At 67.3% G+C, this 52,219-nt stretch carries 46 protein-coding genes; 19 read left to right on the top strand and 27 right to left on the bottom strand.

From position 1 onward, the window contains the following. Positions 1-235: 235 nt before the first annotated feature. From E1263_RS18390 to dop, 5 genes are all read right to left on the bottom strand, one after another. A complete protein-coding gene (locus E1263_RS18390) occupies positions 236-850 on the bottom strand; it encodes an NUDIX hydrolase (protein WP_132168929.1) in 615 nt (204 codons plus the stop codon). Then, positions 847-1,686, bottom strand: coding sequence for a proteasome subunit alpha (gene prcA / locus E1263_RS18385; protein ID WP_132168927.1), 840 nt, complete (start codon positions 1,684-1,686; stop codon positions 847-849). The genes E1263_RS18390 and prcA overlap by 4 nt, the downstream gene beginning before the upstream one ends. 32 nt (positions 1,687-1,718) lie before the next feature. Next, complete coding sequence (gene prcB / locus E1263_RS18380; RefSeq protein ID WP_132168925.1) at positions 1,719-2,561, bottom strand: proteasome subunit beta; 843 nt, start codon at positions 2,559-2,561, stop codon at positions 1,719-1,721. An 8-nt stretch (positions 2,562-2,569) separates the two neighbouring features. Then, complete coding sequence (locus tag E1263_RS18375) at positions 2,570-2,779, bottom strand: ubiquitin-like protein Pup (RefSeq protein WP_132168923.1); 210 nt, start codon at positions 2,777-2,779, stop codon at positions 2,570-2,572. A gap of 68 nt (positions 2,780-2,847) precedes the next feature. After that, positions 2,848-4,368 carry a depupylase/deamidase Dop gene (dop, locus tag E1263_RS18370; protein ID WP_132168921.1) on the bottom strand — a complete coding sequence of 507 codons (1,521 nt, stop codon included), beginning with the start codon at positions 4,366-4,368 and terminating at the stop codon, positions 2,848-2,850. 73 nt (positions 4,369-4,441) lie between these two features. Here dop and E1263_RS18365 point away from each other — a divergent pair, with 73 nt between their 5' ends. From E1263_RS18365 to E1263_RS18355, 3 genes are read left to right on the top strand one after another with little or no spacing between them, the layout of a single operon-like run. After that, positions 4,442-4,942, top strand: a complete 501-nt coding sequence (locus E1263_RS18365) for an NUDIX hydrolase (RefSeq protein WP_132168919.1) — start codon at positions 4,442-4,444, stop codon at positions 4,940-4,942. A gap of 36 nt (positions 4,943-4,978) precedes the next feature. Next, entirely contained in the window at positions 4,979-5,590 is a 612-nt protein-coding gene (locus tag E1263_RS18360) for an RNA polymerase sigma factor (protein WP_132168917.1), read from the top strand. Beyond that, complete coding sequence (locus E1263_RS18355; RefSeq protein ID WP_132168915.1) at positions 5,587-6,420, top strand: hypothetical protein; 834 nt, start codon at positions 5,587-5,589, stop codon at positions 6,418-6,420. The genes E1263_RS18360 and E1263_RS18355 overlap by 4 nt, the downstream gene beginning before the upstream one ends. On the opposite strand, the gene E1263_RS18350 is transcribed toward E1263_RS18355, so the two are convergent. From E1263_RS18350 to E1263_RS18330, 5 genes are all read right to left on the bottom strand, one after another. After that, entirely contained in the window at positions 6,421-6,753 is a 333-nt protein-coding gene (locus tag E1263_RS18350; RefSeq protein WP_132168913.1) for a hypothetical protein, read from the bottom strand. A 228-nt stretch (positions 6,754-6,981) separates the two neighbouring features. After that, positions 6,982-8,724, bottom strand: coding sequence for a proteasome ATPase (gene arc / locus E1263_RS18345; RefSeq protein WP_132168911.1), 1,743 nt, complete (start codon positions 8,722-8,724; stop codon positions 6,982-6,984). A 69-nt stretch (positions 8,725-8,793) separates the two neighbouring features. Continuing rightward, positions 8,794-9,750 (bottom strand): tRNA (adenine-N1)-methyltransferase, encoded by a 957-nt coding sequence (locus tag E1263_RS18340; protein WP_132168909.1) that lies wholly within the window; start codon positions 9,748-9,750, stop codon positions 8,794-8,796. Positions 9,751-9,854: 104 nt separating this feature from the next. After that, the gene (locus E1263_RS18335) at positions 9,855-11,009 is read right to left on the bottom strand and encodes a M50 family metallopeptidase (RefSeq protein ID WP_238161315.1); all 1,155 of its coding nucleotides are present in this window, start codon (positions 11,007-11,009) and stop codon (positions 9,855-9,857) included. A gap of 48 nt (positions 11,010-11,057) precedes the next feature. After that, positions 11,058-11,855: an intradiol ring-cleavage dioxygenase gene (locus E1263_RS18330; protein ID WP_132168907.1), complete on the bottom strand. Its 798-nt coding sequence runs from the start codon at positions 11,853-11,855 to the stop codon at positions 11,058-11,060. A 69-nt stretch (positions 11,856-11,924) separates the two neighbouring features. Here E1263_RS18330 and E1263_RS18325 point away from each other — a divergent pair, with 69 nt between their 5' ends. The 6 genes from E1263_RS18325 (at position 11,925) to E1263_RS18300 (ending at position 19,363) form a co-directional block, all read left to right on the top strand. Continuing rightward, a complete protein-coding gene (locus E1263_RS18325) occupies positions 11,925-12,812 on the top strand; it encodes a RecB family exonuclease (protein ID WP_132168905.1) in 888 nt (295 codons plus the stop codon). A 31-nt stretch (positions 12,813-12,843) separates the two neighbouring features. Continuing rightward, on the top strand, positions 12,844-13,590 hold the full coding sequence (locus E1263_RS18320) for an ABC transporter ATP-binding protein (RefSeq protein ID WP_132168903.1): 747 nt from the start codon (positions 12,844-12,846) through the stop codon (positions 13,588-13,590). Next, positions 13,590-16,109, top strand: a complete 2,520-nt coding sequence (locus E1263_RS18315) for an ABC transporter permease (RefSeq protein ID WP_132168901.1) — start codon at positions 13,590-13,592, stop codon at positions 16,107-16,109. Before E1263_RS18320 ends, E1263_RS18315 begins: the two co-directional genes overlap by 1 nt. 35 nt (positions 16,110-16,144) lie before the next feature. Next, a complete protein-coding gene (locus tag E1263_RS18310) occupies positions 16,145-16,903 on the top strand; it encodes an IclR family transcriptional regulator (protein WP_132168899.1) in 759 nt (252 codons plus the stop codon). After that, on the top strand, positions 16,904-18,415 hold the full coding sequence (gene glpK, locus E1263_RS18305) for a glycerol kinase GlpK (protein ID WP_132168897.1): 1,512 nt from the start codon (positions 16,904-16,906) through the stop codon (positions 18,413-18,415). It begins immediately after the preceding gene. A 564-nt stretch (positions 18,416-18,979) separates the two neighbouring features. Next, on the top strand, positions 18,980-19,363 hold the full coding sequence (locus E1263_RS18300; protein WP_132168895.1) for a hypothetical protein: 384 nt from the start codon (positions 18,980-18,982) through the stop codon (positions 19,361-19,363). Positions 19,364-19,366: 3 nt separating this feature from the next. Here E1263_RS18300 and E1263_RS18295 read toward each other — a convergent pair whose 3' ends face one another. The 5 genes from E1263_RS18295 to E1263_RS18275 all read right to left on the bottom strand — a co-directional run bounded on the left by E1263_RS18295 (position 19,367) and on the right by E1263_RS18275 (position 25,214). Continuing rightward, positions 19,367-20,167 (bottom strand): GNAT family N-acetyltransferase, encoded by an 801-nt coding sequence (locus tag E1263_RS18295; protein ID WP_132168893.1) that lies wholly within the window; start codon positions 20,165-20,167, stop codon positions 19,367-19,369. Between the two features lie 38 nt (positions 20,168-20,205). Further along, positions 20,206-21,018 (bottom strand): GNAT family N-acetyltransferase, encoded by an 813-nt coding sequence (locus E1263_RS18290; protein WP_132168891.1) that lies wholly within the window; start codon positions 21,016-21,018, stop codon positions 20,206-20,208. 24 nt (positions 21,019-21,042) lie between these two features. Next, positions 21,043-22,755, bottom strand: a complete 1,713-nt coding sequence (locus E1263_RS18285; protein ID WP_238161314.1) for a glycerol-3-phosphate dehydrogenase/oxidase — start codon at positions 22,753-22,755, stop codon at positions 21,043-21,045. A gap of 44 nt (positions 22,756-22,799) precedes the next feature. Next, a complete protein-coding gene (glpK, locus tag E1263_RS18280) occupies positions 22,800-24,317 on the bottom strand; it encodes a glycerol kinase GlpK (RefSeq protein WP_132168889.1) in 1,518 nt (505 codons plus the stop codon). Between the two features lie 66 nt (positions 24,318-24,383). Beyond that, positions 24,384-25,214 carry an MIP/aquaporin family protein gene (locus tag E1263_RS18275; RefSeq protein WP_132168887.1) on the bottom strand — a complete coding sequence of 277 codons (831 nt, stop codon included), beginning with the start codon at positions 25,212-25,214 and terminating at the stop codon, positions 24,384-24,386. 245 nt (positions 25,215-25,459) lie between these two features. Between E1263_RS18275 and E1263_RS18270 the strand changes: the two genes are divergently transcribed. Next, positions 25,460-25,963 carry a SigE family RNA polymerase sigma factor gene (locus E1263_RS18270; protein WP_132168885.1) on the top strand — a complete coding sequence of 168 codons (504 nt, stop codon included), beginning with the start codon at positions 25,460-25,462 and terminating at the stop codon, positions 25,961-25,963. Next, the gene (locus E1263_RS18265; RefSeq protein WP_132168883.1) at positions 25,960-27,042 is read left to right on the top strand and encodes a hypothetical protein; all 1,083 of its coding nucleotides are present in this window, start codon (positions 25,960-25,962) and stop codon (positions 27,040-27,042) included. Before E1263_RS18270 ends, E1263_RS18265 begins: the two co-directional genes overlap by 4 nt. Here the strand turns inward: E1263_RS18265 and E1263_RS18260 are convergent. Beyond that, positions 27,039-27,644, bottom strand: a complete 606-nt coding sequence (locus tag E1263_RS18260) for a VOC family protein (protein WP_132168881.1) — start codon at positions 27,642-27,644, stop codon at positions 27,039-27,041. The two genes, E1263_RS18265 and E1263_RS18260, sit on opposite strands and share 4 nt — an antisense overlap. 107 nt (positions 27,645-27,751) lie before the next feature. Here E1263_RS18260 and E1263_RS18255 point away from each other — a divergent pair, with 107 nt between their 5' ends. Both E1263_RS18255 and E1263_RS18250 read left to right on the top strand, forming a co-directional pair. After that, a complete protein-coding gene (locus E1263_RS18255; protein WP_165956670.1) occupies positions 27,752-29,029 on the top strand; it encodes an alpha/beta hydrolase-fold protein in 1,278 nt (425 codons plus the stop codon). After that, the gene (locus E1263_RS18250) at positions 29,026-29,805 is read left to right on the top strand and encodes an SGNH/GDSL hydrolase family protein (protein ID WP_165956669.1); all 780 of its coding nucleotides are present in this window, start codon (positions 29,026-29,028) and stop codon (positions 29,803-29,805) included. The genes E1263_RS18255 and E1263_RS18250 overlap by 4 nt, the downstream gene beginning before the upstream one ends. Positions 29,806-29,819: 14 nt before the next feature. On the opposite strand, the gene E1263_RS18245 is transcribed toward E1263_RS18250, so the two are convergent. Then, entirely contained in the window at positions 29,820-30,269 is a 450-nt protein-coding gene (locus E1263_RS18245) for a MarR family winged helix-turn-helix transcriptional regulator (RefSeq protein ID WP_132168875.1), read from the bottom strand. Continuing rightward, complete coding sequence (locus E1263_RS18240; protein WP_132168873.1) at positions 30,269-30,892, bottom strand: DJ-1/PfpI family protein; 624 nt, start codon at positions 30,890-30,892, stop codon at positions 30,269-30,271. Before E1263_RS18240 ends, E1263_RS18245 begins: the two co-directional genes overlap by 1 nt. 167 nt (positions 30,893-31,059) lie before the next feature. On the opposite strand from E1263_RS18240, the gene E1263_RS18235 reads away from it, so the two are divergent. Further along, positions 31,060-33,843, top strand: a complete 2,784-nt coding sequence (locus tag E1263_RS18235; RefSeq protein ID WP_132168871.1) for an ATP-binding protein — start codon at positions 31,060-31,062, stop codon at positions 33,841-33,843. A 3-nt stretch (positions 33,844-33,846) separates the two neighbouring features. Here the strand turns inward: E1263_RS18235 and E1263_RS18230 are convergent, their stop codons facing one another. Next, positions 33,847-35,685: a S8 family serine peptidase gene (locus E1263_RS18230; RefSeq protein WP_132168869.1), complete on the bottom strand. Its 1,839-nt coding sequence runs from the start codon at positions 35,683-35,685 to the stop codon at positions 33,847-33,849. A 160-nt stretch (positions 35,686-35,845) separates the two neighbouring features. Here E1263_RS18230 and E1263_RS43700 point away from each other — a divergent pair, with 160 nt between their 5' ends. Continuing rightward, on the top strand, positions 35,846-37,210 hold the full coding sequence (locus tag E1263_RS43700) for a PKD domain-containing protein (protein WP_238161313.1): 1,365 nt from the start codon (positions 35,846-35,848) through the stop codon (positions 37,208-37,210). Here the strand turns inward: E1263_RS43700 and E1263_RS18220 are convergent. Then, on the bottom strand, positions 37,200-38,318 hold the full coding sequence (locus E1263_RS18220) for a GDSL-type esterase/lipase family protein (protein WP_165956668.1): 1,119 nt from the start codon (positions 38,316-38,318) through the stop codon (positions 37,200-37,202). The two genes, E1263_RS43700 and E1263_RS18220, sit on opposite strands and share 11 nt — an antisense overlap. A gap of 99 nt (positions 38,319-38,417) precedes the next feature. On the opposite strand from E1263_RS18220, the gene E1263_RS18215 reads away from it, so the two are divergent. Continuing rightward, a complete protein-coding gene (locus E1263_RS18215) occupies positions 38,418-40,802 on the top strand; it encodes an ATP-binding protein (RefSeq protein ID WP_132168865.1) in 2,385 nt (794 codons plus the stop codon). 30 nt (positions 40,803-40,832) lie between these two features. Here E1263_RS18215 and E1263_RS18210 read toward each other — a convergent pair whose 3' ends face one another. From E1263_RS18210 to E1263_RS18180, 7 genes are all read right to left on the bottom strand, one after another. Next, positions 40,833-41,912, bottom strand: a complete 1,080-nt coding sequence (locus tag E1263_RS18210) for an ABC transporter ATP-binding protein (RefSeq protein ID WP_165956667.1) — start codon at positions 41,910-41,912, stop codon at positions 40,833-40,835. A gap of 13 nt (positions 41,913-41,925) precedes the next feature. Continuing rightward, entirely contained in the window at positions 41,926-42,987 is a 1,062-nt protein-coding gene (locus E1263_RS18205; RefSeq protein WP_165956666.1) for an ABC transporter ATP-binding protein, read from the bottom strand. Then, positions 42,984-43,997 carry an ABC transporter permease gene (locus E1263_RS18200; protein ID WP_132168861.1) on the bottom strand — a complete coding sequence of 338 codons (1,014 nt, stop codon included), beginning with the start codon at positions 43,995-43,997 and terminating at the stop codon, positions 42,984-42,986. The genes E1263_RS18205 and E1263_RS18200 overlap by 4 nt, the downstream gene beginning before the upstream one ends. Positions 43,998-44,097: 100 nt before the next feature. Next, positions 44,098-45,867 (bottom strand): ABC transporter substrate-binding protein, encoded by a 1,770-nt coding sequence (locus E1263_RS18195; protein ID WP_132168859.1) that lies wholly within the window; start codon positions 45,865-45,867, stop codon positions 44,098-44,100. A 67-nt stretch (positions 45,868-45,934) separates the two neighbouring features. Next, the gene (locus E1263_RS18190) at positions 45,935-46,927 is read right to left on the bottom strand and encodes an ABC transporter permease (protein ID WP_132168857.1); all 993 of its coding nucleotides are present in this window, start codon (positions 46,925-46,927) and stop codon (positions 45,935-45,937) included. Between the two features lie 229 nt (positions 46,928-47,156). After that, a complete protein-coding gene (locus E1263_RS18185; RefSeq protein WP_132168855.1) occupies positions 47,157-48,725 on the bottom strand; it encodes an ABC transporter substrate-binding protein in 1,569 nt (522 codons plus the stop codon). Positions 48,726-48,793: 68 nt separating this feature from the next. Further along, a complete protein-coding gene (locus E1263_RS18180; RefSeq protein WP_238161312.1) occupies positions 48,794-49,441 on the bottom strand; it encodes an HAD family hydrolase in 648 nt (215 codons plus the stop codon). A 190-nt stretch (positions 49,442-49,631) separates the two neighbouring features. Here E1263_RS18180 and E1263_RS18175 point away from each other — a divergent pair, with 190 nt between their 5' ends. The 3 genes from E1263_RS18175 to E1263_RS18165 form a co-directional block, all read left to right on the top strand. Further along, the gene (locus E1263_RS18175) at positions 49,632-50,483 is read left to right on the top strand and encodes a PAC2 family protein (RefSeq protein ID WP_132168853.1); all 852 of its coding nucleotides are present in this window, start codon (positions 49,632-49,634) and stop codon (positions 50,481-50,483) included. A 112-nt stretch (positions 50,484-50,595) separates the two neighbouring features. After that, positions 50,596-51,381 (top strand): L,D-transpeptidase, encoded by a 786-nt coding sequence (locus tag E1263_RS18170; RefSeq protein WP_132168851.1) that lies wholly within the window; start codon positions 50,596-50,598, stop codon positions 51,379-51,381. 20 nt (positions 51,382-51,401) lie between these two features. Next, positions 51,402-52,219, top strand: an 818-nt coding sequence (locus E1263_RS18165) for a hypothetical protein (protein ID WP_132168849.1), incomplete at its 3' end; no start/stop codon positions are given.

Below are 52,219 nucleotides of genomic sequence, written 5' to 3'. Positions count from 1 at the left end.
CTCCCCGCCCAAAGGACAGCCCCCGCACCCTTGAGCCCGCGGCGCATCCTTGAGCCCGCGGCGCATCCTTGAGCCCGCTCCGCATCCTTGGGCCCACCGCGCATCCTTGGGTATCCACCAACCATCTGCGGGCCGCGGAAATGGTTGGTGGATACCCAAAGACGAGCTTCGCGCACAAAGAGAAGGCGACCCACCTTTGGCGGGTTTCCGGTACGGCGGAATGCGGGGGTGGTGGTTAGAGCAGGCCGGCGTGGTCGAGCACGAGGTAGGCGGCGTCGGTGCCGGTCATGGCGCCGGGGGTGCGGAGTTCGGCGCGGAACTCGGCCACCGTGAGCTCTACCGGGACGCAGTCTTCGGCATCGTCCAGCTGCTGCTTGCCGTTGGGGCGGCAGCCGCGGGCGATGGCTACGTATTTGCGGAAGGTTGACGAGGTGCCGCCCCAGAGCCAGCCGACGATCTCGATACTTTCGCAGGTGTAGCCGGTCTCTTCTTCGAGCTCGCGGACGCCGCCGTCGGCGGGATCTTCGCCGGGATCGACGAGGCCGCCAGGGAGGTTCGTGACGATGCTGTCGGGGCCGGGGCGGAACATGCGCACCGTGACGATCCGGCCGTCGGGGGTGAGCGGCAGGACGGTGACGCCGCTGGCGATTCCGGCCGTCGACTCCGGGCCGCTGACGTCCCAGTCGACCTCGTGGCCGTTCGGCATGCGGTATCGGCGGACGGACACCGTGAGGAAGCGCTGGTATGCGAGCTTCTCCCCCAGCAACTCCCACGGCTCCGGGTCGGGCAGCCGGGACGGCTCAGCCGCCACGTCGGACGTGGCGGCTGAGTCTGTACGGCGATCCGTCACAGCGGACGGGTGTCGTCTGGGTCCTCGGGCGGAGCGATCGGCGCATCGTCGTCGTCCACCGCAGTCACCGCCGGCGTGTCATCCGCCGAGGCGTTCGCGGCGGCCTCTTCGGTGGCGGCCTCGATATCAGCCGACGGCTGGGACTCGGACAGGATCCGGGCCAGCGTCTCCTCGGAGATCCGCTTGAACTTCCGGACCTGGGTGCGGGTCCGGTCGAGCACCGCGACCTCGAGCTGATCCGAGGTCAGCTCGCGGGGCTCGGTGCTGTCGTGGCCCAGAGCGTCGACGGCCAGGCGAAGCGCGCCGGCCAGCGAGATGCCCTCGGAGTAGTGCTCGCCGACATACTCGGCGACCTGCTCGGCCTGGCCACCCATCACTGCATACCCCCGTACGTCGGCGATCGAGCCGTCGTACGTGAGCCGGTAGATCTGGTCATCGGCCGTGGTGGCACCGGTCTCGGCGACCAGGATCTCGACCTCGAGCGGCTTCTCCCCACCGGAGGAGAAGATCGCACCGAGAGTCTGGGCGTAGGCGTTGGCCAGCGCCCGGCCGGTGACGTCGCGCCGGTCGTAGGAGTACCCGCGCATGTCGGCCAGGCGCACGCCGGCGATCCGAAGGTTCTCGAACTCGTTGTAGCGGCCGACGGCAGCGAACGCCATCCGGTCGTAGATCTCGGCCACCTTGTGCAACGCGGGTGAACGATTCTCTGCGACGAACAGGATGCCGTCGGCATACTGCAGCGCGATCGCGCTGCGGCCCTTGGCGATGCCCTTCCGGGCGAAGTCCGCCCGGTCGCGCATCAGCTGTTCTGGGGATACGTAGAACGGCGTGCTCATCGAAGGTGTCGTCCTCTATCAGTCGAATGAGTTCAGGTCAGGGACGCCGAAACGGGGCCGTCAGGGCGCTCGTGGCGCTGCGCCCAGGCCGCGTCGACCAGAGTGGCAACCTCGTCCTCGGGCAACCGCTGGTAGCCGTCGGCCGTGACCACGCCGATCACCGGGAAGATCCGCCGCAACATGTCCGGACCACCGGTGGCCGAGTCGTCGTCGGCGGCGTCGATCAGCGACTGGATCGCCACCGTCGCGCAATCGGTCGCCGACAGGTCCTCGCGGTAGAGCTTCTTCAGCGCGCCCCGGGCGAACAGCGAACCCGAACCGACACTGTGGAAGCTGGTCTCCTCGTAACGGCCGCCGGTGGCGTCGTAGGAGAAGATCCGCCCGCCCAAGCGGTCGTGGTCGTAGCCCGCGAACAACGGGACCACGGCCAGACCCTGCATCGCCATCGCGAGGTTGCCCCGGATCAGCGCGCTCAGCCGGTTGGACTTACCGTCCAGGCTGAGCGTGGTTCCCTCGAGCTTCTCGTAGTGCTCGAGCTCGACCTGGAACAGCCGGACCATCTCGATCCCGAACCCGGCCGAACCGGCGAACGCGACCGCTGAATACTCATCGGCCGGGAACACCTTCTCGATGTCCCGGGAGGCGATGATGTTGCCCATCGTGGCCCGCCGGTCGCCGGCCATCAGCACGCCACCCGCGAAGGTGATCGCGACGATCGTCGTACCGTGCGGGACCTGGTCGGAGAAGTCGGCCTGCCCCAGGCTGCGCCGTCCGGGCAACAGGTCGGGCGCGTGCCCGGCCAGGAAGTCCATGAACGACGTGCCACCTGGGGTCAGGAAGGCTTCCGGCAACCGGCCGGAGGCATCAAATGTCATCGAGCGGTTCACTCCCCACCCTTTTGCACGAACCCGCGGACGAACTCCTCGGCGTTCTCCTCGAGCACCTCGTCGATCTCGTCGAGGATCGAGTCGACGTCGTCGTCGAGCCGTTCCTTGCGCTCGGCCACGTCTTCCGAGGTCTTCGCCTGCTCGACCTCTTCCTCGGTCGTCGAACGCTTCGGCTGCTTGTGCTGCTGCCCGCCGTCCTTCGCCATCGCACACACCTCCTAGAACCGCAGTGGAAGAAACGCCCAACCGCTCTTCCGTGCTTCTAAGAAGGACCCTACCCGGCGGCACCCCCAGTGATGGTGCGAACCAGGTCACTCGCGGTGTCGCACTGGTCAAGAAGTGCCCCGACATGGGCCTTGGTGCCGCGCATCGGGTCCAAAGTCGGGATCCGCTGCAGCGATTCCTTGCCCGGCAGATCGAAGATCACCGAATCCCAGGAGGCGGCCGCGACCTGGCCCGCATACTGCTGCATACAGCGGCCACGGAAGTAGGCGCGAGTGTCGGTCGGCGGATGCGAAACCGCCATCCGGATCTCCTCGTCGGTCACGATCCGCTGCATCCGGCCGGCGCTGACGAGTTTGTAGTACAGGCCCTTGTCCGGGCGCAGGTCGGCGTACTGGAGGTCGACCAGGTGCAGCTTCGAGTCGTCCCACTGCAGGCCGTCGCGGTCGCGGTAGGACTGCAGCAGCTTGTACTTCGCCACCCAGTCGAGCTGGTCGGCCAGCTTCATCGGGTCGATGGCGAGCTGGTCGAGCACCTGCTCCCAGCGGTGCAGCACGTCTTTGGTCTGGCGGTCCGCGTCGTCGCCGTACTTGTCCTCGACGTACTTGCGGGCCTGCTCCAGATACTCCGTCTGCAGCTGGACGGCGGTCAGCTTGCGGCCGTCCTTGAGCGTCATCAGGTGCGTACAGGTCGGGTCGTGGCTGATCTCGTGCAGCGCCTGCACCGGGCGGTCGACGCTCAGGTCGTCGGTCAGCCAGCCGTCCTCGATCATCGCGAGCACCAGCGACGTCGTCCCGACCTTCAGGTACGTCGAGATCTCGGACAGGTTCGCGTCGCCGATGATCACGTGCAGCCGCCGGTACCGATCCGGGTTGGCGTGCGGCTCGTCGCGGGTGTTGATGATCGGCCGCTTCAGCGTCGTCTCCAGGCCGACCTCGACCTCGAAGTAGTCCGCGCGCTGGCTGACCTGGAACCCGTTCGTGCTGCCGTCCTGGCCGATCCCGACCCGGCCTGCGCCGGTGACCACCTGACGGCTCACGAAGAACGGCGTCAGGTGCCGCACGATCGACGCGAACGGCGTCGACCGGCGCATCAGGTAGTTCTCGTGCGACCCGTACGACGCGCCTTTGTTGTCGGTGTTGTTCTTGTACAGGTTCAGTTGCGGGGCACCCGGGATCTGCCGGGCCTGGCGCGCGCCCTCCATGATGACGAGCTCACCGGCCTTGTCCCAGACCACAGCGTCCCGCGGGTTGGTGGTCTCGGGCGACGAATACTCCGGGTGGGCGTGGTCGACGTACAGCCGGGCGCCGTTGGTGAGGATGACGTTGGCCAGGCCGGTCTCCTCGTCGGTGAGCTGGCTGGTGTCGGCCACCTCCCGGCTCAGGTCGAAGCCGCGCGCGTCCCGCAGTGGGTGCTCCTCGTCGAAGTCCCACCGGGTCTTGCGCGCCAGTGGCTGCGTCTGGGCGTAGCCGTTCACCACCTGGCTCGAGGTCAGCATCGGGTTGGCCCCGGGCTGGCCGGGCACCGAGATGCCGAACTCGGTCTCGGTCCCCATAATCCGCCGCACACTCATGCTTCCGAGCCTACGCGGTTCCGCCCCCAAACCGGGGTGCTTTGTCCACAGGCACCCGTGTGAGACTGCCCGCGTGGACGAATTGGTAGCGATTCTCGGCAACGACAACGTGGTCATCGGAGCGGAACCGCGATCGGTGATGCGCCGCGACAACCTGCGCCACTCCGCAACCGGCGTCGTCGTCCGGAATGCGGCCGGTGACATCTACGTGCATCGCCGTACCGACACCAAGGACGTCTACCCGAGCCGGTACGACTTCGCTGCCGGCGGTGTCGTGGCAGCCGGCGAGGACCCGTACGACGCAGTGGTCCGCGAGCTGGCCGAGGAGCTGGGCATCACCGGTGTCGAGCTGGCCAAGCTCCCCGAAGGCGACTATGCCGACGACCACACCCGCTATCACGCCTATCTCTACACCTGTGTGTGGGACGGCCCAGTCAGCCACCAGCCCGAAGAAGTCGCCTGGGGTGCCTGGATGTCGCCGTCCGAGCTCGTCGCCCGGCTGAACGACCCCCAGTGGCCGTTCATGCCCGACACAGTCGGACTGCTGGGTGCGTACGTCCGCGGCCTGATCTGATGCAACCATCGGCAGGGTGACCGGTCATAGACCGGTGTGACCAACATTCTGATCGACGAGGCGGAGCCTGTGACGGCACCACCGGATCACGAGCTGTGGGATCGGCTACGCAGCGGTGACCATCTGGCGCTCGGCGAGCTGTTCGACCGGCACGCCGATGCCGTGCACGCATTCGCCTTCCGCCGTACGGCGTCCTGGAGCACTGCCGAGGACGTTGTCCAGTCCACGTTCCTCAACACCTGGCGGCGGTTCCAGCGCAACCCGCCCGGGCCACTGTCCACACCCACCGCCCGTGGCTGGCTGCTGGTGGTTGCGGGCAACGAGTGCCGAACACTGGCCCGGACAGCAGCCCGGATCCGCCGACTGGTCGAGCGGCTACCCGACCCCGAACCTGGCGCCGACCATTCCGTCGATGTGGCTCAGCGCCTCGACGACGAACGCCGGATGTCAGCCATCCACCGCGCAGTCGACCGGCTCCCCCGGCACGAGCGCGAGACGCTCGAGCTCGTCGTGTGGGCCGGTTTGACCCAAGCCGAGGCCGCGGACGCTCTCGGCGTACCGGTCGGGACTGTGAAGGCCCGTCTGCACCGCGCCCGTCGGCGCTTCCCCGACCTTGTATCCAGTGACTTCCTTCAGGAGCCGTCGTGAACACCGACCTCGAACCGCCCACCGTCCCGGCGATGACCCCCGACCAGCACGACCGGCTGCGCCGCCAACTCCTGCAAAAGACTCGCCCAGCAGTACGTCGTACTCCCGCGTGGGCAGCCCCTCTCGTCGCCGTCGGCGCTGTCGCGGCGATCGTGGCCGGCACCATCGCCGTCGTCCAGCACCCGCAAGGCGAGCAGGCTCCCGTCGCTGGGACGTCCTCGAAAGACCCGAAATCTGACAAGCAGCCGGCAAGTCCGGTGCCGCCGCAGTCGGACAAGATCCTGCCGTTCCCGACCGCTGTCGACCTCGGTCCGGTATCGGCGGCCGATGCCGCCGCGGCAGCGAAGTCCTGCAACGTGCCGGGCGCCGACGGTGCGCTGCAGGTGCTGTGGTCCCGGCGGCTCAAGGGACCCAAGCCTGGCAGCAGCTTCGTCCAGCTCGTGGTGGCACGTGCCAAGTCGCCGAAGGGCCAGGTGTTCGCTGTCTGCCAGCAGGGCCTCGGGGTCCACGTGATCCCGAACCAGGACTGGATCAAAGCAGCAACGTCGACACAAGCTGTGGCAGCCGTGATCGGCAGCAGTTGGAGCACCCAGCCGACGAAGATGTACTTCCAGCGGTGGACGCTGTACCGCGCGGAGCCGAACGTTGCGCGCATTGAGTCCCGATATGTCTGGCGGGGCGGGGCGAGTGCGTGGATCACCGGCGCTGTCGCCGACCACTTCGCCTACACCGACAGCCGGGCGATCCCGGTCGGCCCGAACTCCGGTACGCCGACCGAGCAGGTGCGAGCGTTCGACGCACAAGGCCGGCCGGTGCCGTTCAAACCCTGATCAGCGGCGGCGGCCGAGGTTGCGGGCGAGGTTGATGCCGACCAGACCCACCCAGCTGACCACGACCCCGGTCACGCCGGCCATGTTCGCGGAGATCGCGGTGATCGGAACCGCGACTCCCATCGACACGATCGCCAAGGCCAGGCCACCCGGGTCCTTCTCACGGCTCGGGTGCGCCGGCGGCTGGACCGGTTCAGGAACAGCAGTGGCGCGACGCTGCGCGTCGAGTCGTTCCAGGAAGCCTTCGATGATCTCGGCTTCGTACTCCGGCCCCAGCTCCTGACGAGCCGCCACCGCCGCCCGCAGGTCCTTGCGCACATCCTCGGTCGCCATACCGCTCACGGTAGGGCCGCGATCGACGTACAGGTATCGGGGGAATCCCCCACCCTCCCCCGGAACGACGCACCGCCCCGAAGCCGCAGGGTTAAGGCGGTCGGGCTAGCGCTTTGGGGGGCGCGGGTGGCGAAGCCCCCGCACGCGGGGAGCGTAGCGAGCCGCACAACACGACGAAGGCGACGTGGTCCGCGCTCTCCGCGGACACACGTCGCCCATCGTCTTCGTCTACAGGTACTGACCCGTGTTGGTCGCGGTGTCGATCGACCGGCCGGGCTCGGTGCCTTGCTTGCCGGAGATGAGCGTGCGGATGTAGACGATCCGCTCGCCCTTCTTGCCGGAGATCCGGGCCCAGTCGTCGGGGTTGGTCGTGTTCGGGAGGTCCTCGTTCTCCTTGAACTCGTCCACGCAGGCCTGCAGCATGTGTTGCACCCGCAGACCCTTCTGCCCGTCGTCGAGGAACGCCTTGATCGCCATCTTCTTCGCGCGGTCGACGATGTTCTGGATCATCGCACCCGAGTTGAAGTCCTTGAAGTACAGGACTTCCTTGTCACCGTTGGCATAGGTGACCTCCAGGAAGCGATTCTCGTCGGCCTCGGTGTACATCCGCTCCACCGTGCGCTGAATCATCCCGCTCACACACGAGGCCCGGTCGCCGCCGAATTCACTCAGGTCCTCGGCGTGCAGGGGCAGCGTGGTGGTCAGGTACTTCGAGAAGATGTCGCGGGCGGACTCGGCGTCCGGCCGCTCGATCTTGATCTTCACGTCCAGCCGGCCCGGCCGCAGGATCGCCGGGTCGATCATGTCCTCACGGTTCGAGGCTCCGATGACCAGGACGTTCTCCAGGCCCTCGACACCGTCGATCTCGCTGAGCAGCTGCGGGACGATGGTGTTCTCGACGTCGGAGGAGACACCGGAGCCGCGGGTGCGGAACAGCGAGTCCATCTCGTCGAAGAACACGATCACCGGCATGCCCTCGGAGGCCTTCTCCCGAGCCCGCTGGAAGACCAGGCGGATGTGCCGCTCGGTCTCACCGACGTACTTGTTCAGGAGCTCCGGACCCTTGATGTTGAGGAAGAACGACCTGCCCTCGACACCGGTCTTCTCGGCCACCTTCTTGGCCAGCGAGTTCGCGACCGCCTTCGCGATCAGCGTCTTGCCACAGCCGGGTGGGCCGTAGAGCAGGACGCCTTTCGGCGGCTTGAGCTCGTGCTCCAGGAACAGGTCCTTGTGCAGGTACGGCATCTCGACCGCATCCCGGATCTGCTCGATCTGGCCGGCCAGACCACCGATCTGCGTGTAGTCGATGTCCGGTACCTCTTCGAGCACCAGCTCCTCGACCTCGGACTTCGGGATCTTCTCGTACACATAGCCGGAGCGGGGCTCCAGCAGCAGCGAGTCGCCGGTCCGCAGCGCGATGTCGAGCAGCGGCGAGGCGAGCCGGACGACCCGTTCCTCGTCGGCCTGCGCGGTCACCAGCGCCCGTTCTCCGTCGGCCAGCACTTCCTTCAGCATGACCACTTCGCCGACGACCTCGAAGTCGCAGGCCTCGACCACGTTCAACGCCTCGTTCAGCATCAACTCCTGGCCGAGCTTCAGCTCGTCCAGGTCGATCGACGGGCTGGCGGCCACCCGGAGCTTGCGGCCCCCGGTGAACACGTCCAGCGTGTCGTCGTCGTTGCGGCCGAGGAAGGTGCCGAATCCGGACGGCGGTTGCGCCAGCCGGTCGACTTCCTCCTTCAGGGCGATGATCTTCTCTCGCGCCTCCCGCAGCGTGTCGGCCAGCCGCTCGTTCTGAGCGGTGACACTCGCCAGGGAGTTCTGTGTTTCGGACAGCCTGCTTTCGAGCGACCGGCTATCAGCCGGGTGCTCCAACAACCGACGCCGCAACGCTGCGACCTCGGCCTCCAGGTACCGGACCTGGTTACGCAGCTCTGCCGCGGTAGGACTCTCGTCTCCAGCCACGATCATCACCTCACCATGTGGGGCTCGACCTTATGGACCTTACCCAGAAAACCTCGCTGGGCAAGCTGAATCCCATCACGTGTCGGTTGCGGATGCACCCGGAACTTCGGAGGCATCCTCAGATCCGTCAGCGCGACGGGGGCCCGTGTAGTCGTCGCCGTACGCGCCCGGTGCCGGCCGGCGCTTCTTACGGGGTGCCTGAACCCCATGCGCCATCCGTCGGGCAGTGACCAAAAAGGCGGTGTGACCTTGCATCCGGTGTCCCGGACGAACCGCCAGACCCTCCACGTGCCAGTCTCGCACGAGTGACTCCCACGCGCGCGGCTCAGTGAATTCGCCGTGTGCCCTCAGAGTCTCCACAAAACGGCTCAGCTGGGTCGTGGTCGCGACGTACGCGCACAACACGCCGCCGGGGCTCAACGCGCCCGCAGCGGCCTCCACGCACTCCCAGGGCGCCAGCATGTCCAGGACGATCCGGTCGACCTCGGTCTCCTGGAGGTTCTCGACCAGGTCGCCGACCTCGAGCCGCCACGCCGGGTGTTCGGCACCGAAGAAGTTGGTCACGTTCTTCCGCGCGACCTCGGCGAAATCCTCGCGCCGCTCGAACGAGATGACCTCACCGTGGACACCGACGGCGCGCAGCAGGGCGGTGGTCAGTGCACCGGAACCAGCGCCGGCCTCGACGACCTTCGCACCCGGAAAGATATCGGCCATCGTGACGATCTGGGCCGTGTCCTTGGGGTAGATCACCGCGGCACCGCGGGGCATCGAGACCGAGTAGTCGGCCATCAGCGGCCGCAGCGCCAGGTACTCCACGTTGCCCTTGGAGCGGATCACGACGGCGTCCGGCCCATCGATCAGCTCGTCGTGCTCGATACCGCCCTTGGTGGTGTGGAAGACCTTCCCGCGCTCCAGGAACACCGAGTGCCGGCGGCCCTTGGAGTCGGTGAGGGTGATCCACTCCCCCGCTTGGAGCGGGCCGTGATGGACTCCGGAGAACGCCTGGTCGGGAAAGTCGCGCAAGTCAGCCATAAGGCGCTCACCTTAACTTTCGGTCACCAACGGGCCGTCACCCAGGTCACCGGTACGGCGCTCGCCAGCCGCCGGCTCAGCGATTTCTGCGCAGCGATTTCTGCTCAGCGATTTCTGAAGGCCCGCTCGATGTCGGCCGTCGCCAGGACGCCGTACACGCTGCCGGCCGCATCGAGGACCAGGTACTCCGACGCAGGGTGCTCGCGGATCGTCGCCAGGATCTCTTCGCCGGTGTCGTTGACGCCGATGATGTGGCCTGCGGCGATCCGGGTGGAAAGCTCACTGACCGTCGTCCACGGGCGCTGGTTCTCCGCGACCGCGGTGACCGCGGCTTCCGAGACCAGTGCGTGCGGCTTGCCGTCGCCGTCGATGACGACGATCGCGCCGGCGTGCGCCGTACCGGCCATCCGGATGGCTTCGGACAGCGGGGTGTGGGAGTGCACGGCGATCGCGCGACGGGCCATCGTGCGGACCTGCAAGGTCGGCAGCTTGTTGCGCAGCCGGGCGTTCATCAGCTGCGCTGTCGCGCCCATGTACAGGAACAGGCCGACCGCCATGGCGATCAGGAAGTCGATGATGCTCGGCTCACGGCCGAAGACGCGCTCGAGGATGACGGGCAGCGCGAGGACCAGGCCGGCCAGGATCCGGCCGCCCCAGGCAGCCGCGATGGTGCCGGTGTGCATGTTGCCGGTGATCTTCCAGACCAAGGCTCGCAGCACCCAGCCGCCGTCCAGCGGCAGGCCGGGCAGCAGGTTGGTGACGCCGACGATCAGGTTCGCGACGGCGAGCTGCCACAACGCGATGTACCCGACGCCGTCGTCCACGGCACGCGCACCGAGGTAGGCCAGGCCACCGACGATCAGGGACGCGATCGGGCCGACCACGGAGACGGCGAACTCCTCGAAGGGCCGCTTGCGCTCGCCCTCGATGTGGGTTCCGGCCGCGAAGAATCCGAGGTTGATCTCCGACACCCCGATCCCGAACCGCAGCGCCATCAGCGCGTGGGCCAGCTCGTGGATCAGGATCGACACCGTGAACGCGACCACGAAGGCGAACGCCGCGGCGTAGCGCCAGACGCCGATCTCGGGGAACTGCTGGCCGATCACCGCGGAGAACCCGAACGCCAGCAGCATTGCCACCGGCAACCAGGTGAACCGCATGGTCAGGCGGATGCCGCGGATACGGCCGAGGACCCAGGTACCGGGCGGCGGTGGGCCGGCCGGCTGGGCGGGGCTCTGGGGATCACGCGACTCAGCCATCGCTCCAACGCTACTGGTTCATCGGTAACAACCTGCTACCTGCCCAGGTCAGACCCCGACATTGAGCCGTGCGACGTACCCCTTGACCGCGTCTCCGGAGACGGTTGCGAGCTGCCGGACCCCGTCGTCGTCGCCGAACACGCTGTCGTCGGTGAGCGACGTACGGCGCAGGTTCTCCATACTGCCGTCGTATCCGGAAGTGGCGTAGACCGCCATCGCCACGTTCTCCGGGAGGGCCAATTGCGAGGTCGCGCTGATCTTGCCGACGGCTGTGGCCTCGGACAGACCGGCGTAGACCTCGAAGTGGATGTGCGGCCAGCGGCCCGGGTAGGCACCGGGGAAGATCGTCGTGAAAGTGACCTTGCCATTGGCATCGGCGGCTTGGACGCCGCGCAGGTAGTTCTCGTTGGTCGCACCATCGGAGTAGAGCGAGTAGCGGCCCTGTGCATCGCACTGCCAGACATAGACGGCTGCTCCGGGCAGAGGCGTGTCGTTGTCAGCATCAAGGATGGTCAGATCAACAGTCAGCGGTACGCCGGTCGCCGTGCCGGACGCAGTGCCGAAGGACTTGGTGATGTCGCTGCGGACAATTCCGGACTCGGTGAGCACATTCGGACCGTTGGAGCCGTCGGCTGGGTAGGGGCCGACCGTCTCTGCGGGAATCTCGTCGACGGCACCCGTGGTCGAGGCGGCTGGAGGAGTCGGCGTCGGTGCTGGCTCGGAGTCGGGTGCACAACCGGCGAGAGCGACCAGGCCGGCGCCGGCGAACAGGCTCAGGACCTGTCGACGGCGCAGTGTGCCGAGGTCGTACTCCAAGCCAAGATCGTGTTCGCGGGGAGGCTTCATCTGCCTAGCGTGGCAAGCCAGACCGATAGTTGACCGAAAGTGTCGGTGCTCTCCCCTAGGGTTTCCGATATGAGCGTTGCGGCCGAAGTACCAGTCAACAGACATCCGCGGGGTGCGCTGTCGCCGTCGCGGGCGGCCGACTTCATGAGCTGCCCGCTGAAGTATCGCTTCCGGGTCGTCGATCGGCTGCCGGAGAAACCGTCGTCCGCGGCGGTTCGGGGCACGGTCGTGCACGGCGTCCTGGAAAGACTCTTCGATCTCCCGAGCGGTCAGCGGACGCTGGAGCACGCGGCCGAGATGCTCGAGCCGCAGTGGCAGCAGGTGCTCGTCGACCAGCCGGAGGTGGCCGAGCTGTTCGCCGAGGATGCCAGCGGCGAAGAGCTGGCAAGTTGGCTGGCCGAGGCACACAAACTGCTGGGCAAGTACTTCAAGCTCGAGGACCCGAACGCCTTGGAGCCCGCCGAGCGCGAGCTGTATGTCGAGACCGAGCTCGAATCCGGTCTGGTCCTGCGCGGTTATGTCGACCGGCTCGACGTCGCCCCGACCGGCGAGATCCGGGTGGTCGACTACAAGACCGGCCGGTCGCCGTCGGAGTTCTTCGAGGCCAAGGCGCTGTTCCAGATGAAGTTCTACGCGCTCGTGCTGTGGCGGATGCGCGGCGTCGTCCCCGCGATGCTGCAGCTGGTCTACCTCGGCAACGGCGAGATCGTGCGCTACATCCCCGACGAGGACGACCTGCGGGCCTGCGAGCGCAAGGTCACCGCGTTGTGGGCGGCGATCAGTTATGCGCTGGAGTCCGGTGACTGGCGTCCGAGCAAGGGCCCGCTGTGCGACTGGTGCGACTACAAGCCGCTGTGCCCGTCGTGGGGTGGCACCCCGCCGCCGCTGCCGCAACGATCAGTCGACGAGGTCGTCGTCGAGTCGGCGAACGTCGACCTGATCGGTGTCGACGGCTGAGGAGGAACCTCTACTGGATACCGTTCGTCGCATGATCGTGAACGAAGCTGCCGTGCGGGCTGTCGGCGTGACCAAGCGGTACGGCGCCGGCCAGACCCAGGTCGATGCGCTCGTGGACCTCAGTGCCGACTTCGGCAAGGGCCGGTTCACCGCGATCATGGGCCCGTCGGGATCAGGCAAGTCAACCCTGCTGCACTGCCTGGCCGGTCTCGACCAGCCGACGTCCGGGCAGGTGTTTGTCGGTGATGTCGAGTTGAGCCACCTGCCCGAGAAGCAGCTGACCCACCTGCGCCGCGACCGGATCGGGTTCGTCTTCCAGGCCTTCAACCTGGTGCCGACGCTGACCGCGTTCGAGAACATCACCCTCCCCCTCGACCTGGCCGGTCGCACGCCCGATCGCGACTGGCTGCGCACGGTCATCGACACGATCGGTCTGACCGATCGGCTCAAGCACAAGCCATCGGAGTTGTCCGGCGGCCAGCAGCAGCGCGTTGCGTGCGCCCGCGCGCTGGCGTCGCGGCCCGATGTGGTCTTCGCCGATGAGCCGACCGGCAACCTCGACTCACAGTCGTCGGCCGATGTGCTCGGCTTCCTGCACCGGTCGGTGCGTGAGTTCGGGCAGACCGTGGTGATGGTCACCCACGATCCGAGCGCGGCGTCGTATGCGGATCGCGTCTTGTTCCTGGCCGATGGCCGGTTGCGTTCCGAGCTGCTCGACCCGACGGCCGAGACCGTCCTGGACACGATGAAGAGTCTCGATCCGGCCGTGGCGGGCTGATGCTCAAGATCGGCCTCCGGTCGGTTCTGGCGCACCGGCTGCGGTTCGCGCTGTGCACGGTCGCGGTGATGCTCGGGATCGCGTTCGTCGGTGGCGCGATGGTCTTCACCGACACCTTGGCGACGGCGTTGAAGAAGCAGTTCGCCGGCAGTACGGCGGACATCACCGTCACGCCGGTGGATCCGGTCGAGTCGCGCAACGGCCCGCCCCCGACGCTCGCATCCGCAGTCGTGAGCGAAGTGGCCGCCGTGGCGGGGGTTGCTGAGGCCGATGCGCAGTTGCTGGTGAGCGACGTGCAGATCCGCAAGCCTGACGGGTCGACGATCGACACCTACGGGCTGGCGACCTACGGCGCCGGCTGGCCGCATGCGATCAGCACCTCGCCGTTCCGGCTGATCGACGGCCAGCAACCCTTCGGTACGGCGGAGTTGGCCCTCGATCAGTCGACCGCGTCGAAGGCCGGTTACGCCATCGGCGATCAGGTGCGGATCGTCAGTGCGACCCGAGCCGTGACCGCCAAGCTGACCGGGATCATCACGCCCGCCCAGGCCGGGCCGGCTGCCGGAGCGCCGCTGGTGGTGTTCGACTCCGCGACCGCGCAGCTCGTGCTGCTCGGCAAACCCGGCTGGACGTCGATCGCCGTCACCCTGAAGCCCGACGCGGACACCGAACAGGTCCGGACGGCGATCGCCAAAGCGGTCGGCGACCCCTACAACGTGCGCACGGCCGCGCAGGTCGAGGCCGATGGTGAGACCGCGCTCGACACGACCTTCGGTGGGTTCAGTTCGATCCTGCTGATGTTTGCCGGGCTCGCGTTGTTCGTCGGCGCGTTCCTGATCGTGAACACGTTCGCGATGCAGGTCGCCCAGCGGTCGCGGGAGCTCGCGATGCTGCGCGCGATCGGTGCGTCTCGCGGCCAAGTCACCCGCACCGTGCTGGCCGAGGCGCTCGTCATCGGGCTGATCGGTTCGACCCTCGGGCTGCTGCTCGGAATCGCGGTCGCCGCGGGGATCCATTTCGCCTATCAGCAGCTCGGCGCTGCGATCCCGAGCGCTGGGCTGCAAATCACGCCGGCCACGATCATCGCCTGCTACCTGATCGGCGCCGTGCTGACCTTGGCCGCCGCCTACCCGGCCGCGCGCCGAGCAGGCCGGCTGTCACCGATGGCGGCGCTGCGGGACGGCGCCACGATCCCCGAGCGTTCGCTGCTCATCCGCCTGCTGTTCGGTGGGTTCCTCCTGCTGATGGCCGGGTGTCTTTACGCAGTCGCCAACCACGCCGGCGGCATGCCGGGCGCCGTGCTGATCGGCCTGGCCTCGGCCATGGCGCTGCTCGGCATCGTGCTGACCAGTCCCCTGGTCAGCCGGTACGCCGTACGTGCGTTGATGGCGCCGTTCGGCCGGAAGGCAGCCGTCACGCTCGGCCGCCGCAACGCCGAGCGCAACCCGCGCCGGACGTCGGCCACCGCGTCGGCGTTGATGATCTCGGTCGCGTTGATCAGCGGGCTAGTGGTCATCGCCGCGTCGGCCAAGGCATCGATCGACGCGAGTATCGCGGCCGCAATCGGTACGTCGGACCTAGTCATCGGCTCGTCGGACCCCGACACGTTCAGCCCGCAGGTGGCCGACCGGGTCCGCAAGCTCGGCGAGGTCGCGGCCGTTCATCAGGTCCGCCAGCAGGACGGCAAGGTCGACGACATCCCGGTCAGGCTGACCGGTGTCGGCGACGGGACGCTCGCTGGGCCGATCTCGGTCACGCTCGACTCCGGTTCGCTGGACGGCCTCGCGAAGGGGCAGGCCGTCGTACCGCGGACGCTGGCCAAAACCCTCAACGTCTCCCCCGGCAAAACCTTCACCCTCGTCACCACCAGCGGCACGCACAAGCTGACCGTCGCCGGCATCCTCAGCCCGAACCGGCAGCTCAACGCGATCGTCGTCGCCCTGCCGACGTACGAGTCGTTCGGCGGCGCCCCGGCCGACTCGCTGCTGTACGTGGATGTTGCCGACGGCACCAGTATGGCCCAGGCCAGTACGGCGGTCCTGTCCGAGCTGAAGGACTATCCATCGATCCAGGTGCGCGACCAGCAGGCGTACGCGGCGCAGGCGCGCGGGCCGGTCAATGCCGCGGCCGGTGTGATCGGCATGCTGCTCGCCTTGGCGGTTCTGATCGCCATTCTCGGCATCGTGAACACGCTCGCGCTCGGGGTGGTCGAGCGCACGCGCGAGATCGGTCTGCTCCGGGCGATCGGGATGGACCGCCCGCAATTGCGCCGGATGCTGCGGGTCGAGTCGATCGCCGTGACTCTGCTCGGCGCGTTGCTCGGGCTGCTGGTCGGGGTGCTGACCGCAGCCGCGATTCAGCGCGTGCTCGTCGACGACGGTCTGGGCGTGCTCGACATCCCGGTGCTGCAGTTGATCGGCGCGATGCTCGTTTCGGCGCTGATCGGCGTACTCGCTGCAGTCTGGCCGTCACGCCGTGCAGCGCGACTCAACGTGCTGCAGGCCATCGCCACTGAGTAGCAGCCACGCGGTGGTTTCACCGGTAGCCTGCGGGTGTGCCGGGCAGCGTGCAGTCGATCGAGAGGGCTGCGGCCGTGCTCCGCCTACTCGCGGTTGCTCCCAACGGGCTCGGTGTCGCGGATGTCGGCAACGCGCTCGGCCTGGCCAAGACGACTGTGCACGGAATTCTGCGCACGTTGCATCAGGTCGGGTTCGTCGAGCAGGACCGCAGTGGCGCGCATTATCACCTGAGCGACGCCTTCGGCCGGCTCGGCGAGAGCTACCTCGATCCGAACGAGCTGCGCAGCCGCGCGATCAACTGGGCCGACTCGCTGGCCGCCCGCAGCGGCGAGGTCGTGCGCGTCGGCCGGCTCGTCGACGCGAAGGTCGCCATCGTCCACCACGTCTTCCGCCCCGACGACAGCGACCAAGACCTGGACGTCGGTACGACGCTCCCTCCGCACGCGACCGCATTGGGCAAGGCCGTGCTCGCGTACGACGCGAGTGGCGCCGCGCGGCCGAAGCGCCTCGAAGCTTTCACCACCCGAACCATCATCGACGCACCCCGGCTGGCCGAGGAGCTGGCCGCAGTCCGCTCTCGCGGCTGGGCCGGCGAGTTCGAGGAGCACACGATCGAGACGGCCGGCATCGCGGCCCCGATTCGTGGCCTGGGCGGTCTGGTCGTCGGCGCCGTCGGCCTCACCGGCCGCATCGAACGAGTCTGCGACAGCCGCATGAAGCATCGCCCTGACCTGGTGGCGATGGTCCGGGCGACGGCCGAAGCCATCGCCCGAGATCTGCGGGGTGACTCCTGAATGGCTGAGCAGTATGTGGCGGCGGTCGACCAAGGGACGAACTCCACCCGATGCATCTTGTTCGATCGGCGTGGGCGGCTGGTCTCGGTGGCTCAGCGCGAGCATCGGCAGTTGTTCCCGAAGCCGGGTTGGGTCGAGCACGATGCGGCCGAGATCTGGCGGAACGTGACCCGCGTCGTACCGGCTGCTTTGAAGCAGGCCGGAGCCGACCCGAGCCAGATCGTTGCCATCGGCATCACCAACCAGCGCGAGACGAGCCTGCTGTGGGATCGCGCGACCGGCCGCCCGATCGGTAACGCGGTCGTCTGGCAGGACACGCGCACCGATCGGCTGGTGGCCGAGCTTGCCGGTGACGAAGGCCCTGACCGGTTCGCGGATCTGTGTGGGCTGCCGCTGAACACGTACTTCTCGGCGCCGCGTTTGAAGTGGATGCTCGACCACACTCCCGGTCTGCGAGCTCGCGCCGAACGTGGCGAGGTGCTGTTCGGCACGATGGAGACCTGGCTGATCTGGAACTTCACCGGCGGCGCCGACGGTGGTCTGCACGCGACCGACGTCACGAACGCCAGCCGGACCATGCTGATGAACATCGCCACCCTGCAATGGGACGACGAGCTGCTCGCGGCGTTCGACGTACCGAGGGCTGTCCTCCCGGAGATCCGTCCGTCGTCAGGAGTCTTCGCGACGGCGACCGAGGTGCTGCCCGGGGTGAAGATCGGTGCCGCGCTCGGCGATCAGCAGGCCGCACTGTTTGGCCAGACGTGCTTCAGCAAGGGCGAGGCGAAGTGCACTTACGGCACGGGCTCGTTCCTGCTGCTGCACACCGGCCAGGAGATCGTCCGCTCCAAGCACGGCATGCTCACGACGGTCGCCTACCAGATCGGCGACGAACCCGCGTCGTACGCGCTCGAAGGCTCGATGGCGGTCACCGGTTCGCTCGTCCAGTGGTTCCGCGACGGCCTCGGCCTGATCCACACCGCCGCCGAGATCGAGACCCTGGCCCGCACGGTCGACGACAACGGCGGCGCCTACATCGTCCCCGCCTTCTCCGGCCTGTTCGCCCCGCATTGGCGCAGCGAGGCCCGCGGCGTGATCGCCGGCCTCACCGGCTACATCACCAAAGGCCACCTGGCCCGAGCAGTCCTCGAAGCCACCGGCTTCCAGACCCTCGAAGTCGTCGACGCCATGAACGCCGACTCCGGGATCGCCCTCACCTCCCTCAAGGTCGACGGCGGCATGACCGCCAACAACCTGCTCATGCAGTTCATCGCCGACCTGCTCGACGTCCGGGTAGTCCGCCCGATGGTGACCGAAACCGTCTCCCTCGGCGCCGCCTACGCCGCCGGTCTGGCCGTCGGCTACTGGCCCGACCTCGAAGGCCTGCGCTCCAACTGGCACCGCGCCGGCCAATGGCTCCCCCACATGGACCCCACCCGCCGAGCCACCGAATACGCCAACTGGCAAGCCGCCGTCCAGCGCACCTTCAACTGGATCCGCCCCGACCAGCAGTGATTCCCGCGTCGACTGTGAGGTACTGGCGAGGTCGGCGACCGCGTGACCGCCGTCTGAGGTGCCCGCTATGGTTGCGGCCGGTAGCGAGGAAGCCTTGAAAGTGACCCTCCGCTGTGGTGAAAGAAGCCGGCAAGGAAGCGTGGGGTCCTGCCGCGCCCAACTGGCCCGTGCTGCGTCGTTACACGTGACTTTTTCGGCGCATAGACCCGAAAAATTCACGTGTAATGCAAAGTGCCCCTCGTGTTCCGTCTACCGAAGCCCTTGAGTGGAAGCTTTTTCGCACCTAGCGACCAAAAATTACCACTGGGCGCGAGCGACCCACGTTCCGGCCTGCCGAGGTCGTTGGGTGGAACGTTTTGTTCAACTGGTCGACCTGGAGTTTCCACTCGGCGCAGATCTTGGACCTCCGCCAACCGCAGATTCGCCGACGGGTCCTGCGGACGTCAGGATTGCAAGCCTTTCCAGCGTGATCGTAGAGCGTTGATTGTGACCTGGCTTTCAAACGCTTGATATAGTGCGCGCCTAATGTCCCGGGCATCAGACATCAACTCGGGAGGAAATGAAATGTCTTCAATCATTCGGGTGCTGGCGGCGGTAGCGATCGGTGCAAGCTCGCTCGGGCTCGCTCCGGTGGTGGCGCAGGCCTCCAGCGACGGCACGCAGGCGCTCAAGATCACCCGCATCAAATGTCATGCGACAGAAGACAACACCGGCGCCGACGATATCTACCTGGTGGTCGACGGCACGGTGATCATGAATTCGATTCAGTTCACCGCCGGCGACGACAAGGACATTGCCGATATCCCGATCGAGGCGGGCAAGGTGCTCACGGTGATGGAAGGCGACTGGCCCGATGACGACGACAATCTCGGCGCGAAGCGAATCAACGGCGCCGGGAACTACGAATTCACCGACGACGGCGCCCATTACACCGTCAGTGTCGGGTGAGGTTTACGCCGTCCAGCGATAGATGGTGCGGTCGTAGGCGATCTTGAAGCCGACGCGTTCCATGTTGGCCAGGGACGAGTTGTGCTCACCCGGTCCGGGCTTGCCGGTTTCGGAGGCGACCCAGCGGCAGCCGGCCGCGAACGCGTCCGATACCCGGCGGGCCAGGATCGCCGACTGCGCACCACGACCCCGGTACGCCGGGAGCGTCGTACCGCTGACGCATTCGCCGACCTCGCCGACCTCGACCAGTCCCCCGGTGGCGACCAGTTTGTCGCCGTCCCAGGCGCCGTACGGCGTGCAGCCCGGAGCGCTCGCGAAGGCGGTGATCAGGTCGGTCTGCTCAGCGGGCATGCCGAAGACCTCGATCTGAGTGGCGGCCCACACGGCCGCTTCCGAGGGGTCGACGATGCCGATCCGCAGGTCGGTCGGGACCGCGTCGACCGGGCCGGCCTCGCGGACCGCCTTGACCCAGGTGCCTCCGGCAACGATGCCGTGCTCGGCGCAGAGGTCGACCCAGTCTGCTGGCAGCACCTCAGGAGCGAGGTGAAAGTTCAGCGCGTGCCCACCGGCGGCCCGGGCGACGTCGAGGATCTCGCCGAGCAGCGCGCTGTCGATCGGACAGTCGAAGCCGAATCCGGACGCGCGCGACCAGTAGTCCATCGAGTCGTCGCGCAGGACAACGACAATGCCCTTGCCGATCCGCTGCCCGCTGACGCCGAGCGCGTCCAGCACGTCCGGCGGGCTCTGTGTCAGCGCCCAGATCATCTCGCCTTCGGCACGTTCCAGACGCTCAGTCAGCTCCATGCGACTTATGTTAGCCCGTGAATAAAGTCGAGAATCGTTCAGCTAACAGGCAATGCCCAGACCGCGTGCGCACGCTCGGCCAGCACGGTGAATCCGGCCCGCTCAAGGTTGGACAGCGACGAATTGTGTCCGCCAGGCTCAGGCTTGGCCGTGTCCGAGGTGACCCACGCACAGCCCTGCTCGAACGCGTCGGCGATCCGCTGCGCCACCAGCGCCGACTGTCCACCACGACCCCGATACTCCGGCCTGGTCGCGCCATTGAGGAAACGCCCAACCCCAGCCACGACATGCAGCGACGCCGTACCGACGAGGGTGTCGCCGTCCCAGGTCCCGTACGCCGTCACCCCCGGCCAGTCGGTGTAGGCCACCAGCATCGACCGGAAGTTCTCGTCGTCCATCTCGAAGACGTCGAGCTGCAGCTGAGCCCACGCATCAGCGTCCGATGACTCGATGGTCCCAACCCGCAGCTCGGTCGCCGCGGGCTTCACCGGCTCGGCCGGCCGCGTCAGCCGCATCGAGGTCGGCCCGGCGGTCAGTGAGTGCTCAACGCAGATCGCATCCCAGTCCGGCGGCTGCAACTGCGGCGCGATGCTCAGGTTCGCCGTCGTGCACCCAGCGTCGCGCAGGTAGTCCAGCACCTCGCCGATCACGACCGAGTCGACCGGCCGATCGAGACCGAAACCGGCTGCCCGGGACCAGAACGACAGCGTGTCCCGCGGAGCAGCCAGTACGGCGACCGATCCGAACCGATGCCGGGTCGTCCCGAGCAGCGCCGGGCCGGGCCCGGAGCTGCTGCCGAGCTCCCACACGAACTCGGCATCGGAACGCTCGATCAGTTCAGTCAGTTCCATTCAAACCTCACGCTGGCCCCAACTTCACGCTGGGGAGACGATGTCCGGTGCCTCCAGACGAACCTTGTCGGCCGACTCGTCGTCCGGCTGGTCCTGCGAGGCGCGTTCGGACTCTACGCGACGCAGGTAGAACGACACCTCGCGCTCGATCGCCTTCTCGTCCCAGCCGAGCACCGGCGCCATCAGTCGCGCTGCCGCCTCGGCGGCCTCGACCCCGCGGTCCCAGGCCTCGATCGAGATCCGGGTCCGTCGAGCCAGTACGTCGTCCAGGTGGCGCGCGCCTTCGGCCTTTGCGCCGTAGACGACCTCGGCCTGCAGATAGTCCTGCGTGCCAGGCAACTGCTCGCCGAGCGACGGGTCCTCCGCGACGAGCGCGAGCACCTCGTCGATCAGAGCGCCGTACCGGTTGAGGAGGTGTTCGATCCGAGCAACATGCAGCCCGGAGCGCTGCGCGATCAGGTGCCGCTGGTTCCACATCGCGTGGTAGCCGTCCGCGCCGACCAGCGGCGTGGTCTTGGTGACCGACTTCGGCACCCGACCGTCCAGGGCGGCCGCGGCTGCGTCGATCGCGTCCTTGGCCATCACCCGGTACGTCGTGTACTTGCCACCAGCAACCACTACGAGGCCGGGTGCGGCGTGCGCGACGACGTGTTCACGCGACAGCTTCGACGTGCTCTCCGACTCACCGGCCAGCAGCGGCCGCAGTCCGGCGTACACGCCCTCGACGTCTTCGCGGGTGAGCGGCGTGACGAGCACGGAGTTGACGTGGTCGAGCAGGTACTCGATGTCCTTGCTGGTCGCGGCCGGGTGGGCCTTGTCCAGGTTCCAGTCGGTGTCGGTGGTGCCGATCAGCCAGTGCCGACCCCACGGAATGATGAACAGCACCGACTTCTCGGTGCGCAGGATCATCCCGGCGGTGGACTGGATGCGGTCCTTCGGCACGACCAGGTGAATGCCCTTCGAGGCGCGCACGTGATATTGCCCGCGCTCGCCGACCATGCCTTGGGTGTCATCGGTCCAGACGCCGGTCGCGTTGACGACCTGCTTGGCCCGGACCTCGAACTCGCGCCCGCTCTCCAGGTCCTTGGCCTTCACACCGGTGACTCGCTCACCTTGGCGCAGGAAGCCGGTGACCTTGACGCGGTTCGCGACATGAGCGCCGTACGACGCTGCTGTCCGCGCGAGCTCCATCGTGTGGCGCGCGTCGTCGACCTGAGCGTCGTAGTACATGAGGGCGCCGACGAGCGCCGACTTCTTCAGCGACGGCACGAGTCGCATCGCACCGCGGCGCGTCAGGTGCTTGTGGATCGGCAGTCCGGCGCCGAGACCGGAGCTGAGCGCCATGGCGTCGTACAGGGCGACGCCGGCGCCGGCGTAGAACCGCTCCCACCAGCGGTGCTGGAGCGGGTAGAGGAACGGCACCGGCTTGACCAGGTGCGGTGCCAGGCGTTGCAGGAGCAGGCCGCGCTCCTGCAACGCCTCGTGCACCAGTCGGAAGTCGAGCATCTCCAGGTAGCGCAGACCGCCGTGGATCAGCTTGCTGGAACGGCTGGAGGTACCGCTCGCGAAGTCGCGCGCCTCCAGCAGTCCGGTGGTCAGGCCCCGGGTTGCGGCATCGAGTGCCGAGCCGGTGCCGACCACCCCGCCACCGACCACCAGGACGTCCAGCTCTCGTCCGTCGGCCATCGCGTCGATCGCGTCGGCCCTTGCTTGCGGTGACAGAGCTACTACCGCCACTGTGCTGCCCCTTCTTCCGTGTTCCCGTGCGTGTGTTTCAGTACTTAGTCGACGTCGACCCAGTCAAGCGTGCGCGAGACGGCCTTCTGCCAGCCCGCGTACCCCTTACTGCGCTGCTCGTCGTTCCACTGGGGTTCCCAGCGCTTGTCCTCGTTCCAGTTCTGGACGAGCTCTTCCTTGTTCTTCCAGAACCCGACCGCGAGTCCGGCCGCGTAGGCCGCACCCAGGGCCGTGGTCTCGGCCACGACCGGCTTGCTCACCGGTACGCCGAGGATGTCGGCCTGCATCTGCATGGCCAGCTCGTTGGCCGTGACACCGCCGTCGACCTTCAGCACGTCCAGCTTCACACCGGAGTCCTTCTCCATCGCGTCCGTGACGTCCTTGCTCTGGTAGCAGATCGCTTCCAGTGTTGCGCGCGCCAGGTGAGCGTTGGTGTTGAACCGCGACAGCCCGACGATCGCGCCGCGGGCGTCGGAGCGCCAGTACGGCGCGAACAGGCCGGAGAACGCGGGGACGAAGTACACGCCACCGTTGTCCGGGACCGTCCGGGCCAGGTTCTCGATCTCGCTCGCACCGGAGATGATGCCGAGCTGGTCGCGCAGCCACTGCACTGCCGACCCGGTCACCGCGATGGAACCCTCCAGCGCATAGACCGGAGCCTCGTCGCCGAACTGGTAGCACATCGTGCTGAGCAGACCGGCCTTCGACCGGACCAGCTCGGTACCGGTGTTCAGCAGCATGAAGTTGCCGGTGCCGTAGGTGTTCTTGGCCTCGCCCGGGTTGAAGCAGACCTGGCCGACGGTCGCGGCCTGCTGGTCGCCGAGGTCGCCCGTCAACGCGACCACGCCACCGAGCGGGCCGTTCACGAGCGTCTCGCCGTACTTGTTCGGGTCCGACGACGGCCGGATCTCGGGCAGCATCTGCCGCGGGATGTTGAAGAAGCCGATCAGCTCGTCGTCCCAGTCGAGGGTCTCGAGGTTCATCAGCATGGTGCGGCTGGCGTTGGTGACGTCGGTGATGTGCACGCCACCGTTGACGCCGCCGGTCAGGTTCCACAGCAGCCAGCTGTCGGTGTTGCCGAAGATCGCGTCCCCGGCCTCGGCCGCGGCGCGGACGCCGTCGACGTTCTCCAGGATCCACTGCACCTTGCCGGCCGAGAAGTACGTCGCCGGCGGCAGGCCGGCCTTCTGCCGGATGATGTCACCCTTGCCTTCGCGCTCCAGGGCGGAGGCGATCCGGTCGGTGCGGGTGTCCTGCCAGACGATCGCGTTGTAGTACGGGCGGCCGGTCTTGCGGTTCCAGACCACGGCCGTCTCGCGCTGGTTGGTGATGCCGAGCGCCGCCAGGTCGCTGGCATGCAGCCCGTTCTTGTTCAGCGCGGTCTGGATCACCGAGCTGGTCCGCTCCCAGATCTCGGTCGGGTTGTGCTCCACCCAGCCGGCCTGCGGCAGGATCTGCTCGTGCTCGAGCTGGTGCTTGCCCACCTCGTTGCCGGAGTGGTCGAAGATCATGAAGCGGGTGCTCGTGGTGCCCTGATCGACAGCACCGACGAAGTCAGCCATGGAAGGTCCCTTCCTCACGAATGATGATTAGATGGCTGTGCTTTCTGGTTCGCTCGCTGCGCTCGCTCATGCAGCTTCCTCAGGAATGCGTCCCGGCTCTTCTTCTTCGTCCGCGATCGGCAGGTTGCGCCCGACCAGCAGGTCGTAGAGGAACGCGCCGACCAGGGCGCCGATGATCGGTGCCACGATCGGCACCCAGAAATAGACGTCCCCGAACTGATCCTTGAACGCTCCCCCGTACCCGGTGAAGAACGACGCCAACCGCGGTCCGAAGTCACGGGCCGGGTTGATCGCGTAGCCCGCGTTGGTTCCCCACGCCATTCCGATGGCCACCACCAGGAGGCCCACGACGAACGGTGCGAGGTTGGCCGCCGGGGCCGTGTTGCGCATGTCGGTGATCGCCAGGATCACGAACATCAGGATCGCCGTACCGATGATCTGGTCCCGGAAGCCGCCCCACATGTCGACGCCGAGATCCATGCTGCCGTTGCCCGGGAGCGTGGAGAACACGCCCTGGGTCTTGATGGTCAGACCGGGGTCGACCTTGTTCAGTGCCTCGGTGTAGTTCCACCGAACCACGAGCGCCGCCAGGAACGCTCCGAGGAACTGTGCCACCGCGTACGGCAGCACCTTCTTCCAGCTGAATCCGCGGAACGCCGCCAGGGCGATCGTCACCGCCGGGTTCAGGTGCGCGCCGGTCATCCGGCCCGCCACGTAGATGCCCAGTGTCACACCGAGTCCCCACGCCCACGCGATCGAGTCGTGGTCGCCGATCCCTCCGGCCACCACCTGCGCCACCACACCGCAGCCGAACAGGATCAGGATGAACGTGCCTGCGAGCTCGGCAGAACACTCCCCCAGAAGGGTTTTCGCTTTGACCGCTTCGGTCGTAGCCATACCGGCTGGCCTCCCTTCCCTTACAAGACCGCCGTGACGACCACGGCTGGCTGGAATCTAGGAGCATGCGGCGGCTACCACAACGCCTACCGTTCGACATTGTCGAACGGGACCAGCTGCCAACTGGTCTGCGACACACGGTAACCCCGCCACGACTCACAGCGATGATTTCCGCCTGATGCAACCATTTGCCAGGTCCAGTCCGTCAAGGCGAACAACAACGAGGCCTTGACGGAAGGAGCCCGATGGGCGAGGAGTTCGCCGAGTTCGCTCGCGGGCGGCACGGAGCCCTCTACCGCTATGCCTACCTGCTGGTCGGCGAACGCGGCCTGGCCGACGACCTGGTCCAGGAAGCGCTCATCAAGACCTACGTCGCCTGGCGCCGCCTGCGCGACCCGAACGCCGCCGAGGCCTACACCCGCAAAGTCATCACCAACACCGCCATCAACTGGTGGCGCCGCAAGTCGTACCACGAACGCCCGTACGACGACCTGCCCGAAGGCATCGCCCCCACCCAGGACTCCAGCACCCGCCTGTGGCTCTGGAACGAACTCCTCCAGCTGCCGCCCCGCCAGCGCGCCGCCCTGGTCCTGCGGTACTACGAAGACCTCACCGAGGTCCAAACCGCCGAAGTCCTCAACTGCGCCGTCGGCACCGTGAAGAGCCAGGTGTCGATCGCGCTGTCGAAACTCCGTGCCCGCCTGGGCGACGACGTACTGCCCCTGGACAAGGCTGGAGCCGGCCGATGACAGACATCCTCAAAGAAACCTTCACCACCCGCGCCACCGAAACCGAGCCGCCCCCGCTGGACCTGGACGCCATCGTCACCACCGGCACCCGCCGCCTCCGCCGCCGCCGAGCCGCCAAGATCCTCGGTACGACGCTCATGGCGGCCGCCGTCATCGCAACGGGCCTCACTGTGCTCCGTCCGCACGCGGTCGAGCCCGCCGCTCCCCTGCATGCCTTCACCGATCGAAAGACCACCTACGCCGTCAGCGGCACGATCCACTACGGCAGCACCACGATCGAGACCGGCGGAAGGGCCATCCAGAGCCTGCTCCTCACCGACGTCGGTGTTCTTTTCACCAAGGCAGGCTCACGCTCGCTACAACTCGCCGATGGCCGATCCGTCCGAACGGTCGCCACGATCGCGCCAGGATCCACCGTGCTCGCAGCCGGCGAGACGGCCGGCTGGGTGGAACCCACGCCGAACGGCTACCGCACGATCGTCAAGAACCTCCGGACCGGCGACGAGGTGGTCCGAATCGATCACATCGAGGAGCCCGACCGCGACCGTCTCGTCGCACTCGACGGCGGTTACGCCTATGTCCAGGAGCAGGGATCCCTGCTCCGGATCGACCTCAGCACTGGAAGCAGACGCACCATCAGGCAAGCGGGCTTCACGAAACAGGCCCTCACCATCCGCGGCGACCAGATGGTCTCAATAGGCTCCGGTGACCTGCCAACAAGCAAGCCCGTCATCTGGCTCACCGACCTCGGCGGCAGCGGTAGCCAGGTGCAAGAACTCAGTGGCAGCCAGTTCGATGTTGCCGCCGAGGTCTCACCCGAGGGCCGGTACCTGGTCATCAGCGACGGCAATCAGGCCCTGCAGGTCTACAACAGATCGACCGAGCACCGCGACGTCACTGGCTCCCAGCCGCGCATCTTCGGTCACTGGCTGTCGGAAACCACGTTCGTCGCCACTGCGGCGAGTCGCCCAACAGACTTGGTCACCTGCACAGTCCGGACCGCAGGCGACATCGCGTGCGAGGTGAGTCAGCGTGATGTTGCTCCGGGTGGAGATCAGCTCGTGTTCCCCTCCAACTAGCTCAGGTGGAACGTGCCGGCCGGACCGCGGACCGATGCAGCCAGGGCGGGTGGGCCTTCGACGACCGTCAGCTCGGCGCCGAGGGCTTGGAGGATGGTCTGGACCTCGGCGGGTTGCGGGTGGGTGCCTTGGAAATCGACGAGCTCGGCGACCGGTAATGACAGAGCGGGATGCGGACTGTCGGCCCAGTCGATCAGGAAGGGGACGACACCCTCGTAGGGCCTGGGATTGGCGCCAGTCACTCGCCAGCTGAGGAGTTCACCGGCTGGGGTCGTCCGCGAGCCCGGGAAGATCTCGCCCAGGTCGGCGCCGGCCGCGCGCGCCGCAGCCAGGGCGGACTCGAGGTCCGTGGGATGGATTGCCCAGGTCAGAAGCTGCTCGCGGCTGACGTCGAACAGTGACACCTCGGACGCCTCCGGGTCCGGTCCGATGAACTCCAGGTACGTCGTACCGCCCAGCCCGACGAGGTAGTTCCGCGTACCCCACGCCTCGTGGCGGCCACCTTCGACCGGACGTATCCCGGTGGCTTCGGCGAACCGGTCGACGGTGGCGAGCAGGTCGGGCGTGGCGTAGACGAGATGATCGAGCAGCGAGTCGGTCATGGGTCAGACCGTAAAGCGTTCGCAATGTTCGGTGCCAACCTCTGTGACCAGATCGGCGTCCAGACAGTGCACATCAAATGGGGACGCCAATCGTGAGGGGGCTGGGCATGAACGGGATCTCGCTGCTGGGTGGGTGGTTTCCGGCGACGCTGGAGGTCATCGCGGTCGGGTTGCTGATCGCAGCGATCGGCTGGCGGGACCGGCGCTGGCGGGTGCGGATTCTGCCCCTGGTGATCGGGCTTTCCGCGGTCGGGGCCTTGCTGGCGTCGTACCCCGGAGCCGCGCTGGCCGGGATCACCGACCCGCTGCCGTTTGGGGTGTGGCTGTGGCTCGGGGTCGGGCTGACGGCGCTCGTCGTGCTGATCGCGGGCTGGCGCAGTGCGCAGTGGTGGCGGCGTGGGGTCGCGGTGCTCGCGATCGGCATGGCGTCGCTGGTGTGCGCGAACCAGGTCAACCAGTTCGTCGGCTACTACCCGACGGTCGACTCGGCGCTGAACGACTTCACCGATGCGCCGCTGCCCGGGCAGGTTTCGATGACTGGGCTCGCGCACGATTCGGGCGGTCACACGCTGCCGAAGGTCGGCAAACTCGTGTCGGTCAACATCCCGTCGACGTACAGCGGGTTCGACCACCGCGCCGAGCTGGTCTACCTGCCGCCGGTGTGGTTCCGCAGCGCGAAGCACCACCCGGCGCTGCCGGTGGTCGAGGTGATCGGCGGCGAGCGGGGAGCGCCTGCGGACTGGGTACGACTGGGGAACGCGGTCAACACGGCCGACGCGTACGCCCACCAGCACCACGGCTATGCGCCCATACTGGTATTCGTGGACGCCACCGCCAGCTTCGACAACGACACCGAGTGCGTTGACGGCCCGCGCGGAAACGCCGCGACGCACCTGGCGCGCGACATCCCGCAGTACATCGAGAACACGTTCGGCGCGTCCAAGAACCCGGCCCAATGGGCGGTCGCCGGTTTCTCGATGGGCGGGACCTGCGCGATCGATCTCGTGGTCGAGCACCCGGATGTGTTCACCCACTTCGTCGACATCTCCGGTGATCTGGAGCCGAACAGTGGCGACGACCACGACACTTTGGTCCAGTTGTACGGTGGCGATGTGGCATTGGAACAGGCCAATGAGCCGTTGAAGGTGATGCAGGCGCACGGGAAGTACACCGGCGTCAGCGGCATGTTTTTGACGAGCACCGCCGAGAAGACGCACCAGCGTGAGGCGCACATGCTGTCGAAGGCGGCCGCCAAGGTCGGCATTGCCTCGACCGTCACGGTCTCGCCCGGTTCCCATGTCTGGCAGTTCGCCGGTCCGGCGTTCGCCAAGTCGTTCCCGTGGCTGGTCGGCCACATCACTCCATCGCGCCACAGGCCCGCGTGACGCGCAGAATCCTGATCTCCCTCGTCACGCTCGTGCTGGTCACCCTGACCGCCGCAGCGGACGCCAAGCCTGCCGTCGTCGCCGTCCCGGCCGGGAACCTGAGTGTCCTGGCCCTCGGCGACTCGGTGACGTCGGGCTTTCACTGCTATTGCGACGCCTTCCCTGCCGCGTACGGCGACCAACTGGCCGCCCAGACCGGCTCCGGGGTGACCGTGCACAACTTCGGCGTCGGCGGGATCGACTCCGGCGGTCTGCTCGACGATCTGGACGAATCCGGCTCCCCGATGGCCCAGGCCGCGACCGACGCCGACTACGTCCTGCTCACGATCGGCGCCAACGACTTCGCCGGGCACGAGGACGACGTCACCGCAGGCACCTGTACGACGGAGTGCGTGTCCGAGGAGCTGGCCGGACTGAGCACGAATCTGCGCCAGATCCTCGACCGAATCACCGCGCTCGACACCCATCGGACCCCAGAGGTCCTGGTCACCGGCTACTGGAACGTCTTCAAGGACGGCCAAGTCGCCCGCGATGAGTACCCGCTCGAGGGCGTGGACGCGACCCAGGCGCTGACCAAGGCGGCCAACGAGGTGATCGCCAACGTCGCGCAGGCCGCCCACGCGACGTACGTGGATCTGTATGCGCCGTTCGAGGCCGCGCCCGATGTCACCAAGCTGCTGGCCGCCGACGGCGACCACCCGAACGCCGCCGGCCATGCCCTGATCGCCGACTTGTTGCTCAAGGCCACACCACCGCAGCGCAAGCTCACCGGCTGAGGCTGTCGCGGAGGTCAGTCCGACAGGTCCAGCGCGTCCAGCGCCTCTGACAGCTTTCGGAGCGCCGCGACCGCTTCGGCCAGCTGATCTGCGCCCATCACGGCGGCGAGTTCGGCCGCGTGCTCGGCATGGTGTGGGTTGATGGCGCTGATCGCCGCCCGCCCCTCCGGAGTGACAGCCACCAGCTTGGCCCGACGGTGGGCCGGATTGTCGTGGTACTCCGCGAGACCGCGCTCGGCCAGGACATCCGCCGTACGCTGCACGGCCTGGCGAGTGATGCCCATCTCCCGGGCGATCGCCGAAACCGACTGTGGCGATCCGAGGACGGCGCCGAGTACCTGCCACCACGTGGCGGTCACTCCGGCTGGCCGAGCCAGGTGCTCGGCCAGCTCGAGGAACTGGCCGTTCAGCTTGAACGCCGTCAACGCGGCGCTGCTGAGCAGCTCTTGATCGCGCGCATGCATCAGACAGACATCAGTTCGTAGAAGCCCGCCGGGTCCTGGTCGCCGTACAGCTTGTACAAGGAGTCGAGCACCGGTGCCTTGTAGATCTCCAGCTCCGCGAAGATCGCTCGCGCGAACTCGACCGGCGCCTGAGCACCGGCGGTGATCAGACCCCGATCAGTCACCGCCCGCTCCTCCTTGTACAAGTGCCCACCCTGGTAGCCGAGGCTGTCCAGGAACGCGGCTGCGCTGCTCGTGTGCTCGCGATCATCCAGCAACCCGGCCAGCGCCAGCGCCCCGGTCGCACCGCAGATCGCCGCGACCGGTACGCCGGCATCCAGGAACTCACGCGCCTTCTCGACGTACGGCGCATATGCCTCGGTCGGCCAGAGGTCGTTGCCAGGCAGGATCAGCATCGCACTGTCCTCAGGCCGCAGCTCGGCGAGTAACGAGTCCGGAAGCACCCGCAACCCGCCCATCGTGGTCACTGGCTCGAGCGCCGCGCTGACGGTCTGCATCTTGAAGCGACCCGGCGCCTGATGCCAAAGCCCGTTGTTGATGTGAGCACTGACAAAGCCGACCTCCCAGTCGGCCAGGGTGTCGTAGACGGCGAGGTGCACGGTGAGGTTCTCAGTGATCGACATGACAACATCTTGTCATTTTGACAACCTCTTGTCAATCGATTCGGAAGGCGGTCTGCTGATGGAGGACCACCGCCGCAGCGCAAGCTCACCGACTGAGGTCCTTCCGCGACGGTCGGTCACGAACTAGGGTCCTGGGGACACGACCCCACCGCCCTGAGGGAGTGACCATGCCCCGCAATCTGCTGCGCACGAGCTCCCCCGTTCTGGTGGGCCGCAGCGAAGAGCTGCAGGTTCTCGTCTCGACCGTGCCGCGGCGTTCGACGGTCGTGATGATCGAGGGCGAGGCCGGGATCGGCAAGACGCGCCTGGTGGACGAGTTGCTCGCCCATCCGAAGCTGGCCCAACTCAAGGTTCTGGTCGGCCACTGCCAGCACCTGCGCGAACCCTTCCCGTACGGCGCTGTGATCGAAGCACTGCGGTCGCTGGCCGGGACCAAGCTCCACACGATCAGCCCAGTCGCCGGGGCGCTCCGCCCACTTCTGCCCGAGCTGGCCGACGTACTGCCGCCGCAGCCCGAGCCCATCGGCGACCCGCACGCCGAGCGGCACCGCACGCTGCGCGCGACCCGCGAGGTGCTCGCCGCGATCGGCCCGGCTGTCCTGGTCGTCGAGGACCTGCAGTGGGCCGATGACGGCACCCGCCAATTGCTGCGCTTCCTGATGGCCGACCCGCCGACCAATCTCTCGGTCGTGATCACGTACCGCCGCGAGGATCTGGCTGGCCATCTCCCCCTCGGTACGGCGTACCGGCCGCCTGACCATGTCGCCGGGATCCTGCTGCAGTTGCGCCCGCTCGATGTCGACGCCGTCCGGGTCCTCGCGGCATCGATCCTCGAGCATGAGCCGGTCAGCGCCGAGTTCGCCGACCGCCTGCACGAGCGGACGGCCGGCATCCCATTCGTCGTCGAGGAGCTGTTGCGTTCGCTGCACGGCACGGCCGGTCGGCTTCCTGATGAGGTCGAGGTCCCGGTGCTGCTGCGCGACGCGTTCGCCGACCGCCTCGCCGGGCTGCCCGACCTCGCGCACCGGGTCGTCCATGCGGCCGCGGTCCTCGGCGTACCGGCTGGCGTCGAGCAGTTGTCCGTCGTGGCCGGCATCGACGCGGAGCAGGCCGAGCTTGCGCTCATCCAGCTCGCCCGCGCTGGCGTCCTGCATGAGACCCGGCCGAATCAGTACGGCTTCCGCCATGTCCTGGCGCAGCAGGCTGTCTACGACTCGCTGGAAGGACCGGCCCGCCGCCAGCTCCATCTGAGCGCCATCGACGCGCTTCGCGGGGCTGAGCCGCCGCCACTCGTGCAGCTGGCTGAGCACAGCCGCCGGGCGGGCCGCCGTACCGACTGGCTCCGGTACGGCGAGGATGCCGCCGACCGCGCTACCGAAGTCGGCGACCCGGCCGTGGCGACGGGCCTGCTTCAGCGACTGCTCGCCGAGCCCGACCTGCCGACCAGCGAGGTCGACCGGCTCGCCACCAAGCTCGGATCGGTCGCGTACGCCGGTCTCGACCAGCACGACCCGGTCGCGACCCTCGACCGCGTCCTCAGCGACCAGCGCCTGTCCACTGCCGCCCGCGGTGAGGTCCGGCTGTTGCTCGGCCGGCTCATGGTCCGCCAGAGCGGCCGCATCGCCGAGGCGCGGATGACGATCAGGCAGGCCATCGATGAGCTCACCGAACGCCCCGATCTGGCCGCCCGCGCCGCCGCCCTGCTCGGAACGACGTACATCGGCGACACCCCTGTCGCCGAGCAGTTGCCCTGGCTGGAGCGTGTCGAGCAGTACGTCGGCGTGTGCGACAGCCTCGAGATCCGATTGTCCCTGCTGGCCAACGTGCTCGGCTCCCGCCTGGCGATCGGCGATCCCGCCGTACTGTCCGCCGTGTCCGCACTCCCCACCGCTGTCGAGTCACAGGCCGAGCGGCGCCAGCTCGCCCGCGCCCGCTGCAACCTGAGCGACTCCTGTACGACGACCGGTCATTTCGACAAGGCCCGCGAATTCTTGACCAGCGGGGTGCGGCTGGCGGCCGAGGCCGGCAGCCCGTTCGTCGTCAGTACGGCGCGCTCCACCGAGGTCCGGCTCGACTGGTACACGGGCCGGTGGGCAGGATTGGCCGAGCGCGCCACCCGGCTGCTCGGCGAGTACCGGGATTTGTTGCCGGTGGCAAGCGAACTGTCACTGGTCCTCGGGTTCCTCGCGATCGCCCGGGGTGAGTGGCCCGCCGCCGCCGAGCACCTCGGCCAGACCGGCGTACACAGTCCACAAGACTCGATGACGCCGATCGCGATCGGCGGGTTCGCCGGGCTGGCACGGATGTGGCTGGCCCAGGACGACCTGCCTGCCGCTTCGGCGATCGTCGAGCGCGGGCTGCAGCTGGTCCGGCACAAAGGGATCTGGATCTGGGCGGCCGATCTCGCCCCGATCGCGGTGAGTACTTTCATTGCGACCGGTCGCCCGCACGAGGCCGCAGCACTCATCGAGGAGTTCGCCGACGGGATCGCCGGCCGGGATGCGCCGCTCGCGCACGCCGCGCTCTCGTTCTGCCGCGGTGAGCTCAGCGAAGACCCAGAGCCGCATTTTCGAGCCGCCGAGACCGCATACCGCGCCCTGGATGCGACCTACCTGGCCGCCCAGGCCGCGGAGCGGGCCGGTACGCAGGATCTACCCGCGCTGGCCGACTGGTACGACGTACTGGGGGCGACGCGTGACGCTGCGCGCTGCCGCCACGACCTGCGCTCGCGCGGCACACCAGCTCAGTCGCGGCGCGGACGCCGCGGCTATGGGCTGGAGCTGTCACCTCGCGAGCAGGATGTCGCCCGGCTGGTCTCGCAGGGCCTCACCAACCGCGAGATCGCCGAGGTGCTGTTCCTGTCACCGCGGACTGTCGAGCAACATGTCGCGAAGGTACTGCGCAAGCTCGGCGCGGTCTCCCGCGCCGAGCTCGGCCGTGCTACCGGGTGAGGGCTACTGGCTGAAGCAGAAGCCCTGAGCACCCACCGCCCAGCACTGGATCTGCTTGGTGGTGGTGTTGCTCAGACCTGCCCGGTCAGTCACCTTCAACTCCGCCGTGTAGGTCTTCTGGGCGTTGCCGTAGGTGTTCGACGCGGTGGCTCCGGTGCCCGTCTTGCCGTCACCGAAGGTCCACGCGTACGACGCGATGTCGTTGTCCGGATCGGTTGAGCCGCTGCCGTTGAAGCTGCACACAGCCCACTGGCACTGCACCGTGAACGACGCGACCGGAGGCTTGCCCGCGGGCGGTGCACCGGCCTGCACCTGCTTGGTCGTGCTACCGGTCTTGCCCGCGGTGTCGGTCACCGTCAGCTTCACCGTGTAGGCGCCGGCCGAGCCGTAGGTGTGCGACGGCGTAGCACCGGTGCCGGTCTGGCTGTCACCGAAGTCCCACGCGTACGACGCGATCGACGGTGAGGAGGCCGATCCGTCGAACGAGCACGTCAGCGAGCTGGCGCAATTCGCGCTGAACGATGCGGTCGGGCCGCCCGGCTGACCGCCACCGATCTTGCTGACATCCAGAAGCTTGTTCGGCGAACCGGCCCCGGCATTCGTCACCTTGCCTTCCTGCGCCATGTTCACCAGCGCGTCCCGGACCTGCTGCGGGGTCGCGCTCGGGTTCGCCGACAGGTACAGCGCGGCTGCGCCGGTCACGTGCGGCGCGGCCATCGACGTACCGGACATGCCTTTACTGCCGTTGTTGCTGGAGTTGCTGGCCGAGGTGATGTTGCCGCCCGGCGCGAAGATGTCCACGCAGGAGCCGATGTTGGAGAAGCTGGAGCGGCTGTCGTTGGAGTCCGTCGACGCGACGGTGATTGCCTCGGGCACCTTCGCCGGGCTCGGCGTACAGGCGCTGCCGCCGTTGTCGTTGCCAGCGGCAACTGCCCAGACGACACCCGATGCGATCGAGGCCTTGACGGCGCGGTTGATGCCTTCGGGGTCGGCGTTGGCGCCGCCGGAGGTCCAGCTCGCGTTGGCGACGGCCGGCTTCACCGCGTTCTGGGTGACCCAGTCGACGCCCTGGATGGAGTCCGCGTCAGGGGCGTTCCCATCACAGCCGAGCACCTTGACGCCGATCACGGTCACGTCCTTGGCCACGCCGTAGGTCTCGCTGCTCGACGTACCGGCGGTGTGGCTGCCGTGGCCCTGGTCGGTCGGGTTCTTGCACTCGTTGACGTTGGCGTCCTCGTCGACGAAGTCGTAGCCGGACTTGGCCCGGCCCTCGAACGAGACATGGTCGGTGTTCAGCTCGGAGTCGGTGTTGTAGACGGTGACGCCGGTGCCGGTGTTCGGGTACTTGTAGACGCTGTCCTTGACCCCGTCGATGCGGTCCAGTCCCCACGACGGCGGGTTCGGCTGCTCCCCCGCCGCGGCCTTCGCAAGACTGCGAACAACGCTGGCACCGAAGGCGTTGCCCTTGGCATCGGCCCGGTGCACCCACAGCGACTGCTGCACGAAGTCGACCTTCGGGTCCGCCGCGAGCCGTCGCGCCTGCCCGTCGGACAACTTCACCGCGAAGCCACGCAGGGCGGCCGAGTACACGTTGCGGATTTTGCCGTCGTACCGGTCAGCCAGTACGTCGGCCTCCGCGCTGACCGTCGAGAGCGCGGAAGGCGCCAGCGACGTACCTCCATGCAACCCGACGATGTAGAGGCCGGGGACGGTGTCCGGCGCACCGGCATTCAGAACCGTGCCGGTCGGCGCGGCCTGGACCACCCCGGCTCCGGTCACGGCAAGGGCCAGGGTGGCCGTGGTCAGGACGGCAGCCAGCCGTCCCAGTGCGAGATATGGCATCAGGATCTCCTTCTGGCCGGCGAGGCGGCGCGGCCTGCAGCAACTGTCGAGGCAGGCCACCGGCAGAACAATCCGTAGTGGGATAGGTACCAATAGATGCGTAGACCTACCTATCCGGTTGCGGATTGTTCGGTGTGCCGCAACTGCTGATGCTGCAGTCATGAGACGACTACTGGCAGCATTCACCGCCCTGATTGCTTTCTCCCCCGGTCTCGCCCACGCCGCCCCACCGTCGTACGGGGCCGTCCTGCCCGACGACAACCCGCCGACGACCCAGATCATCGGCGGGCAGCAAGCCTCCGTGGCCGACTACCCCTTCGTCATCGCGATGCTGCGCGAAGGCGGTGCCCGGCCGCAGGGACAGACCTGTACGTCGGCCGTCGTTGCGCGGCGCGTGATCGTCACGGCCGCGCACTGCAAGAACGGCGACGGCGTGAAGTCGATGCTGTACGGCTCGGACGACCTGACCAAGCCCGGCGGCACCAAGCTCGCGGTCAAGGAGTACCTGCAGCACCCGAACTACCAGCCGCCGAACGGCTGGCAGCAGGGCTGGGACGTTGGCATCGTGGTCACCGAGACCGACATCCCGGTGCCGGCCGGCTACAAGTACCCGCGCGTCGCCGACTCCACTGACACCACCCTCGACGACCCGGGCAAGAAGGCACTGCTGCTCGGCTACGGCCGGGTCCGCGACGGCGAGAACGAGTTCGGTCACCTGAAGAAGGTGGAGAACTTCCCGCTCGTCGACGGCCGCAACACCTGTGGCTCGTTCGGTTCGTTCAACGACGCCTACATGATCTGCGGCGGGTACGCCGACGGTCACGACGGCATCTGCCAAGGCGACAGCGGTGGCCCGATGCTCGTCGACGGCGTGATCGTCGGAGTCGCATCCTGGGTCAAGACCGGCTGCGGCAGCTACGGCGCCTGGGGCAAGCTCACCGGCGTGATGGGCGACTGGGCCAACGAGACCATCAAGAAGTACGGCGACCCGGACGCCCCCACCGCCTCCTTCACCGCGAACTGCGCGAACTCGCTGACCTGTTCGTTCGACGGATCCGCGTCGTCGCCGTCGATTGCGTCGTACGCGTGGGACTTCGGTGACAGCCAGACCGGGACCGGCGCCACCCCGTCGCACACCTACAGCTCGGCAGGAACCTTCACGGTGAAGCTGACAGTGACCGACACCGCGGGCAAGACCGGCTCGACTACCAAGCAGGTACAGGCCGGTACGCCGCCGACCGGTCAGCCGCCGAAAGCGTCGTTCACGGTGCAGTGCCAGTGGGCGGTCTGCAGCTTCAACGGCAGCGGCTCAACCGATCCGGACAACGACATCGCGTCGTACGCGTGGAACTTCGGCGACGGCAAGACCGGGTCGGGCGCGACCGCCTCCAACACCTACGGCAACACCCAGAAAACCTACACCGCCGAACTGAAGGTCACCGACCGCGCAGGCCTGAGCAACACCACCACCAAGCAGATCCAATGCTGGGCCGTCGGCGCCCAGGGCTTCTGCTTCAGTCAGTAGGCACCGGGCCGACATCGATCGCGTCGAGCTCGGCGTAACAGTCCCCCTTGGTGAACCGGACGATGTTCTGACCGGCGCTGAGGGGGACATCCACTGCCACCACCGACAACAGATCCCACCCGTACGACGGGTAAACGACCGCCGCCTGCGGTCCGCCGTTCGCAGCGACCTTGTGGCTGCAGTTCGTCCCCATCCCGTTGGCGCCGCGGGCCCGGATCAGGTAGTTGCCTGCGGTCGGCGCCTGGACCGTGAACGCCACCACGCTGTCGTCGAAGTCGATGTAGCGCGCCTTGCCGCCACCCGACGCCGAAGTGATCCGCCCGGTCTGCACGTGCGTGAGCGTCGCATTCGCCGACTGCTCAGCCTCCAGGCGCACCAACGTCTGCCCGGTGAGAGCGCCGTACCAGATTCCGGCCGCCTTCGACAGTGCGCCGTAGTACGGGTGCACTCCGTCAGATAGATCGAAAGGGTTGACGAAGGCACGGTTGGTGTCCACGAACGTCACCTTCTTGCCCGCCGCCGCCTTCGTCGCCGCCAGCGCCGGAATCGTCGCGTTGAACGCGTTCACGTGGGCCTGTTTCAGCTCGTCGTTGAACGGCGGAATGCTGCTCACGAACGTCTGCGTGTCCGGCAGCGTCTGCGCGATCGTGTCCAGCAGCACCGACAACCGCCCCGGCGCGGCCCCCGACGACTCGTCGGTATGCATGTCGTTGGTCCCGATCATCAGCGTCACGACGTCCGGCCGGTAGGTGTTCAGCCAGCCGACAATGCTGTCCTGGATCATCTGGACCGTCCAGCCGCCGTGCCCCTCGTTGTCCTTGTCCGCCAGCGCCGCGGACCCGGTACTGACCGACCCGACAAAGTCCACCGGCCGCCCATCAGCTTTCAGCAACTGCCACAGATCCGTCCGGTACGACCCCTCCGCCGTATCGAACCCTGCAGTGATCGAGTCCCCGATCGGCATCACCTTCGTCGGCACGCTCCGCACCAGCGGCACCGCCACGGCCGCCTGCACCGCGGCCGGCGTCTGCTCACTGCCCGAACTCAATCCCATGGCCAACACCGAACTGACGAGCGCAACCGGTACGGCGCGCAGCACTCCACGCATCACAAATCCTCCTCGGGGCGGGTGCCCTGATCGTCCGCCACACCCCTGAACCCCACAAACCTTTCCGCCACCGCCGAAGCCTCCTGGCACAATCACCCCGTGGAGGAATCCTTCGCCGCCGCACTTCGGCAAACCCGTCGTTCCCGGGGCCTCAGCCAAGAGGCCCTGGCCGAGCGTGCGGACCTCAGCACGAAGGCGATCGGCCTGCTCGAACGCGGAGTCCGGCGGCATCCTCACCTGACCACGATCGACAAGCTGGAGACAGCTCTTCACCTGTCCCCTGCCGAGCTGGCAGTGTTCAGGCGGCTGGCTGCTCGCAAGAGCGCGCCGGCCGGGCCGGACACCAGCTGGGTGGTCGCTGACCAGCTGCCGACCACGCGGGCGTCGTTCACCGGGCGAGCCCGGCACCTCGAGCAGCTGAAACGAGCCTTGACGACCGGGGAAGCCCAAGCCGGGGCGACAGTGATCGTCACTGTCCGCGGGATGGCCGGGGTCGGGAAGACCGCCTTGGCAGTCGAGGCCGCTGAGGCCTGCCGAGCCACCTATCCCGATGGCGTCCTGTCGGTGAATCTGCGCGGGTTCGGCTCCGGTACGCCGCTCAGTCCGGTTCAGGCGATTGGGCAGCTCCTCCGGGCGACCGGCGTACCGGCTGAGTTGTTGCCGACCGACCAGACCGACGCGATCACGGCGCTGCGCACGCGGCTGGCGAACCGGCGCGTTCTGCTGCTGCTCGACAACGCCCGCGATGTCTCCCACGTCACCGACCTGATCCCGAGCACACGCGGCGCAGCCGTCCTCATCACCAGCCGCAACACGCTCACCACCTTGCCCGCACGGCAACACATCCAGCTCGAGCCGATGCCGGTCAGCGACTCGGTCAAGCTCCTCACAAGCTCGTCAGGCACCGACCGGCTCGGCGACTCCGCCGACCAGATCGCCGCGCTCTGCGGCCACCTCCCCCTCGCCCTCTCGGTCGCCGGTGCCTGGCTCCTGCAGCACCCCGACACCCCAGCAGCCGAGCTCGTACGGCGCCTCGCCGACGAAACCCATCGACTCGACCTGCTCGGTGTCGACGACCGCGACGTCCGCGCCAGTCTGTCGCTGTCGGTCGACCACCTCACCAACAGCCCTCGGCCGCACGATCACGAAGCTGCCCGTGTCTTCACGCTGCTCGGCCTGACCGCCGCCGGCGACTTCACCGCCGAATCCGTCGCCGCCCTCCTGCAGACCGCACCGGCCAGAGCCGGCGACCTGCTCGAACACCTCACCGACCTGCACCTGCTCGAATCCTCAACCCCCGGCCGCTACCACCTGCACGACCTCGTCCGGACCTTCGCCCACGAACTCGGCCGGGAACTTCCCGAAGCCGAACGCGCCGCGACCGTCGACCGGCTGCTGTCGTTCTACCTGTCGGCTGCCTGGCGCTCCGGCGACCTCGCCGACCCACAAGCCGCCCGGAACGCCTGGCCCGGACGCCCGCCGACGCCGAAGTTTCCGGTCTTCAAGACCTCCGAACAGGCACTCGGCTGGCTCGACACCGAACTGGCCAACTACCTGGCGATCATCGATCAGACCGCCGCCCTGGGCACCCATGACGAGGCTGTCGCCGGTGTGGTCGTCGGCCTCTACAGCTACTTCACCAAACGCGGGAACCTCGTCGACTGGCTGCCCGCGATCGACCGTGTCCTCGACGGCCGCATCGACCGCTGGACGTACGCCCAACTCCAGGCCGACGCCGCCATCGCCCTGGCCGAACTCGCCCGCTACGACGAGTCGGCGATCAGGTTCGGCCTGGCCCGGGACGCCTTCGAAACCATCGGAAATCTCCGCGGTGTGTCACTGACGACGACCAACAACGCCCGGCTCCTCGTCCGGATGGGCCGGTACGCCGAAGCTCTGCCGCTGGCTGAGCAGGCGCTTGCCATCAACCAGCAACTCGGGAACACGCGCGCGCTGGGAGCGTCGTACGGGACTCTCACCGAGATTCATACCGAGCTCGGCGACTGGGCAGCCGCGGAGGCGGCTGCCACCGCTGCAGTCGAGCAGTACACAGCCGCCGGAAGCAGCGGGTATGCGGCCAACATCCGGATCGAGGGGGCCTGGGCCCGCGCCCGGTCGGGTCACTCCGATGTCGCCATCGCCGACCTCACCCAGTCGCTTTCGGAACTGGAGAAGCTCGGCCTGCACAAGAGCGTGTGTGACGGCCGGTGGGTGCTCGGGATGACCTACCTACTGAGGAAAGAGCTCGAGCAGGGCATCGAGCAAGCAGAGCTGGCGCTGGAGATCGCCCTCGATGTGCAGGACATCCGGCGAGAGGCGCAGGTTCGGGTGCTGCTCGGCGAACTGCTGAACGAGATCGGCGACCGCGACGAAGCGGTCGCCAACCTGGAGTTCGCGATTGCCTTCTACCGTCAGCACCACCCGGGCAAGGCCACCGACGCGGAAGCGCTCCTGACAAAGGTCCGCAACGAAACCAGCGCCTGACAGTTTCGTCAGGCGCTGGTCTGCGAGCTACTACTTGGCTTGGGCCGTGGAGACCGGGATGGTCGACTCCCCACCCGGCTGGTTCTCCGGGAAGTGGCACGCAGCCTGGTGGCCGGGAGCCAGCTGCAGCAGCGGCGGCTCGGTCGTCTTGCAGATGTCCTGAGCCTTCCAGCACCGCGTGTGGAAGCGGCACGCCGGCGGCGGGTTGATCGGGCTCGGCACATCGCCTTCGAGGCGGATGCGCTTCACGTTGCCCTTGCGCTTGGTGTCCGGGACCGGGACTGCCGAGAGCAGCGCGACCGTGTAGGGGTGCATCGGCTTCTCGTAGAGGCTGACGCGGTCGGCGATCTCGACGATCTTGCCCAGGTACATCACCGCGACCCGGTCCGACACGTGACGCACGACCGACAGGTCGTGAGCGATCATCACGTAGGTCAGGTCGAATTCCTTCTGCAGGTCCTCGAGCAGGTTGACGACCTGCGCCTGGATCGAGACGTCCAGCGCCGAGACCGGCTCGTCGGCGACGATCAGCTTCGGCCGCAGAGCGAGCGTACGGGCGATCCCGATGCGCTGCCGCTGACCACCCGAGAACTCGTGCGGGTAGCGGTTGTAGTGCTCCGGGCTCAGACCCACCAGTTCAAGCAGCTCCTGCACCGCGCGCTTCACGCCGTGCTCGGTCTTGACGTTCTGCAGCTTGTACGGCGCACCGATGATCTTGCCGACCGTGTGCCGCGGGTTCAGCGAACCGTACGGGTCCTGGAAGATCATCTGGACGTCACGCCGCAGCGGGCGCATCTTGCCCTCGCTGAGGTGGCTGATGTCGCGACCCTCGAACACGATCTTGCCCGCGGTCGGCTCCAGCAGCCGGGTCAGCAACCGGCCGGTCGTGGTCTTGCCACAACCGGACTCCCCCACCAGCGACAAGGTCTCGCCGCGGGTGACGTTGAACGTCAGGCCGTCGACAGCCTGGACGGCGCCGGACTGCCGCTGCAGCAGGCCCTTGCGGATCGGGAAGTGCTTGACCAGGCCTTCGACCGACAGCAACTCTTCGCCGAGTGCCGGCGGCACCACGCCCGGGACGGCGGTGGAATCGATCTCTTCAATACTCACAATGTCGTCCCGTTCACAGCTTCGGCTTGATGTCGGTCTCCCACGCGTGCTGGCGCTGCTGCGGGGAGAGGTGGCAGGCGACCTTGTGGCCGGAGCCGATGTCGAGCAGTTCGGGCCGGTCGGTCTCGCTGGCACCGCCGTTCAGGTGCGCGTAGTTGCAGCGCGGGTTGAACGCACAGCCCTGCGGAATGTTGATCAGGCTGGGCGGCGTGCCCTTGATCGGGATCAGCCGCTCGGTGCGCTCCCGGTCGATGCGCGGCATCGAACCCAGCAGACCCCACGTGTACGGGTGCTGCGGGCTGTCGAAGATGTCCTCGGCCGTGCCGTACTCGATCGCACGACCGCCGTACATCACCTGAATGTCGTCGGCCAGCTCAGCCACCACACCGAGGTCGTGCGTGATGATGATGACGGCCGAGTTGAACTCCCGCTGCAGGTCCCGGATCAGGTCCAGGATCTGTGCCTGCACGGTCACGTCGAGAGCCGTGGTCGGCTCGTCGGCGATCAGCAGGTCCGGGTCACACGACAGCGCCATCGCGATCATGGCGCGCTGCCGCATCCCGCCGGAGAACTGGTGCGGGTAGGCGTCCACCCGCTTGTCGGGCTGCGGAATGCCGACCCGGTCGAGCATGTCGATCGCGTGCTTGCGCGCAACCTTCTTGGTGACCTGGTTGTGCACCCGGTACGCCTCGACGATCTGCGCACCGACTGTGTAGAAGGGGTGCATCGCCGACAGCGGGTCCTGGAAGATCATCGCCATCCGCTTACCGCGGAGCAGCCGGACCTCCTCCGGCGTCGACGCGACCAGGTCCTGACCGTCGAGGAAGATCTCCCCGGTGATCCGGGCGCCACCACGGCCGTGCAGGCCCATGATCGCCATGCTGGTCACGCTCTTGCCGGAGCCGGACTCGCCCACGATCCCGAGGGTCTTGCCGCGCTCGAGCTGGAACGAAATGCCGTCGACCGACTTGACGAGGCCGTCGTCGGTCGGGAAGTGCACTCTCAGATCACGCACGTCGAGGAACGCCTCGCCGCGCTGGACCCGCTGGACGACGGAGTCTTGGTTTTCGGTCACGAGATGCGCACCCTCGGGTCGACGACGGCGTAGAGAAGGTCAACGATGAGGTTGGCCAGCACGATGAAGAACGCGGCGACCAGTGTCACGCCGAGCACCTTGGGCAGGTCGTTCACCCGCAGCGCGATGACGGCGTACTGGCCGATGCCGGGCAGCGAGAAGGTCGTCTCGGTAAGGATCGCGCCACCCATCAGCAGCCCGAGGTCCAGACCGAAGATGGTCAGGATCGGGGTCAGCGCCGACCGCAGACCGTGCTTCATGACGACGGTCCGCTCGGTCAGGCCCTTGGCTCGAGCGGTCCGAACGAAGTCCTCGTTCATCGTCTCGAGCATGCCGGCCCGGGTGAGCCGTGCGTACGACGCGGCGTACAGGAACGCCAGCGTCACCCACGGAAGAAGCAGGGAGTACGCCCACCAGATCGGATTCGTTTCATCCATGGGGTTGGTACCACCGGCCACTGTCCAGCCCAGCCCGTAGCTGAAGATCGACAACGACAGCAGACCGGTGAAGAAGATCGGCAGCGAGACACCGGCCAGCGCGACCGACATCAGCGACCGGTCCAGGACCGACCCGCGCCGCAGCGCGGAGATGATCCCGGTGCCGACACCGGTGACCAGCCAGATGAAGGCCGCACCACCCGCCAGCGAGGCAGTGACGGGTAATCGCGCCACCAGGTCCGGCCAGACCGGCTGCTGGGTCAGGAACGAGTACCCGAAGCACGGCGCCGGGCAGTGCTCGGTCGAGGGGCCGTAGTTGTACTCCTGCCCGACGAACAGGCCCTTCACGAAGCGGCCGTACTGCTCGTAGAGCGGGTCGGTGAAGCCGAGCCGGACCGCCGTCTCGTGGATCTGCGCCGCCCCCGCGCTCTTACCGACGTAACGGGACGCCAGGTCGTCGGCGGTCGCACCGCCGAGCTTGGGGACTTGGAAGAAGATCGCGAACGTCACGGCCGTGACGATGAAGAGCAGGACTACTGCCCCGATCACCCGGCGGACCAGATATGCAAACACCGTGCTCGGCGTGGTGGCCGGTGATCATCGCTGATCACCGGCCACCGAAGCCTTCACCTACCTCTGCTGAGCGATTTCGGTTGAAAGGTCAGGGCAACGACTACTTGAGGCCGATGCCCGCGTAGTCGTACATGTTCTGACCGGAGTTGGTGAAGACGTTGGCCACCGTGTCGGGGCGGTACAGCAAGCCCTTCGACCAGACGCCCGGCAGCGCGCCGGCCTGCTCCATGACCTTCTTGTCGACGTCGACCCAGTAGCCGTTGCGCTTGGTCTCGTCGGTCTCGTTCATCGCCTTGTCGACCAGGGCGTCCACCTCGGGGATCCGGATACCGAGGTTGGTGTTACCACCGGTCGTGCGGATGGTCCGGCTGTCGACGATCTGCTGGAGGAAGCCGAAGCCGTCGTTCCAGTCCGCGCCCCAGCTGTAGACGATCAGGCCGAGCTTGTTCGACTTGGCGAAGTCCGGCTTACCGGCGTACAGCTTGGTGTAGTCGCTGGTCGGGTAGGACTTGGCGGTCAGCACGATGCCGACCTTCTTCAGCGACTCCTGCAGGGTCTCCGCAACAGCCTTCTCCTTGCCGCGGTCCGTGCGGTAGGTGATGTTGACCGGGAAGCCGTCCGGCTTGCCGCACTCCTTGAGCTCGGCCTTGGCCTTCTCGACGTTACCGTTCTTGTCGGCCTCGAAGCCGTAGTCGTCGAACTTCTGCGCACCGTTGACGATCGGCGGCATCAGGTTCGTCGCGATGTCGCCACCGATCGCACCACCGTAGGCACGCTGGTAACCCTCGTGGTCGGCAGCGTAGAGAACGGCCTTGCGGCAGTGGATGTTGTCCAGCGGCGGGACGTCGCTGTTCAGCACCGTGAAGTTCAGGCGCGAAGCCGGCACGTTGTCGGTGTGCGCCTTCAGCTTCGGGTCGGCGAGCACCTTCGCCTGGGTCTCCGGCTGCACGCCGGTACCGGCGAGGTCGACGTCGAGGTCACCGGCGATCAGCCGGTTGTCGATGTCGGTGCCCTCGATGTTGTACGAGATCGTGAACTTGTCCGGCAGCGCCTTGCGGCCCGAGTCCGGGTCGGTGGACGCGTCGTAGTTCTCGTTGCGCACCAGCTCGAAGCCCTTGTTCGGGTCGTACGCACCGAACTTGTACGGACCGGTCGCGATCGGGTGCTCCTTGTACTTCGCACCGGTGTCCTTCGCCTGCGGGACCGGAGCGGTCGACGGCAACTGCGCGAAGTAGTCGAAGCTCGAGAACGGCTTCTTCAGGTGGAAGACGATGGTCTGGTCGTCCGGGGTGGTGATCGCCTTCGCGACCCCGGCCAGCGTCTTGTCCTTGTAGACGCTGTAGCCCGCGGGCACGTCCAGCAGGAAGTCGTTGAAGTACGTCGGGCCGCTCGGCAGCGTCGCCTTGTCCAGCGACCGCGCGACGGCGTACTTGACGTCCTTCGAGGTGACGACCGTGCCGTCCTCGAACTTCACGCCCTTGCGGATCTTGTAGGTCCAGGTCTTGGCGCCGTCACTGGGCACGCCAGGAGCCTCGGCCAGGTCCGGAACCGGCTTGCCACCGTCGGCGCCCGGAGTCACCTTGAAGGTCATCAGCGGCCGGACGTAGTTCCGCACCAGGTTCCAGGACAGACCGTAGTACGTGTCGCCCGGGTCGGTGGAGTCGTAGGCCTCGGTGATACCCATCCGAAGCGTGCCACCCTTTTTGTCGCTCGGGCTGTAAACCTTGTCCACGGCCGCGTTGGCCTCCGGCGTGGCGCCGCCTGCGCTGCTGCCACCGCCCGGTGTGGCCTTCGGTCCCCCGCAAGCCGCCAGACTCAAGGCGACGGCCGCAGCGACGGCAGTGACCGTCGTGATGCGTTTCCGACTCATCTCTTGTTGCACCCCTTTTAGTGGTGAGAGCCCTGCGTTCACAAGGCTCCCGGTTTGGAGAGAAGTACTACCGCGACCGCGGGTCCAACGCGTCGCGCAACCCGTCGCCGAACAGGTTGAAGGCCAGCACCGTCACGAAGATCGCGAGGCCCGGCGGGATCATGTACATCGGGTCGACCTGGTACCACTTCGAGGCGATCGACAGCATGTCGCCCCAGCTCGCCGTCGGCGGACGCACGCCGACACCCAGGTAGGACAGACCCGCCTCGAACAGCACGTTGGTCGGGATCAGCAGCGTCGAGTAGACCAGGATCGGCGCGATCAGGTTCGGCAGCAGCTCGGTGAACAGGATGTAGGGACGGCGCGCACCGAGGCTGCGGGCCGCGTCGACGAACTCGCGCTCGCGCAGCGACAGCGTCTGTCCCCGGATGATCCGGCCGATATAGGGCCAGCTGAAGAACCCGATGATGAAGACGATCAGCGCCACCCGCAGCGCGTCACCCTCGAGGCCGAGAATGCTGTCCGGGATCGCACCGACCAGCGCCAGCGCGAACAGCACCAGCGGGAAGGCCAGGAAGATGTCCATCAAGCGGCTGATCAGCGAGTCGACCCAGCCACCGAAGTAGCCGGCCACGATGCCCATCACGACGCCGATCACGACCGACACCGTGGTCGCCAGGACGGCGATCAGCAGCGAGATCCGGGCACCGTAGATGACCCGGGCCAGGATGTCGCGGCCGTTCACCGGCTCGACACCGAGCGGGTGGTCCCAGCTGATCCCACCGAGTTTGCCGATCGGGGTCTGCAGGGAGGAGTCGACCAGCTTCTGATTGAAGTCGTTCGGGGTGATTCCGATCGCCTTGCAGATCAGCGGCGCGAAGATCGCCACCAGAACCAGCAGCAACACGATGACGCCACCGGCCAGCGCGACCTTGTCCCGCTTCAGCCGCGTCCAGGAGATCTGCCAGAGCGACCGCCCCTCGATCTTCTTGACTCCGTCGAGGACGGCCTCCGGCTGGGCCGACTGCGACCCCGGTTCGACCTCGAGTGGCGTGCTCACGCGATGCGGCTCCCCTGCGTCATTCGGTTGAACCGGACGGAAATCCGGTATGGCTGCGGCCTTAACCTGCCGCCATTACGGTCTGGAGTCAAACGCCCAAAGGGGTGCGTTGCCCGATCGTGATCGCGCGGAAATCGTCCCGTATCGTGGACGTTTTGGCAGTAAAGCACGGGCTCCTACCGAGGGTCGCCGTTAGCTCGCAAACCGTTACTGTCATGGCATCTTTGTGTCATTTTCGAAGGCCTGACAGATGCAGGAACGCGAGCGGATCGAGAGCTCCGGACACGTTCTGTACGTCGGTCCCGGCGACCACGCTGAGTCGCCCCTGCCAGGTCGGCAGCACCGGTACTTCGCGCGCGAACACGTCTTGTAGCTGCCCAAGCAGCTCTGCGCGGGTGATTCCGTTCTGCTCGACCCTTTCCTGCTGCAGCAGCTTTGTCGCGGCCGCCGAGCGGTACCCGTTCGGGAACGGATCGCTGACCCCGACGAACGGCGCGAGGTAGTTGTCCGCGTCCGGGTACTCCGGGATCCACCCCGCGATGTAGAGATCGAAGGCACCCGCCCTGATCTGCTGCTGGTACTCCGGCCAGTCCGCACTGCGCAGAGTCACCCGGAACAGCCCTGACGCGTCCAGCTGCCGCTTCAGCTCCAGCGCCTCGGCCTTCGACCCCGGCCCGAATCGGCTCGGCGTCCAGCCCAGCGTCAGCGGCACCACGCCCTTCACGCCACCGGCCTTCAGGATCGCGACCGCGGCTGCCTTGTTCGGCTGCTTGTACTCCGACCGGAACGCATCCGTCGCCCCACCGACAGTGGACGGAACCATCGAGTACAGCGGGCTCACATGCTCGGCGTACGCCTTCTTCACCAGCGCCGGACGATCGATCAGCTGCGCAATCGCCCGCCGTACCGGAAGTCTGCGGGCCGTCACCGACTTCAGCTGGAACGCGACGAACTGGATCACCGCGTCCTCGGACTCGACCACCTGCACCTTGTTCGACGTCCGCAGCTTGTCGAGCTGACCGATCGTGAACCCGCGATACGCCACATCGGCCTGGCCGCGAGTGATGGCGTGATTCAGCGCGACCGCGTCCTTGACCAGACTGATCTGTACGCCGTCGTTCTGCGCACCGCGCGAGCCCTTGTACGCCGCGAACCGCGCGAGCGTCAGCGACTCCCCCGGCTTGTAGGCCGTCAACTGATACGGCCCACTGCCCACTGCCGTCGTGGTCACAAGTTTGCTGACCGGATACGACTCCTCGTCCACGATCGACGCACCGGTCGTGGTCAGCAGATACGGCAACCGCGCATCCGGCGCCTTCAGGTTGAACACCGCGGTCAGCTCATCCGGCGTACTGACCGAGGTCACCGAGGCGAACAGCGGCGCCGGCCCACCCGGCGTCTTCATCGCCAGCATCCGGTCGAAACTGAACCGCACGTCCGACGAGGTCAACTCGTGCCCGTTCGGGAAGGTCAAGCCCTCCTTCAAACTGCACGTGTACGTCGTCGGTGAGTCGAACTGGCAGTCGGCCGCATCCGGGACCGGGGTCGGCTTGCCCGGAAGGATCGTCAGCAACGTCTGGTAGAGATTCGCCTGCACGGTCCGCGAACTCACGTCGTACGGTCCGGCCGGGTCCAGCGAGCTGACCGAATCCGTGGTCGCCACCCGCAGGACCATCGACTTCGGGGTGGGGCCGCCCGTGTGCGGCGCATGGTCGTCCGGCTCACCACACGCCACCAGACCCGCACTCAACCCACCGACCGCAGCGGTCACCACCAACCGCCGCCACAACTCGCTCACTTATGTCACCTTCCCCAGCCCAACACCCCAGATAACGGCCCCCGAGGGCTTGAGGTGACGGTAACGCCTCAGCGGAGCAACTCCCGCAGCGACTCCGGAGTCACGGCTTCCAATGAGCCGACAACCAGGCGGCGCGGCGCCTCCGGAATCGGCACCAAGTGCGGTACCGCCACGACGTACGCACCGGCCGCCGTACCGGACTCTGTCCCGGTCACCGAGTCCTCGATCACCACACACTGCGCCGGGTCGACGCCGAGCTTGGCCGCCGCGGTCAGGTAGGGCTCCGGGTGCGGCTTGCCGTTGGTCACCTCGTCACCGGCGATGATCACGTCGAACGGATCGTCCGGCAGGTGGGCGAGCACCGCATCGATCATCACCCGGTACGACGCCGATACCAGCGCGCACGGAATGTCGGCCTTGCGCAGCGCCTGGAGCAGTTCGAGCGCTCCCGGCTGGAAGTCGACCTCACGACGCAACTGGTCGACCACCTCGTTGAAGATCCGCTCGGCGAGCGCCTCGCCGGTGATCACGCCAGCCGGAAGAGCAGCCAGCCAGACCTGTACGGCGTCCCTCAGGTCACTGCCGAGCAGCCCGAGACTGTCTTCCTCCGTCCAGGTCCCACCCAGCTCCGGCAGCACCCGGTACTGGACCTCGGCCCACACCTTCTCCGAGTCGACCAGCGTTCCGTCCATGTCCCAGAGCACGGCCTGCAGCACGGCTCCCCCTCCATTTGTGGTTGTTCCGGAACCATTTTCCCGTGTGCATGGGGCCAGCCCGGGAGCGGGGCCTACCGACACGTTCCGCCGGAGGTGAAACGCCGCGCGTGGCGTGACCCAACCACGTAGGCTGGCAGTCCGGATTCCGGCAGCCCTGCCGGATGGCTATCAGACGACAGGGGGCCTGCGAGTGGTTGATCTCGCGAACCTGAGGGACCCGGTCGTGATCGCGGCGTTCGCGGGCTGGAACGACGCCGCCGAAGCGGCCACCGGAGCGGTCGACCACCTGATCGAGGAGTGGGGCGCCGAACTCGTCCTCGAGATCGACCCCGAGGACTACTACGACTTCCAGGTGAACCGGCCCGAGGTCGGATTCGACGAGAACGGCGAGCGGCAGCTGACCTGGCCGACCACCCGCGTCTACGTCGCCCAGCCCGAGGACACCGACCGCGATGTCCTGCTGGTCCGCGGGATCGAGCCGAACATGCGCTGGCGCGGCTTCGCCCAGGAACTGCTCGACGTGGTCGACGAGTCGAACGCGCAGATCATCGTCGTACTGGGCGCCCTGCTGGCCGACTCCCCGCACACCCGGCCGATCCCGGTCTCGGCGACCTCCACCGACGAGGCGCTCAGCACGGCCTGGAGTCTGGAGCCGTCGACGTACGAGGGCCCGACCGGCATCACCGGCGTCTTCGCCGACCTCTGCGGCAGCCTCGGCGTACCGGCCGTATCGATCTGGTCCGCGATCCCGCACTACATCGCGGGCTCCCCCTGCCCGAAGGCGTCACTGGCGCTGCTCAGCAAGATCGAGGCGCTGCTCGACCTGCAGATCCCCGAGGGCGAGCTGCCCGAGATGGCGCGGGCCTGGCAGCGCGGCGCGGACGAGCTGAGCGAAGAGGACCCGGAGGTCGCGGAGTACGTGAGCTCCCTCGAGGAGCAGCGCGACACCGCCGATCTGCCCGAGGCCTCCGGCGACGCGATCGCCGCCGAGTTCGAGCGGTATCTGCGACGGCGGAATAAGAACCATCCGGATACGCCTTAAAGCTGTGCTGAATGCAAAAACAGTTGCTACTCGCGAGTCACCTACTGTGGCGTAACCTCTACGATCGGCCTATTGTCGTGCCCGGACAGTAGGCCGTTCCTGGGAGCACGACATGCACGGGTCACGGGGTGAGCACGGCAGTTCGTCCATGCCTGCCCTCGCCGTACTGATCATTCTCGGCGCCGTCGCGGTCATCGGCTTCCTCGGCAACAAGAAGGACGACGAACCACCACCGGTCGACCTGGCGGTCCTGACCGCCTCCAGTACGGCGACCACGATCGCGCACGCACCGGTCGATCCCGACCCGTATGCCGCGACCGCCGGCATCGTCGTCCACCCGCGCGCCGAGTCCGCGCTGTACACCGCGCCCGATGCCGACCCATTCGCGAAGATCGGGCCGAAGCAGTTCGGGCCGACCTGGCTTCCTGTGGTCGAGCAGACCGACGGCTGGGTCCGCGTGCTGCTGCCGTCCAAACCGAACCGCTCCACCGGATGGATGCGCGACGACGACCTCGAGCGCGCCAGTTCGCCGTACCTGATCCGTGTGCACACCGGATCACGGACGATCGAGCTGTTCGAGAAAGGCAGGCGGCTCGGGTCCTGGAAGGCTGGAGTCGGCACCCGTAAGACGCCGACGCCGGCCGGACGCACGTTCCTGCTCGGCTCGATCGTCGACCACAAGCGCTCCGCCTCGCCGATCGTGCTGCCGCTGGGTACGCACAGTCCCACTCTGGACACGTTCGGTGGTGGACCTGGTACGGTCGCGATCCACGGCTGGCCGCGTGCCGACGTGTTCGGAGCAGCGATCAGCGCCGGGTGTGTTCGGGTCCCGAAGACCGCCTTGGCCAAGATGCAGCAGGTCCCGCTCGGGACCCTCGTTCAGATCGACAACAAATGACGTACGTGAGGAGACCGGAGATGCGCCGACAGCTCGTACCGACCGTCGTCACGGCAGCGGCCGTGGCCGGAGTCGTGGCGTTCAGCCTGGTCGCCAGTGCCCCAATAGGCAGCGCGGCCACCCGGCCCTCGTCGGCTTACGCCGTCAGCGCCTCCGGCCAGGTGCCGGTCGACAAGACGCCGTACGTCGAATCTGTCGACGGCAAGCAGAAGTCGTCCTCAGCCCTCGAGCTGCCCGACAACCCGCTGCTCGACGTCCGGGCCGGCACCGTCACCGCCGGCAACAACTCCGCCTCCGTCGAGCTCCTCGACATCTCGGTCGGCGGCGGCATCCTCGGCCAGATCCCGATCCCGCCGGACCTGAAGAAGCAGTGCGACGCCCTCCCCGCAACCGGCGCCAACGACCTCCCGATCCCGGACATCAAACTCCCGGACCTGGGCCTCCCGCTGCCGCCCCTGAGCACCAAGGACCTGCCGGTCAAGAACCTCCCCGACCTGTGCAAGCTCCTGCTCACCCCGCCGACCTCACTCCTCGGCATCGACGCCGTCAACGTCTGGTGCTCCGGCACCAAGGGCGGCATCGACATCGGCGCCCTCACGCTGCTCGGCCAAACCATCAAGATCCCGAGCACCACCCAGACTTTCAGCACTCCCGCCAACCCCTTGATCGCGCTCACCGTCAACGAGCAGACCAAGAACGCCGACGGTTCCTTCACCGTCACAGGCCTGAAAATCGACCTAGGCAACGGCGCCCAGGTGATCCGCCTGGCCTCAGCCACCTGCGCAAAGCCCGCCGCCGCCAAGCCCACCCCGAAGCCGACCGTCCGGCCCACGCCTCC

Source organism: Kribbella antibiotica (genome assembly GCF_004349055.1).
Taxonomy (GTDB): domain Bacteria; phylum Actinomycetota; class Actinomycetes; order Propionibacteriales; family Kribbellaceae; genus Kribbella; species Kribbella antibiotica.
This window is presented reverse-complemented; position numbering and strand designations above follow the sequence as displayed.

Coding starts and splice junctions, on each gene's coding strand:
- prcA (WP_132168927.1), bottom strand. CDS start 1,686: ATGAGCACGCCGTTCTACGTATCCCCAGAACAGCTGATGCGCGACCGG.
- prcB (WP_132168925.1), bottom strand. CDS start 2,561: ATGACATTTGATGCCTCCGGCCGGTTGCCGGAAGCCTTCCTGACCCCA.
- E1263_RS18375 (WP_132168923.1), bottom strand. CDS start 2,779: ATGGCGAAGGACGGCGGGCAGCAGCACAAGCAGCCGAAGCGTTCGACG.
- dop (WP_132168921.1), bottom strand. CDS start 4,368: ATGAGTGTGCGGCGGATTATGGGGACCGAGACCGAGTTCGGCATCTCG.
- E1263_RS18350 (WP_132168913.1), bottom strand. CDS start 6,753: ATGGCGACCGAGGATGTGCGCAAGGACCTGCGGGCGGCGGTGGCGGCT.
- arc (WP_132168911.1), bottom strand. CDS start 8,724: ATGATCGTGGCTGGAGACGAGAGTCCTACCGCGGCAGAGCTGCGTAAC.
- E1263_RS18340 (WP_132168909.1), bottom strand. CDS start 9,750: ATGGCTGACTTGCGCGACTTTCCCGACCAGGCGTTCTCCGGAGTCCAT.
- E1263_RS18335 (WP_238161315.1), bottom strand. CDS start 11,009: ATGGCTGAGTCGCGTGATCCCCAGAGCCCCGCCCAGCCGGCCGGCCCA.
- E1263_RS18330 (WP_132168907.1), bottom strand. CDS start 11,855: ATGAAGCCTCCCCGCGAACACGATCTTGGCTTGGAGTACGACCTCGGC.
- E1263_RS18325 (WP_132168905.1), top strand. CDS start 11,925: ATGAGCGTTGCGGCCGAAGTACCAGTCAACAGACATCCGCGGGGTGCG.
- E1263_RS18320 (WP_132168903.1), top strand. CDS start 12,844: ATGATCGTGAACGAAGCTGCCGTGCGGGCTGTCGGCGTGACCAAGCGG.
- E1263_RS18315 (WP_132168901.1), top strand. CDS start 13,590: ATGCTCAAGATCGGCCTCCGGTCGGTTCTGGCGCACCGGCTGCGGTTC.
- glpK (WP_132168897.1), top strand. CDS start 16,904: ATGGCTGAGCAGTATGTGGCGGCGGTCGACCAAGGGACGAACTCCACC.
- E1263_RS18300 (WP_132168895.1), top strand. CDS start 18,980: ATGTCTTCAATCATTCGGGTGCTGGCGGCGGTAGCGATCGGTGCAAGC.
- E1263_RS18295 (WP_132168893.1), bottom strand. CDS start 20,167: ATGGAGCTGACTGAGCGTCTGGAACGTGCCGAAGGCGAGATGATCTGG.
- E1263_RS18290 (WP_132168891.1), bottom strand. CDS start 21,018: ATGGAACTGACTGAACTGATCGAGCGTTCCGATGCCGAGTTCGTGTGG.
- glpK (WP_132168889.1), bottom strand. CDS start 24,317: ATGGCTGACTTCGTCGGTGCTGTCGATCAGGGCACCACGAGCACCCGC.
- E1263_RS18275 (WP_132168887.1), bottom strand. CDS start 25,214: ATGGCTACGACCGAAGCGGTCAAAGCGAAAACCCTTCTGGGGGAGTGT.
- E1263_RS18270 (WP_132168885.1), top strand. CDS start 25,460: ATGGGCGAGGAGTTCGCCGAGTTCGCTCGCGGGCGGCACGGAGCCCTC.
- E1263_RS18265 (WP_132168883.1), top strand. CDS start 25,960: ATGACAGACATCCTCAAAGAAACCTTCACCACCCGCGCCACCGAAACC.
- E1263_RS18260 (WP_132168881.1), bottom strand. CDS start 27,644: ATGACCGACTCGCTGCTCGATCATCTCGTCTACGCCACGCCCGACCTG.
- E1263_RS18255 (WP_165956670.1), top strand. CDS start 27,752: ATGAACGGGATCTCGCTGCTGGGTGGGTGGTTTCCGGCGACGCTGGAG.
- E1263_RS18245 (WP_132168875.1), bottom strand. CDS start 30,269: ATGCATGCGCGCGATCAAGAGCTGCTCAGCAGCGCCGCGTTGACGGCG.
- E1263_RS18240 (WP_132168873.1), bottom strand. CDS start 30,892: ATGTCGATCACTGAGAACCTCACCGTGCACCTCGCCGTCTACGACACC.
- E1263_RS18235 (WP_132168871.1), top strand. CDS start 31,060: ATGCCCCGCAATCTGCTGCGCACGAGCTCCCCCGTTCTGGTGGGCCGC.
- E1263_RS18230 (WP_132168869.1), bottom strand. CDS start 35,685: ATGCCATATCTCGCACTGGGACGGCTGGCTGCCGTCCTGACCACGGCC.
- E1263_RS43700 (WP_238161313.1), top strand. CDS start 35,846: ATGAGACGACTACTGGCAGCATTCACCGCCCTGATTGCTTTCTCCCCC.
- E1263_RS18220 (WP_165956668.1), bottom strand. CDS start 38,318: ATGCGTGGAGTGCTGCGCGCCGTACCGGTTGCGCTCGTCAGTTCGGTG.
- E1263_RS18195 (WP_132168859.1), bottom strand. CDS start 45,867: ATGAGTCGGAAACGCATCACGACGGTCACTGCCGTCGCTGCGGCCGTC.
- E1263_RS18170 (WP_132168851.1), top strand. CDS start 50,596: ATGCACGGGTCACGGGGTGAGCACGGCAGTTCGTCCATGCCTGCCCTC.